The sequence below is a fragment of the Bacteroides sp. f07 genome, assembly GCF_042854785.1.
Classification (GTDB): domain Bacteria; phylum Bacteroidota; class Bacteroidia; order Bacteroidales; family Bacteroidaceae; genus Bacteroides.
In genome coordinates this window covers 114860-172530 of the sequence record NZ_BAABXI010000003.1, presented here as the reverse complement: position 1 = coordinate 172530, position 57671 = coordinate 114860, and the positions used below count along the sequence as shown (strand labels likewise).

The window sequence follows — 57671 nt, the reverse complement described above, 5'->3', positions numbered from 1 at the left end:
TGATGCCAATCCAATAACGAATAATAAAATCCTATACGTATGCCTTCGTTACGAAAAGCATTAACTAACGGCTTTAGGATATCCTTTTTATAAGGTGTATTGGTTATTTTATAGTCCGTATATTTACTGTCCCACATACAAAAACCATCATGATGCTTAGTCGTGAAAACCATATATTTAACTCCGGCTACTTTTGCCATATACGCCCATTCTTCCGGATTATACAAATCGGGATTAAATAAGTTTTTGTAGCGGTTGTAATGTTCATCGGACATTTTTTCTCTGCTTTTTACCCATTCGTGGCGAGCAGGCATAGCGTAAAGTCCCCAGTGGATAAACAGACCAAACCTGTCATGTGTCCACCAAGACATACGTTCCGATTGGTTTAATGAGGAATTATATTGATTTTGAACAATATGTGTCGCATTCGTCTGTTGACAAACGAAAGATAGGAGAAAGAGGGTATATATAATAGTTCTTTTCATACTTAGTACTTTATAGGTAAAATTTTGGTCATCAAATCTACAAAAATAGCTGCCATTCGTTGCTGCATATATGATTGTTCGCCCCGTATGGGATGATGTCCATAAGCTATGCCTTCTGTAACCTGAATATCCGTGGAATATAATTGGCTGAAAGGTTTTCCAGTGACAGGATGTAATACATTTTTTGAGAATCCGATATATTTATCAAATTCAATTAAAGGAACTCCCCATTTAGCGGCGAGCTTTCTGATACTTTCATTATAAACGGTGCGACAATCATGCCAGTGTGTACATAATACAATAATTGCAGGTTTACCATAAGGAGTATTATAGTATTTGGATGTAGTATCATTACGTAATTCATAGCATTCCGTGAGGTAACGTTTGATGACATAATCATAGGCTGCCGCGTAATTGCTGCGATCAAATGGTACTTCATAATCCGTGTATTTATCTTTCAGTTGAAGTTCTTCATAAACATCTTTATTATGTACTTGCATAATGACTAATGCATCAATTTCTTCCAGCTCTTCTTTGGAGTAGAGGGTGCCATTGACCATTCGGTTAGCTGTATTGGCTATGGCTTCTCCGCCTATGGATCGGTTAATGGCTTCGGCATTCAGTTTGCGACAACCTATTTCGAACCAACCGTTTTGCGGAGAAGCGAATGAGGCTCCTGTCAATAAGATATTGTATTCTGTTGTTTTTGACAGGTTTTGTGCTGCTACTATTCCTGTGAAAATATAGAATAACAGCACGGTTAGAAATGTCTTCTTCATATTTTCTTGTTTTTTTATGGTTTATCTATAATTCTGTATTTATCTACAGTAGGATTTAGTCCTTGTTTTAAATCGTGATACAATGGAGGTTTGTTAAAGTCAAAACTATAAGGCTCATAAAGTGTGGCACAATCTGGATGAGTCTCTCCGAATAGTTTGTATTCTTTCCATAACCGGTCATAATTATCGATGGCTTTACGAATACTTTTTGTGTCATATTGGCCGTTTATATCTCCTTCGTAGCCTTTGAGCATGATAATCCAACCCTGTTCATAGATTGAATATAAAAGTAATCCGTATTTGGCGGAAGTTTGTAAGTAACGCTTTAGTTCCGGATTGCCTGTTTGTATTTTGTCGGCTAATGCTACAATCTCTTTCCAGATAGCAACACTTTGGGCTTTTTCTAGTATGATTTTATGAGTTAGTCCTTGTTCTATAATAGTTTTGAGATTCTGTCTCAATTCTTTCTCTCCTCCGATGAATTGATCTCTCGTCCACCATACATTGATGGGGAGAATTAAAGAAGCTCTTCCTCTGACAATCGCGTCAGCAGACAAAAGAGAAAGACGATGAAAACGTTCGATGTCTTTTCCTTTGAATCCGTTGACCATGGCATATTTCTTAAATAATTCCTTTTCCGGTAACGACATCTGGTTTGCCCAATTGGCCAATATTGCAACGTTTATGTCGCACCATAATTCATTTTTGATATAGGGACCTCTCCAGCCTCCTCCTCTTGACCATGTCCAAATACCAGCAAAATTGGGATTTGATTTTAACTGGTTCAAACAGTAAGGCTGGGAGTCTGATTTTAATTCTTCAAATCCATTAAGTACACCGTCTGCAATATAGTTCGGGTATGCTCCTTTGCCTTCATATTCGCGTTGACATTCAATTTCTACAATTTGTTTGTGCTTACCTATTCCTAATGTAGGGTTGAATTTATACGTTCGGTGATAATCCCCCTGTACGTGTTTTATGCATAGATATAGATTGGGGTGAGGTTCAACGTTGTTTGTTACGGAAAGGTAATATTGGGGATTGATATGGAAGTAGCCGAAATCCCATGTACGGTAGAAGATTTTTTTATTTTGGCGTATGCACACTTCTTCTCTCAGCAGATTTATTAGGTTACTGTGTATTTTTTCTCCTCCATCGGTTTTATATGTAGAATTATGTTCCCATGATTTTTCGTTTCTGGGTATGGGACCATTGCCAGTGTGGTAAGGAGTATTTTGCAAGTAAGTTTCTCCTACGCGAATAACCAGACCGTCAAGTTTCGGGAAACGTTTAAATATTTCTTGAAGCATGATTCGGTGTATCTCTTGTGTTTTGGGGCGAGTGAAGTCAATTCGTCCTGTCGCGTCACAAATTTCATTTTTATAAATTTCCACCAGGCGTTTGGGAAGTACGATGATATCAGTAAAGTAATATGCTTCCAATCCGGCTTTATGGATAGCTTCAATCTTGTTTTCTATGCGGGTGGCAACAGAATCGATCCATAGACACTCTTTAGAACCGGCAGGACATATTCTCGGGTCTAAACTGCTATATGTTATGGCTGTATGTACAGATTGAAATTCATTAACTACTTGCGCGTTAAAACCATATTGCACTAAATTCCCAGGTTCATTGAACCATGTGTTTGTAAAAGGTTCACCCGGATTATGATGAACCATATCCATAACAATAGGAGTTTGAGCAAACAGGCAACTCCACAGTGTGTTCGTTAGCAAAAGGACTGGAAATAGGTGTTTTCTCATGATAATATTATTGATTGTTATTAGTAACTTGTTGATCTTCGATAGAATCAAAACCCTTTTGTTGTTGTTTTATAGAATTGATTAATTGTACTCTATCCGGTAAGGAAGTGCGATATTTATCTATATATAGTCCGCATTTCTCTAATTGGTATTCTGTTATAGAGCTAACTCCCGGAATATTTTTCAGACTTTTTAGAATAGATATTTCTCGGAAATTTAAGTTGGGAATAACCAAGTCTGTATTACTGCCGAAGTATGAATATTGAAAATCTTCATCTTTCCCTTCTTTTCGTAATCCGCAACGGCAGTTGATAAATGTGTTATCTGCTATGCTGTTATTAATGGGTAATTCCAGATGGTCGGTCTGTAAAAATGTGCTTATGCCTGGGTAGATGTTGTCCCAGTTGCCTTTGTTAATACGGAAAACACCGAACAAATGGGTGAATTCAGGATTTTGTGCATTATAATTTCGTTTTTTTCCACGGGCATCAATACTTATGCCTGCTGCACTACAATCAAAATATAGATTATCGTGAACGTGATTGCAGTGGCCTCCACCTATAATGGTACCGGAAACGACTTGATGGACTATGTTTTTATAAATTGAGTCCCCCGCATGTCCATCATCTGCATACAATGCATTAGCTCGTGGTGAATGATGAATAAAATTGTGGCGTAAGACGTTGCCTCGTGAAGTCCAGTCCCAACGACTATAAAAGGCTCCGACATCACCTGTGACCTGAGCTATGTCGAACACTTCATTATATTCTAGGATATTGTTGTTTCCTCCATAGATAAAGGCTGCATGGGGAGCGTTGTGTACCATATTGTGCCGGACGCTAATTCCCACTGCATTGCCTTCTTTTATGCCGATTCCTGTAGTAAAGACTCCCAGTTTTACAGCAGGAGCATAACTGCGCTGTATTTCACCAAAACGGGTAAAATAATTGTTCTCTATTAAGTGTTTGCAAGCAATCAGATTTTTTCGGTCACCTCCTGATACCTCAATACAGGTGCGACCGATATATTCAAAGTTGTTGCTTTGTATTCTATTTTGTTTTCCTCCCTGAATGATTAATGCGTCTCCTAATATATTTTTGAAGTTACATCCGGCAATCAGACATTCTGTGGCATTTTTTATGATAACGCCATCGCCTAAATGATTTTTGAAGGAGATATTTTCTATTTTTATATGATTTGAATTTATAATGTTAATCAATGGGGTAGTGTCTGATACAATACTCAATAAGTTTTCATCGAAATGTTCGGGAGGGAAAAGATATAATTTTTGAGTTGTAAAATCAATGCACCATTCTCCCGGCTGATCTATTTCTTCGAGAAGGTTCTCTACATAATATTCTTCTTTTCCCGAACCGTACGGACGATGATATTTGGAACCGATGCCGCCAAATATGCCTACATCTTTTCCTGTCTTTGTTTCTATCCCTACGCTGTGAGTGACAGTTTGTTTGTTCGGGTCTATTTCCTTTATACGTACAGTCCAGGCCTGCCAGGGGATACGCCAGTATCCTGTAAACCATAGACCGTTTTTGACGGCATTCACCCATTTGCCGTGTTCCGGATCACTATATTCAAAAGTACCTCCCTGTTCGTTTGTTCCGAAATTGTCCAATACCCTTTTCATATATAGATAACCTTTGTTGGGGTAACGCGAAAGAGGGAGTAGCTCATTGTTGTAAATGAGTTGTGGAAAGTTCTTCCGCTCTTTCATTAAATCGGGAAAAAACGGAACATTGATACCTATTTCCGATAAGTCTATCTCCATAATATTACCTTGAGCATTCGGGTGAACTCTATTTTTGGTTTGAGTATCTTTGACAGGTCTCAGTTTTCCTTTCAAGGGTTTATCACATCGCAACTGTACCTTTCCCGGATTTTTACCTTTTATTATTATCCCTTTCTTACAGTTTTTTATATCTATGCTTTTATGAAGGATATAGTCTCCGTCATGAAGTAAAATGGAGTTTCCGTTCATAGATGCTTTTTCGATGGCTGCTTGTATGCCCCTCTCTCCTTGGAGTGGGGAAAGCTGGATAATACTTTGCCCCCGGCTGGGAAAGGAAAACGTACAGGCTAATAATAAGATCAGTAAATGTTTCATTGTATTATATTGATTGTTGAAAATAGAACAAGTGCAAAAGTACCGTGATTTAGCTAATCTTTTTAATAATGGCATTTCAAAATATATGAGATTTGTTTCATGAGTTATTCGAAGTATTTTATATCATTGCAGAAAATATGAAAAACATGACGGTTGAGACTGACATAAATCATTCGAATTTGCGTATCATGTAACATGTGTTATATAAATGTAACCAGTGTTGTTATGAAGATGCTATTCTCATATATTTTGAAGCATGAGTATTAATTGCCGTGCTGTCTAATGCCTAATTTTGCATCCGTAGTTAAACAACACTAAGTAACCTTTATTAAATTTTTAATTATTATGAATTCATTTACACGCATTGGATTACGATCTCGGTTCCTGTTGGTGCTGATGATTGGACTTATTTTACCGACATTGTCTGTTTGGGGACAGAATGCAACAATTACTGGTAAGGTCGTTGATCCCAAAGGAGAGCCTCTTGTAGGCGTTTCGGTCTTAGAACAAGGTACAACGAATGGTACTGTTACTGATATGAATGGTCGGTATAGTATTGTTGTTCAGAAAGACTCTTCTCCTCTTCGATTTAGTTATATGGGGTTTGATAATCAGGAAATTGTTCCGGGAAAACGTCGGGTTATCGATGTCACATTGACAGAAAACTCTGTGGTGATTGATGATGTGGTGGTGATTGCCTATGGAACTAAGAAACGCCGTGACATGATAGGGTCTGTTTCTAAAATTAAAAGTGATGAAATTTCGCTGATGCAAGGTGGTCGTTTTGAGAATTCTTTGCAGGGGCTGGCTTCCGGTGTACAAGTTGTGAATGACGGTATGCCGGGTAGTACTCCACAGATAAAGATTCGCGGTATCGGTTCTATTGCATCGGGGAGTGATCCGCTTTGGGTGGTTGACGGTATTGTAGGTGGAGGTTCTACGATGGTGAACTCCAATGATATTGAATCAATAGAAGTATTGAAAGATGCTGCTGCAACCGCAATTTATGGTTCCCGCGGTGCGAATGGTGTGATCATTGTTACAACGAAGAAGGGAAAAAAAGGAGGACTTAAATTCGACGTTCATTATGAAGGCGGTATTACTCCTATCACTAATTCAGATTTAGGACTGGCCAGTACGAAGACATACTTTGATATAATGGATGAGGCTCGTGCTAATGTGGGATTAAATCCGCTTGACCCGCAGAAAGATATTATCGAACCGTATTATTCCAATTGGACTTCTCCGATAACTCGTGAGGAAGCTATGAATACGGATATGGATTGGGTTGATTTGGTGACTCGTATGGGACATTTCCATGATATAAACGTGGCCTTGAATCAAGGGGGGGAGAACTCAACGACTTACGCGTCTGTTAATTACCGTTCTGACGAGTCCAGTTTGAAAGGGCTAAGCATGAATGCGGCCAGCGCACGTTTGAATAGTGAATTTAAGAAAGGAATTGTGACTTTGGGAACTCAGTCTTTTCTGAAGTTCGACCGTAAAAAATCGACGAATAAATGGGCGATAGTTTCTGATAAGTTTCCGTGGCGCAAAGTGTATGATTTGGAAGACCCTACAGGGTATTGGAATCCACAAATGGCGGATGGGCATCCGACAGCTACTCTTGACAACGATTATCAGTTGAGTACAGGTGAGAATTTTAGTTTCCGCACAACATTATATATGGATGTTAACCTGAAGTGGATAAAAGGGCTCTCAGTTCGTGCAGATGCAAGTTATGGGTATGGATTGGCGCAAAGTGATTATTGGTTGTCCGGCTTGATTACGAATACTGGCAATGTAGATGGTAACCAAGGTAATAAAAGCAAGAAAACGACTAAGTCCCAACAATATCATGCTTTTGCCAAATATAACCGTGAATGGACAGAACATGGTTTGGATATTGTAACGGGTATTGAAGCAAATAGGAGTTATACGGATAATGCTGTTGTTGCCGGTAAGAACTTGAGTGGTGAGTTTCAGGAACCCAAGATCATTGGCACAATGCTGGGGAATAACAGTGCTTATATAGGTGGTGAGAGTTACACATTCAGTTTCTTTAACCGTATCGACTATAAGTTCAAACAACGTTATTTACTTGGAGCATCTTTTGTACGCGAAGGATCATCTAAGTTTGTGAAAGAAAACCGTTTTGGAGACTTCTATTCAGTTTCAGGTGGTTGGATTATTTCTGATGAGGCTTTTATGCGTAATGCCGGTTTTATTTCATTGTTGAAGTTACGTGGTAGTTATGGAGAGACAGGTAATCAGAACATTCCCTCGGAAGTGACGAAGAATTCGTATAGTATAAAGAGCAAGCAATATTACAATAATATGCAGAATATGTTCTTATGGAATATTGCTAATAAAGCTGCTAAATGGGAGAAAAACAAAAGTATTGACTTGGGACTTGATTATGCGCTGTTCGATAATAAAGTGAATGGTTCTATTGCCTATTACCGTCGTACGACAAGTGACATGTTGATGCGTGTGCAATTACCCGCATCCGCCGGTATCACCAATAGCGGCGGTAATGCTGACAATAATTCTATGTGGGCCAATGTTGGTTCGATGTATAACCAGGGATTTGAATTTGATATTAATGTTACTTTGGTCAAGAAAGACTTTGAATGGAACATGAACTATAACTTGACGACAAATATGAATAAAGTGACAGCACTTGATGCAAGTGTTGATGCAAAAGGAACCGGTATCATCAATACACGTCCGGGAGCGATCACGAAGAAAGATCTGGCTTTAGGTACTTATTTTATGGCTGAATGGGCAGGAGTTGATCCGGAGAAAGGTATCGGCATGATTTATGAAATAGATCTTGACCGTTACAATAAGACTGGTGAGACAGTGAAAACCGGAAGATTGATTCCCGCTACTCAATCAAACGTAAATAAACATCGTATAATTCAAGAAGGTAAAACGGCTCTTCCGAAAGTTTATATGGGCTGGACAAATAACTTTAAATATAAGGCATTCGATTTATCATTTATGTTCTATCTCTCATTAGGTAGTTATACCTTTAATTATCACAGATATACAAAATCATTTGTAGGAGATGGACGTAATAATGTGACTGCTGATATTTATGAGAACTCATGGAAGAAACCGGGAGATATTGCAGAGTATCCGCAACTTCGTTGGCAAGATAAATATAATTATGATGACAATGGAAATGACAAGCAAAATGTAACTTATATAAAACATGATGCCGGTCACACCAAGTATCTGGAGAAAAGTGCTTATTTACGTTTGCGTAATTTGACTTTAGGATATACACTTCCACAAAGAATCTGCTCGAAAATAAATATTGATGCTTTAAGAGTGTATGTCTCAGCTGTCAACCTTTTCACCATTACTTCATTTAATGGCTATGATCCTGAAGTAAGAGTAAAGAATCAAACAGGTGCCAATGCGCAGGGAGCTGTATTCTCCGGTAGTGAAATGCCGCAGACCCGTATATTCTCCGCAGGTATTAACTTTAAATTTTAATTAAATATTTGATAGTATGAAAGCGATAAAAAATATAATGATAGCCTTATCCGGTATTGCACTTCTTGCTTCCTGTAATATGGATAAATTTTTTGAACTGGATCGTCCGGAATCTAATCCTTGGTTATCGGTTGATGATTTAGAATATTCTGTTGCTGATCCTTATAATACTCTTTTTCAGAATCCTAACTGGCAGGCACCTATCGGTATTATCCCTTATTATCAGGAATTGGTAGCAGATTTGTCTACGGTTAATCCGCAAGGGGCTTATGAACAGGAAGCACTTTACTGGTATCCTCGTCAGATGTCTACCTTTGATGTAACAGGACAACAATTTGAGAAGACCTTTTCAATATTATATCGTTCTGTAACAGGAGCTACTTCTCCGTTGACTTATATTGAGGAGAAGGAGAAAAAAGGAGAGCCGGTTTTTGCCAATATGACTGAAAATGATAAGAAGACGTTGGCACGTCAGACCGGAGAACTATATTTTATGAGAGGGTATACCTATTGGCTGATTAGCCGGGCTTTTGTTGCTCCTTACGACCCGGCAGGCGGAGAGGGGAATAATCGTAAGTTCATTCCGTTAATCAATAGGCTTGATTATTCACAAGAGTCTGCACGCAATCCTTATATGGGGACTGTGAAAGAAGTGTATGATCAAATGTTGTCTGATTTTGCTAAAGCTAAAAGTCTGATGCCTGAAGATTATTTTGTGCGTGGTCGTGCCAATAAATTTTCAGCTGCTATGATGTTGATGCGTGTAAAATGGTTAATGGGAGATAAAGACGGAGCATTGGAAGAAGCTGATTATGTGATTACTAAAGCGGAAGCCGGAGTAGCACCTTTTGATTTGACTGAAGAACCGATTGTTGCCTTTAACCGGAATGCCGAACAACAATATACAGTAGACCCGGTATCCAAGGAAGTAATGTTTGAGTGTGCGTTCACAGAAAGCAATCAGGGAAATAACGTAGCTATTCCGTTAGCTCGTATGTGTAAAACTGGTATTTATAATTTCAAGTCAAAGACATTTGATGCTAGTAATAAATTATGGTTGGATGGAGCGCGTGGCAGTCAGAATTGGCAACATGGTGGTTGGGCTTGTGCTTACTGGAATCCTCGTTTAATTAAGTATATTGGCTGGGCGGTAACAGATGATCCTACGGATTTGACGAATTATGTTCCGAGTGCAGAAGCCTTGGCTGATAAGAGATTTACTCAACTGCATTATTTCCTGAAAAACTATACGGATGGAGGAGATAAAACCATACATGAAATGGCATATAACAAGACAAAATGGAATGCTTTTTGGAATGATAAGTATTATCGGGCTCCGTATGGGAAGTATTCCCAAGTACCGTTGATTCGTTTGGCGGAAGCATATCTGACGCGTGCGACCTTAGTCCTTTCTAAGAATGCATCTCAAGCTTTAGGCGATGTGAATAAGATTCGTCAACGTGCCGGATTGACTCCTTTGAAGAATGTAACTGAAGCAGATATAGAAAAAGAAAGAATCAAAGAGTTTGGTTTTGAGAATGGAGACCGCTTGCTTTATTTAGTAGCTATGCAGAAGACAATTGATGGGCAAAAGAGAAATCCGGGAGCTGTTTATGATAATCCGAATACTGATGGGGAGCCGATTCCTGCAATGAATCCGCCTTACAGTACTATGTATGTGCCGTTGCCTTCCATTGAATATTTGTATTCAGGATCTTATCAGCAACCTTAAAAGAAGGTGAGGTTTTAAAAAAGAAGTGCCGCTATGTCTTACGATAGCGGCACTTCTTTTTGGTAATAACTCTGTTATTTCCTGTACTTCTTTATATATTCGGAAGGAGATAAGCCGTATTCTGTTTTGAAGCATTTTCCGAAATAAGATATTTCATTAAAACCGCATCGATAAGAAACTTCGGTCACTGTATATTCTGTGTTTTGAAGCATATCTAGTGAAGTTTTCAACCGTATGTCAAGGATGAGTTTACTGGGCGACATACCTGTTACGGCTTTGATCTTGCGATATACCTGTACGCGGCTCATACCGATTTCTTCACTGAACTGATCAATGGAGTAGGCTGGGTTTTCTATGTTTTTGTTTATTATTTCCATTACTTTTTTCATAAACTTTTCTTCCATGGCACTATAAACAGAAGTTTCTTTAGCTTCCGGTGGTTCTCTGTTGATTGATACCATTTCCGTTCCATATCGTTCTGCGAGTTTTTTCCGATTAATCAAAAGGTTGGCAACACGTACAACCAACAATTCCGGATCGAATGGTTTCATGATATAATCGTCAGCTAACGATTCATAGCCTTCGCGCACTTGCGATGAAGTGACACGGGCTGTGAGCAATATGATCGGAATATGTGAAGTTACCATATTGTTTTTAGATAATCTTGTAAACTCAATACCGTTCATGTATGGAGTCATAATGTCACTGATCACCAAATCAGGTATTTGTTTTTGTTCTATTTCATAGCCTTCTTTACAATTTACGGCAGTATAGATATTATAGTATTTGCTGAGCAATGATACCAGGTAATTACGTACATCCTCATTGTCTTCTATTATGAGCAGAGTTATTTCCTTGGGTGAAGTATTAGTCTGAGATATCTCGCAGGGATTGACATCTGTTGCAATAAGTGCTTCTACATCAGAATAAGCATGGGTGGATTTTACTATCTTGTCTTTGCTAAGTAGTTGGTTTTCGGTATAACTATCTTTACCTAATGGGAGAGTGAAAGACACGGTCATTCCATGCCCTTCTTTATTATCTATCCAAATACGTCCGCCATGGAGCTCAATGATACTTTTTGTCAGATTCAGCCCAATTCCGCTTCCCAGCACTTTCTCACCTGCCTGGAAGAAAGCTTCGAATATACGGGGCATCATATTGGCAGGGATTCCGGAGCCGCTATCTTCTACTTTAATCAAAAGAATCTTTCCTGCGGGGAGAGTCAGATTTTCAGGCTTCTGAATATCTTCAGTATTGGTTTCCATACTTGAAATGATAATATATCCACCGCTGGGAGTATGCTTTAGAGAGTTAGAGAGCAGGTTAAAGAAAACCTTTTCCAATAGAATGGCATCAAACCAAGTGTCTGTTGAGGAGGTCGTATCATTAAATTCGATAGATATGTTTTTCTTTTCGGCAACAGGCATGAATAGTTTGATGATTTCAGGTATGTAAGTACCTAGATTGTAATTGCTGACGTGAAGTTGCATTTTCCCGGCTTCCAGCTTGTGAAAGTCCATTAAACGGTTTACCAGCCATAATAAACGTTGGGAATTACGGTTGATCAGCTCCAATGGTTGGCGATATGCCGGAGGCATATCTTCTTTATGCAACAGGTCTGTGAGCGGAGCTATGATTAAAGTCAGCGGAGTACGGAGCTCATGTGAGAAATTGGTGAACATTTGTACACCCATATTGTGACTGATTTCAATATTCTGTTTCTCCATCTGTTTTAACTGAAGATCCATTTTCAGTTGTGCTTCCCGGGTTTTATAACGTATGAACAGCATAATCATACTAATGGTGAATGCAAGATAGAACAAATACGCATACCATGTTTTCCATAGAGGAGGAGTGACTGTAATTGATAATGAAGCATTTCCATTGCTCCATATACCGTCATTATTGCAAGCTCTTACTTTAAAAACATACTTACCTGGTGGGATATTAGTATAGTTAACGCTCCGTTCGTGTGTCGGTTCCGACCAACCCTTATCAAATCCTTCAAGCATATAGGAAAATTTATTGTTGGAGGCAAACACGTAACTAAGTGCGGAGAATTTGATTGTGAATGAGGTTTGGTTGTATCTTAATTTGATTTTCTGATTTGAAATATTTATCCATTGGGCAGTTTTATTATCTTCCAGATAATCTGCCCAAATTCTCATTTTTGTAATATATACGGGGGGGATGAATGTATTTTGTCTAATTAATTGGGGATTAAATGAAAGAAAATGATTATTTCCACCGACATAAAAAATGTTGGATGAACTTTTCAGGCAAGCGTGTAAATTGGTTTCCAATAAAGAATATCCATTTTTATTATCCCAGTTAGTGAAAGTCTCTGATTTGGGGTCAAAACATGACATGCCTTTTAAAGTAGAAACCCATAATTTACCGTTATTATCGGCCACAATACTGTTGATAGCATTATTGGGAAGACCGTTTTCTTCATTATATATCGTGAAACTTTCTTTGATATTATTATATAACCCTATGCCACCGCCATAAGTTCCTATCCATAAATTTTCCGATGCATCAGTATACAGCGTACTGACATGATTGCTTGGCAGGAGTTGTTCCGGACTTTTTTCTTCACTACCAAAATGTTTTAATTCATGAGTCTGTGTGTGATAGCGATATAGACCGGCTGCACGAGTTCCCATCCATATATAAGGTCCTATAGCTTTTAAATCTTGTACATTGATGATAGAAAGTTCTGTGGCACGACCCTTTACTGGAAAAGACTCTTCCAATTGGTTGTTCTCCATGTGGTAACGTAATACGGGGCTGTCTACTCCTAAAGCAATCCAATAAATATTATCAGTACCTTTGGCAATACATCTTACTTGATTATAAGGAAAATCGGGTATCTCTTTTATTATGCGGCGGGTTTCCATATCATAGAGATATAGTCCGCAATAATAAATACTAATCCATAAAAGATGATCTCCTTCTTTCTGTATATATTTTACCTCATTGTTTGTTACCGAGCGTGGAACATGAAGCGGGCAGTATTCATAACTTTCGTCTTTGGGATTGTAGATGATTAAACCACCGTCCGTGCCTAACCAAAGTTTTTCTTTATATTCTACTATGGCATTAATGTTTCCGATACTTTTTTGGAGCTTATATTCTGGTTTATGAGGAATAAAGAAATTGCTGTATGGTGTGTACAAATTAACACCTCCTCCGTAAGTTCCGATCCATATATTATTTGCTTTATCCCTATATAGAGAGATGATAGTATTTTCACTCAAACCGCAGCTTTGTTCCCGTTGGTAATAATTGATAAGCCTGTTTGCTTGCCGGTCATAAATCAGCACCCCTTCCCGTGTGGCAAGCATAAGATTTCCTTCCAACGTTTCTACAATGTAGTTGACTTGGGAGTTATTGAAATTTTTGCCGTTTTCCATTGTCAGGTTGGCATCTACGAGTTTACGGTTTTTACGGTCAAACCATTTAAGTCCTGAATCCCACATACCTACCCACAGGCGTTTATCATTGTCTTCATATAAAAAGTAGATCTTATGTTCATCACCGAATTGAAAACGCTCTGTAACATAGGTGACAGGATTCATGATGCACAATGTGTTGTTGATAAGATAGCAGATTTCATTTTGACTGTTTTGCATAAGCCAGAAGACAGAACCGTTGGTTGAAATGGGGATAAAATCATCAGTTTCCTTATTATACAGATTGAGTCCTTTCATGCTGCCTACCCAGATTCTTTTTTGGTTATCGCATAACAAGTGTTTGATGCAATTGTCCGATATAGTATACTGGTTCGCCGGATCATGAAAGTATTGGGTAAATGTATTTGAGGATACGTCGTAGCGATTCAGCCCACTGTGAGTACCTATCCATAGAACTCCGGGCGATTCTTCAATAATGGTGGTAACATCACTGCTGGATAGGGAGTGCGGCTGACCGTCGGCGCGAAAAACTTCGAACTCGGTACCATCAAACCGGTTTAGCCCATCTCGCGTGCAGAACCACATAACTCCGTTACTGTCTTCCAAACTACGTATAACGGTGTTTTGTGAGAGTCCGTTACTTACGTTATAGTTCTGAAACAATATGTTGTTGTCTTGCGCTCTGCAAATGGAAATAAACAGAAGAAAAATGATGAATGCAATGTTTTTCATGTCCTGATAGATATTTTTAGTAGAAGCAAATATAATTTGTTTGCAAGTAACTCGCAAACAAAATCGAGGTTGAAAATGAAAAACGTAACCTGTGTGATAGTAATGTAACCAGAGTAGGAATAAAGATACATGTATGGAAAAGATTGAAACATGATTTCTAATGGATTAAAATAAGGAGTGCTATTTTTGTAACATGAAAAACAAAGTGAAATGAATTATGAAAAACTCTTTTTTAATAGTTACTGCTACATTGCTTGTATCCGTGTTCTTTTCTTGTACAAAAGAAAGAGTGACAGCCGGTTCGGTTAATGAGGTTTATGAATTTCAGTCGGTAGATTCCACTTGGAAACTTTTGACTTTGCGTGAAAAGATAGGGCAGACAATGTTAATGCTACCTGATCGTAAGAAAGAATTGGATTTGGGAGACGGCTCATTGGAGATGTACTTCAAACGTTACCCGGTTACAGGTTATTTTATGGGGTGGAAGTTGTTTACAGGAGTTCCGGAGGAAGAGCGGGTTGATTTTGTGCGTAGTTCTGTCGAGGAATATCAAAAAGCATCAGAGCTTCCTTTATTGTTTCAACAGGATTATGAATCGGGAGTAGGACTTCAAGGGATGACTCCTTTTCCGAAAGAGATGGCACTGGGAGCCGCAAATTCTCCGGAGTTAGCTTATAAATATGGTAAAAGTGTAGCATTGGAATGTCGTTCGTTGGGTATAAACTGGGTGTTACATCCTGTTGCAGATTTAAATATAAATCCATTGAATCCTATTGTAAATACACGTTCAGTTTCGGATGAACCGGAAAAAGCGGTTTGTTTGTTGTCCGAACAAATAAAGGGGTTGCAGGATAACTCTGTTGCCGCTACAATCAAACATTTTCCGGGAGATGGGGTTGATTATCGTGATCAGCATTTGATGACAACTGTCAATTCCTTGTCTGAAGAAATGTGGAAGCAATATCATGGAAAAGTGTTTGCCGAGTTGATTAAAAAAGGAGTTGCATGCATCATGCCTGGACATATAACTTTACCTTTCTATCAGAAAGAAAAGATAAATGGTTATCTGCCTCCGGCAACTTTATCTCATGAGCTATTGTCCGGGTTATTGAAAAAAGAAATGCATTTTAACGGGGTCGTGGTATCGGATGCAATGACAATGGCAGGCTTCCGGGGCTGGTATAAAAATGATTTGGAAGGGCAAGTTGCCAGTTTTTTAGCCGGGGTAGATATATTGTTGTGGCCTTCTTACGAATACATGGATACGGTAGAAGTACGGATTCAACGTGGTGAAATTCCAATGGAACGGTTGGATGATGCTGTTCGCCGTGTTTGGGCAATGAAAGAACGTTTTGGGTTATTAAATAAAAACAGGGAGTTGATACGTCCTGTCTCAACAGAAGAAAAGGCTGAAATACGGGAAGCTGCCAAAGAGATAACAGAGCGTTCCATAACTTTAGTACGGGATGAAGATCATAAGTTACCACTTTCTTTGGAAAAAGATAAAAAGCTGTTATTGGTGGCTGTAACTCCCGTAGCTCATAAAGGTAATGACCGTGACTTTAAGCGATTACAGAATTTGCGGGATGAGTTTGTGAAGAATGGTTTTGAGGTTGATTTCCGCCGTAATATACTTTATGAAGATCAAGGTTGGCAGGATAATGCGACTGAAGTGTATGATAAAGTAATCTTTCTGGTGGCACGGAATACTCATGCTCCATTTGGCCCGCTTCAATTATGGGACGATGAGGCTCAGTCCGTATGGGCTGCCAATTCTATGGACAAAAGTAAAGTGATTGTTATTTCATTGGGTAGTCCTTACATTGGAAATGAATATTTTGAACGTGTCAAGACTTATATAAATACCTATTCGAATGATGCTTCCACTCATTCTGCTTTATTACGGATATTGTTGGGACAGCTTCCGTTCAAGGGTAAGTCACCGGTCAATCTAGAGCATAAACTGTTTACATTTTAATCATTATACTTATGAAGAAATTTTTATTTAGTGGAATTATAGCTTGTCTTATCGGGTTTTGTTTCAGTTGTACTACAACAGAAGACTCTGCAGGGTTGCAGATGCGTGCAGGACTTCCTAATTTTAATTATAAGATACAAAAGAATGAACCTGTATCTGTTGTTTTTTTGGGTGGAAGTATAACAAATCATCAAGGATATAGAGTGCAGATTACTGATTGGCTCAAGCAACAATATAGTAATGTACAGTTTACGTCAATAAATTCCGGAATTGGTGGGACCGGGTCCGATTTGGGTGTGTTCCGTACAGAACGGGACGTATTGCAATATCATCCGGATTTGGTATTTGTCGAATTTGCTGTGAATGATGCCAAAACAGACTCCTTGGTGATTGCTCATTCCATGGAAGGAATTGTGCGTAAGATCTGGCATCATAATCCGCATACGGATATATGTTTTCTCTATACGCTAAATGAACCAATGTTGGACGACTTGAAATCAGGAAAGAATTACCGTTCTGTGCGGTATATGGAGACAGTAGCAGACTATTATGATATTCCGTCTGTTAATTTTGCCGATGATGTTTTGGAATTGTTGAATGAGGATAAGTTGGTTTTTAAAGGAGATTCAAAAAAGGAGTATGGTGGTAAGATTGTGTTTACGAATGATGGGACACATCCTACTTATGATGGCGGACATCCTATATATACAAAGACACTGAGCCGCTCCCTGTTACATATGAACAAGGCGCAGGAAAAGGCACATGCATTGAAAGCTCCGTTGTATCCGGGTAATTATGAGAAAGCTAAAATGATTCCCGTAACAGAGTTTGAACATTCCGAAGGTTGGAAAGTACTCTCGAAAGATGATAAAGCCTTTTCAAATTTTCAGGGAGACCAAAAAGCATTGCCGGTTGTTCTGGAATCCTCGGATTCGGAAGATTTTGTGAAAGTACGTTTTAAGGGGATTCGAGTTGGAGTGTTTGATTTAATCGGCCCCTCATCCGGAGGAATGACAGTAGAGATAGATCAGAATGATCCTTCCTATATCCGTAGGTTTGATAAATATTGCGGAGATCGTAATCGTACTAATTATTGTCTGTTTGAATCCTTGAATGAAGAAGAACATACAGTAATTATTCGTCCGGATAATAGACGTTTTGAGAAGGCGGAAATCTACAAGATGAATCCGAAGCGAATAAAGGAAACTGAATATTTCAATGAGTTTAATACATATCTCGGCTATATTCTTTTAGTGGGTGATATTATACAAAATTAATGGTGCAAGACTGATAGTATAAGGCTGTTATTGTAGTCAAACTATAAATTAGATTACAATAATAGCCTTGTTCTTCAAACGCTATAAATTTATGCTCGGAATATGTCTCTTATCAGCTCTTCTTAAACCATTTATAAACCCATTTGCCCACTTTCTCATAATGTTGTGTTTCCGTATCGGTGTATAATTTGGAGAAGAAGGAACTATCCAGCGGTTCTCCCGATTGATTGGGGTATAATACAATCAAGCTGTTATTAGAGAAATATTTGCCTAATTGTCTCGGCAGTTTCTCGAACGAACTGTCATAAGAAAGCGTTCCGGGACGTGCGCTGATAATGACTAACAGATGGTCGTAGCTTACTTGTCCTGTCAATACCAGTAAGTCGTTCCAGTCCTCCAGAAGAGAAAAATCGGTCAGTACTTGTTTATACCTCTTCTTTATCCATGCTTGCAGGCGTGCGGTTGTCTTTTCGTTCGCGAAGAAATGTACACGACAACCGAGCGTACTTCCCATCCGGCAGAAATGCTCCATCCATCGTGGAAAGCCGTATTCATATTCAGCTTTTGGGGGCACGGCAATAACGATTCGCTTTATCGTATTGACCGGTATCAGGAATTTGGAGATGATTATTTCACAGTTTAACCCCTTCAGCAGGTTTTCGGCAAGTATTCCGAAGTATGAATCGGTGATGTTTACCTTGCGGTGCAAACCGGTGATAATGCTCGTCACCTCATTTTCTTTCACGGAATGGATTATGCCGGAAGCGATATTCAAGTCATAACGGGTGAGCTGTTTCAGCGATACATTGGCGGCTGTTGTTGTCATGGCGGCTTTTTCCAAGTAGTGCCTGCTTCGCATCCTTAGGTTATCTGAGGTGGTATTGTTATCATTGATAACATTCAGTGCCAGCAAGTTGTCTTTCAGTTTCGTATCGCGTATCACTAAAGAAAGGTTCATCATATCCTCAATCGTGTTCGGATTGGCAAGAGAAATCAGGATCTTTTCCGTTTCTGTCGACGACTCTTTGCCTGTTTCCGAGTCGTCCATGGCTACCTTTCCGGCTGCTCGCTCGGTTATCAGAGAGCTGACTATGCAAGTGACAAGTATCAACAGGACTGTTCCGTTCAACACGTCATCATTCAGCAGACGTTCGCCACCAGGCAGGATTATGTTGTACCCCACCAGCACTGCCGCCAGTGTCGCTGCCGCCTGTGCATTACTCAAACCGTACATCAGGTTCCGTTCGAGAACTGACATCTTGTATATCTTCTGTGTGAGCCAGCAAGCAATCCATTTACCCGTCAGTGCCATTACAATCATAACGGCAGCCACTTTCAGCGCATCCCCATGTCCGAAGATGACACGCAGGTTAATCAACATTCCCACTCCGATAAGGAAGTAAGGAATGAAAAGTGCGTTGCCTACAAATTCCAGATGATTCATCAATGGAGAAACGTGTGGAATGAGCCGGTTCAGTACCAACCCAGCGAGAAAAGCGCCTAAAATACCTTCCATACCTACAAACTCCATAAGCCCCGCCCCTAGAAAGACCATGGCAAGGACGAAAATGAACTGCATCACATTGTCATTGTACCGATGAAAGAACCAGCGGCCGATACGTGGGAAGAAATAGATGATAAGTCCGCCCAGGAAGATAACCTTCACTACCAGCCATATCCAGAAGAACCCACCGGTCTCTCCTTTGAACAGACCGCCTATAACCGCCAGTACGAGCAAAGTAAGTGTATCCGTCACCGCTGTTCCGCCTACCGCTATGCTTACGCTTCGATGGCGTGATATGCCGAAACGGGTGACGATGGGATAGGCTACCAGCGTATGGGAAGCATACATACTGGCTAGCAGTACGGAAGTGACGACGCTGTATTTCAGATAAGAGATATTTGCCACAAACCCGATTCCGATGGGGATGATAAAAGCAAGCAATCCGAGGACTAGCGCCTTGTTTCGCGTCTCTTTGAAATCCCCCATATTCATTTCAAGACCGGCCAGGAACATGATATAATAAAGTCCTACTTTCCCGAACAGTTCAAAGCTGCTGTCGCGTGCCAAAATATTGAAACCATGTTCGCCGACCGCCAATCCTGCCAGAATCATGCCGATAATGTGAGGGATGCGGAGCTTGTTCAATAAGATAGGAGCAAACAGTATGATGAGAAGTACAAGGAGAAATATCCATGTAGGGTCGGTTATAGGGAATGTTAAATCAAGGCCAATCCAATCCATAATTTGATGAGTTCATGATATTTGTTGCGCAAAATAACCTAAAAAAATGCTTTTAAAAAAGCGATAACTAATAAAAGATTGTTTTATTCTTTACCATATATCTTTTATCTTTGCAAGAATTAAAAACTAAACAGGATTTCAAGAAGATGAAAACAGCATTATTAGCAGTAGGAACCTTGTGTTTCATGGCAAGTTGTACATTGGAAATGATAATATGTCAGCCCAGAATCTTCCATCCTTAGGGCGTAAAGAAGCAAAAGTGAACATTTTGTCCATAACCTTAAAAACTAAGGTGTGTTCACCAAATGGCATACATTCTATTGCTTCCTTAACCGACAAGCAATATTCTCTGTAATCTTCGATATTCATGATTTCTCCTTTTTCAAGAGACAAACATACATGAAATCTGAGGATTTCACATAACTTTTTGTGATTTATAACCTTTTGAGGAGAATTGGAAGCATTTGGGTTGCCGTCATTTAAATGATTCGGCAGTTACTGGGCAAACACTGAATTTATAGATTCCCATTTGTAAAGTTAATAACAAAGAAGGTACACTCCCCAATAGTGAAGTGTACCCTCTCTTGTCATTGTAAGACAGGTGGAAAATCAATAAAGTCCTATTTCAGCTAAACTTATATTATAAGTTGATACTGAATGTGGTGTGGAAATCATAACTTTTACATACTGAGCTTGTTTACCTCCCTTTACAAATGGGATAATATTCACCTCTCCGGTGCTATGGCCGATTTCCAATTCTTCTAGATAAGTGGCGTTTTCCCAATTTTCGGAATCTTTGGATACGAATATCTTGATTATACCGGGACACCAGGAACGTTTGTTCTCATTATCGAAGTAGGTTTGTACAAGTTTCAGACCTTGCAGACATCTTTCAGTTTTTAAGTCCAATGTCAGTGAATAAGTTGTCAGTTCTTTCGTACCCGCAGGCTCCCAACTTGTATTTGTATCATTATCAGTTAGATATTCCAAGTACGATTTATAATTTTCAGCATCCTCAGGTGAAGAAGTAAACTTCAAACCTGACAGGTCAAGGAATGAATAATCGGGAAGAGATGTCCGACCTTTTTCATCAATGTATTCAGCCTGTGCCAGAGTAGGATAATGTTTATTGTAACGCTCTACTATAAAATCAGGATTTAATTCATGTAGCGTTTTTAAAACAAAATCACTTAATTCTGCATCATATACTTTGCTCTGAGCCGTTTCGGAATCATTCACTAAATCGTCACGGATATAGCGGTGTTTGCCTAACACAAGTTTTTTCAGATTTGGTAGGTGCAATAAATCTGAGAAACTACCGATAGTCCAGTCAAAACTGATTTCTTCGACAGTGGACGCCCAAGCATCCGGAATATCTTCATCGAACCCGAACTGACGTTTCATTTCTTGTTTGAAATCAGCATTGAATAATCTTATATTTTCAAGTTCTGTTGGGGCAAATACTATTTCATCATTACAGCCTGGGATACGCCCGGAACGGTAAAGTTCCACCGGTTGGGACATATCTATTGCATCGGGCAGCAAATAATAAAGTTGATTAACCAATTGCTCGTCCAGTTCAATTCGTCCGGCGCTACCATCTGTTTTGGTATATGTCAGATGAGCTTCTATAACATTCTCCTCCCATCCCTGAAAGAGGAGAATCAGGCGATCTTTTAGAAAATAATGGTTGGATACAATCTGTGTGAACGATTGTATCATCTCATGACTAGCTGTATACGGTCGACCGTAACTCGTACTTTTTAAAGAAGTGTTTCCTTCTTTGTCAACCGAGCAAACTGTCACTTCATAATTGCCGTCTTCCAAATCCGGAATATTAAACTCGGCTGTTTCTCTGTCCAGTAATTGTTCTTTTATAACTCCGTCTTTCGACCAGGTGACTTTTATTTTATCAATAACCGGATCTGCGCTGTTTGTCCAACTGACGATCAATCTGTTCCATCCGGGTTGGACGGTCAGATCCATACATTTGCCGAGGTAACGGATGGGGCCATCTCCTGCATAGTCTTTATAAGTATCTTCCAGAGACTCGCAAGATACCATCGTTAATATAGCCATTAATAATCCTATGTATTTTTTCATGTCTGTTCTCCTCTTTTTAATCTTTATCAGAATATATTTCAAGTTCGTGGAAAGTCAGATATTTGGTCTGCTTGTTCGTCGTATCATCACGTTCGTAAATTGATGGATACATATTGTATGTTCCATTAAATTTGATCTTCAAATAGCGGAACCCTTCTTTTTGTATATCAATATTGATACTCATTGATTTATAAATCGGGCTGGCGCCTTCTAACAAACTTAATGTTCCGAAGCTGTCAGCCTTCTTGACACCTCCACAAGTTGCTGCATGATAAGTCCAGCGTTCATCATCGCTTATATCCGGATTGTCTTCAAATGAACTAACCACTTCCCATTTTAAATTATCCCAATCAGAACCGGAAACATCTTGCCTGCAACCATAAACAGTTATCGAACAAGGCAGTTTATTCATTAAATAACGTTTGAAATACTGTGGTCCCTGATAAGAAGCGGAAGTGCTGCTTCCTCCCCAATCAATAAAAGATTTCGCACTAAAAGAATATGTGCCGACATGGCGATAAGCGTAGAACCGGATTTCTGATACCGGGCGCATCTTTTTCAAGTCAATATACATCGGTTCAGAACTTTCGCCGACCCCATTTTCGCGTGAAAGGAAAGTATAATAATGGTGAGAGTTTTGGGTTTGGAACCATGCTGTTCCTTTCGTATCTCCATCCGTCAGATATTGAAGTCCTATTTTCTCTTCCGGTATTTCCAACGAGTTGTTATAGATAACATCAAAATTGGTTGGTTCAAGCTTTTCCACATTGAATGCTTGAATATTCTCCCATATTTTTTCTTTCACAATATATCCGCGATAATCTTCGGCACGTACTATAATAGTATTGTATGCACTTTTTTGCTGTGGAGTGTAATGTCTGACATCTTGTCCGGCATTTAACGGGAATGATTCGAGCAGTATCGTATCTTGTTGATTATCTAACGGATTGATTCCGAGATAGAATACATGAGCCATCCCCGTAGTTCCTTCTGGATTATTATATTCGAGTGTACATCCGTTCCAGCCTGATTTCACCTCTGCTCCGTTGATAAAACAAATCGGTGCAGAATCTAATGTGCTGAAAGTTATATCTATGGGGTGTGATTCCTCATTGTTACGTTTCAAGAACGATACTTGTGCCGGTATATCGCTTGTTTCTTCATTGAACCCTGTTATTGTTAATAAGTCGGTTGAGTTACTGCCTGTCTTTAATATATTATTGCCATACACATCCTTGTAACGTACATTTATGGCTATTATGTCCGGGTCATCAGGTAGTTTGTAACGCAACACCGCACCGCCCATTGCTGGAGTAAACTCAAAAGCTCCGGCCGGCAAATCAACTGCAAATCCCTCTGATTCATCATTGCAGGAAACCAAGGTACAAATTGTTATTATTAAATAGATTAACTTTTTCATAACTGTTTTTGTCTTTAAATCAATTCAACGATTACCAATCGGGATTCTGAACACATCCTGAAATCATCACTTCTTCGCTGCCGATAGGGAAAAAATAGTCTCTTGGAGCGGTAAATCCCCGTTTCTTCCATACGATGACCGGTTCTTTATTGTTATTGTAGAATCGTTCTTCCGTATCTCCTATGATATTCCATCCATAGAGGGGGGCATTAAGTTCCTCATGAGCAGTCATCCAGCGGCGGAGATTATAGAATCTGCGTCCTTCGAAAGCAAACTCGATGTTCCACTCCTGCCGGATAATCTCGCGCATACCTGCCTGTGTTTCTACTTTTTGAGGATTACGCGCATAAGTTTTCCATGCATCACGGACTTTTGCTATGCCTGCCCGTGTACGAACTTGATCTAGCGGGTCGTAAACGCGTTCATCTGGTTTGTCCAGATATTCGTTCCATGCCTCTGCCGATGCCAGCAACAAGTCGGGAAGCCGGAACAGGATATCTCCGGATTCAGAGGAACTATTTGCATAATAATCTTTTAAAGCTACATCTGCATTGTCGAATTTCTTCACATAATATCCTGTGAGACATTGCGGGATACTTGAGTCATAACGTTTGGAAGCAGTTCCCATTAATTGTCCTTGCAGGCATTCGCAGCGCATAGGCTCATTGGTGCTGTTTACACTTTTTTTATACCAGAAAGTGTTATGTGCTGCAATATTGGCATAAAAACGGGGTTCGCGTCGGCGGTGCAAACTCAGGATTGTTTCGCCCAACGGGACAATATTCTTATATCGTTCGTCACTTTCTGTTGTCATGGCATAACGGGAAGCTACCCATTGTTTGTCTTCAGTGAGGGGCAGACCATGTTCCGTATAATACATTTCCACCATTTTCATGGAAGCTCCGAATCCTCCTACGCAATATTGGTCATAATAATTCAGCTCTTCCTCTGGAAATCTGGGGTGATAGAACACGGGGGCTGAGAAGCGTTGGTGCCGTACACACAATAATACTTCTTTATTATTATAGTCATAATTCATACATGACTGCTGGATGTCTCGAATAGTATTCAACATAGGAGTCGGCCACTCGGTACTTCCTTTAACTAACTGTTTGCCGCCTTCCGCAGCTATTTTTAATGCTTCGTCGGCAGCTTCCGCAGCCTTTTTCCATTTCTCTTTATCGTATGCGGGGAACAGCCGTTCTCCATTTTTATTCACCATTTCCGACATCATTGTGTTTCCGTTGAATAATTTGGAAGCTGCATAAAGCAGTGTCATGGCTTTTAGGGTAGCTGCTCCTTCTTTAGAAAAATAAGCATAGTGGTTTTGTTCTTGCTCTTTATAATAAGGCAGTTTTGAGATGGCCGCATCGCAAAGTTCTACGATTGCATTCACCACTTCGTCGATTGGACGGCGCGGCTGTTGCATTTCTTCAATAGGGGCTGCTGCGTTGATATTCTCGGGAACCAAAATAATGGGACCGTAGCGGCGCATCAGTTCAAAATAATATTGTGCTTTCAATGCTTGTATCTCAGCACGCCACAGATCTTTTTCTTCCTGCAACATATTGTACACGCCGTCTATATGGCTGAGAAACAGGTTGCAATAGCGGATACCACCATAAAATTTCGTACTTTTCCACACATCGCCATAAGGAGACTGGGCCATTTGTATGCCATCGGCAATCATCAATCCCGGCATACTGTTGGGATTGGTCAAACGGATATAGTCATCGGCCACTACTTCATCCGCCCCCCAAAAGGCCGGACAAGCATTGATGTCGGAGATATCCATGGTTATCATAGAATAGCATGTCTTGAACCATGCGTAAGCATCTTCCCGTTTTTCGAAGGTCGTTTCAATCGTTTCGATATCATTGTCCGGCACTACATCCAGATAACCCTTACAGCCGGTGAGAGAGACGGAAGAGACGAATAATAAACTGTATATGATATTTTTTGTTTTCATCATTATGCTGTTGTTAAAAACTAATGTTTAAACCCATAGAGTATGTTTTCTGAATAGGATAATTGAAACCATTTTCACCTAGTTCAACGTCCCATACTTTGAAGTTCGTAAAACAGAACGGATTGTTTGCGCTGACGAATAGTTTTACATTCTGCATTTTCCATCTGTGCAGTAATTTTTTAGGCAGATTGTATGCTAACTGAAGTGAAGTGCAACGCAAAAAGCTACATTCGCGCATGAAATAAGTACTTTTACGTACTTCTGCTCCGCTATACCAGTCTTCCTGTGGATTATGCGTAATGATATTCTGCGGAGAAAGACGTGGCCAGAATGGTTTTGATGTCATATTATCCTCAGACCAATGGTCTTCATAAATAGCTGTCAGCATGGCATGATCACCATAGAATGGGGAAATGGACTTTGGATTCATAAAGAAAGTACGTTTGCCGGAACCTTGAAAAGCAAAACTGAATTCAAAGTTTTTGTAGTTCAGGAAACCGCTGAAGCCGTAAATCATTCTCGGGGTTTCCGGATAACCAATGTAAGTAGCATCCGCTACGGTGATTACTCCATCGCCATTCAAGTCGCGGTATTTGATATCTCCCGGCATAACATCACCGTCTTGACGGGGAGAGTTATTGATTTCAGCCTGGTCGCGGAATACTCCTTCAGCGATATATCCCACAGCCTGACTGATTTCTTTGCCCACCATACGTTGCCAGGCCGGTTTGTTGGTAGCTTCCTCGATTTCTTTATAAATAACCTTATTATAAGTAGCCGTAGCATTTAAAATCAGCCAAAAGTCATTATTGAACTGATGTTGTATTTTGGCTGAGAGGTCGATTCCTCGTGAGCGTGTCTTGCCTATGTTGTCCAGTGGGGCTATTTCTATACCTACGTTTGCCGGAATCACATAACGGTTGGACAGAATATTGTGGCGGACTTCCTGATAGAGGTCTGCTTGTATCTCCAGCAGTCCTTTAAAGAATTTGGCTTCAATACCTAGGTTGGCTTGTTCAGCTATTTCCCACTGGATATCATCGTCACCGTAGAAATTTACAATTTTACGGGAACTTGAACCTGAAGTCTTATAAGCTTCCACGTCTTTTGTCGTGCCGGCACTGGTTGAACCGATGTCTTGCAAATATACATAACGTGGAGTGGAGATGATGCCGTCGTTACCGACTTTCCCCCACGAGAAACGGAATTTTAAATAAGAAAGCCAGTTGGAAACCGGACGCATCCATTTCTCACTGGAAGCCACCCATGCTGCTCCCAAAGCAGGAAAAACTCCCATACGGTTACCTTCCGCAAAGCGTTCGGAACCGTTGTAACCGACACTGACTTCGCCGAAATAACGGTCTTTATATCCATATGAACCACGTCCCGAATAGGTCAGGTTACGTTGCGGCATTCCGTTCAGTACAGATGATATGGGAGTAAAGGTACGTTCGTAAGCCTGGACAACTCCTGTTAATGATGTCTGATGATCACCCCAGGCTGCTGTATGATAGACCCGTCCCTCATAAGTGACACGCGTATCTGTGCTATTGCTGTTTCCGCCTACTCGCAGTGTTTTCGAGGCCGTTGAGTTTCCTACTCCTGCCAGTGTGTGTGTACCGGTCTCAAAATCATACTTTTTCAGATAGTATTTGTAAGGACTGGTGGTAAAGGTATTGTCATAGTAGCCCGACTGCACATAGGAAGCACTTAAACGGACCTCCAGACCTTTGACCAGAGAGCTGAGGTTATGGATATATTCTGCCTTGTTGGTTGTGGAGTATCGGGTACGTTCCTTATAACCTTGCTGGTTCATCATGTAAGGGTTGGTAGCTCCGGCAGCAGTTGTACCGAAACGGATATGTGGCCAGCTATAGTTTTCATCGGCAGGATATACCGGAGCGAAATCTACCGGAGAAGCGTTAAAGGCATATGAGTAGGCGGCAGACTGATCGGTTACCGGACCATGATATTTATCTATATTAGTGGCCGAGTTGATGACTAACCGTATGCCCGATGTCAGGTTGATATTCAGATTGGTGCGAAAACTAACCTGGTTGTTAGTGATGTTGCAGTCAAAATCGTTTAGCTTGTCAGACTTCAGCATACCTTGATCCCGGTTATAATTGACAGAAGCATAATACTGTATTACTTTGGAGCCGCCACGGATAGTGACACCGGCATGATGATTGATACTCTGTCCTTTAAACAAGATATCATACCAGTCGTTGGCTGGATAAACCCAAGACGGATATCTGCCGGAAGCTGTACGGTTGATATGCTCTACGCTATATTTAGGAGTTCCGGCATTGGAACGTCCCATGATGGCCTGGTTATACATTTTCATGTAAGTGATGGGGTCTACCACATCAATTTCCTGCGTCGGTTTGCCGACAACCATCTCGTAGCGTGCAGTAGTATAGACGCTTCCTTCTTCTCCCTTTTTGGTGGTGACGAGAATCACCCCGTTAGCACCGCGTGCACCATACATTGCTGTTGCGGAAGCATCTTTCAAGACACTGAAAGATTCAATATCTTCTACTGCCAGGCGGGACAGTTCCAACTTGGAAGATTCTACTCCGTCGATTAATATCAGCGGGTCGGAATTGGCGCTGGACTGGAATGAGGTGATACCACGTACATAAAATTTCGTATTCATCTCATCTTCCGTCAGAGCTCCCGGCAGTCCGCCGGTCTGCCAGGCTATCATTCCGGGGATTTTTCCGGCAAAGCTTGAGGTTAAATCGCTATTTGAAGTTTTCAGTTCACCCGGACGTATGGTAGTAATGGCAGATACCACGCTTTCTTTTTTTTGTGAGCCGAAAGCTACAACTGTCACTTCATCTAGATTTTTGGAAGAGGGCTCCAGGCTGAGGTTTAGTGTCGTCTTTCCTTTTACGGGGATTTGCTCGGTTTTGTAGCCGATGAACGAGAAGTCCAACACGTCATCCGGTTTCACCTTTACTGTGTAACGTCCGTCAAGATCGGTCATGGTTCCCTGCTTCGTTCCGTGAATTTTGATATTAACTCCCGGCACGGGAACCCCGTTTTCGTCTACTACTTTTCCCTGTACTTTAATGGTCTCTTGTCTGGGCTCTGTCGTGCGGTTGGCCTCTTGGGATGTCACCGTAATAAATTGCTTGTCGATGGTATACTCCAATGGTTTGTTACCAATAATTTGTTTCATGGCATCGTGAATGTCTTTTGCACGAATTGTTCCATTCACGCCATATTTGTTCACATCTTCCGTGATGAACATGATTTTGTAGTCTGTCATCTTTTCCAAGCGTTTGAATACTTGGGGAAGCCGCTCGTTTTTCACTTCAAGCACGATTTCCTTATCTTTCCCTTTTTGGGCGATCATTGTGATCGGACGTAATTGGATAAGCAGGAAGGCTAAAATGAAAATAACTGAAAACTTTCTCATAAACTATTAACATTATATAATTAGACCTTTATTGTTAAATCGGAATCCTCTAACAATAAGACACCCCTAAAAACGATTTTTTTTCAAAAAAAGATTGATAGGTCGAGAAATGCTAGCATTAGTTTATGATTGGGGAAGTGGGTTGCTCATTCTGAAAGCATCAGTGAAAGATGTAAAGTGTAAATAATTGTAAAAAGAATAGAGTATTAACAGAATAGGAATGTGCTCCCGATATCCGCATAGAGAATACGGGTATCGGGAAAGTAATAATTCCATTAATGAGTATGATATGAAGCAGCGGAGAAATTATCGGATATATACGGTGTTTCCGCTTAATGTAGCATGTATCTTTTTCATGCGGTTTAATAAGCTTATTGCCCGTTCCAGTGTTTCGTTGCGTACACAGAAATATCGGATATGCATGTCCATTAGTTCTTTATTCTCAAACACAACATTGATGTTGTACCAGCGGCCAAGTTCTTGGGTCACATCCACCAGTGGCATATTGTCGAAGTAAAAGTAGCCGTCTTTCCAATAAACATAAGAGTCCGTATCAACATTTCTTATAACAAAGGATTCATTCTCACGCCATTGGGCATCTTCACCAGGATTCAGGCAGGCTGAATGCTCCCTGTTCTTGCTGTCGCTGACTTTCACCCGTCCGTTAATTAGAGTTACGTGAGAATCACGGGATACATAATTGCGTACATTCAGTTCCGTACCCAGTACCTGTATCTGCATGCGGTCTGTACAAATAATAAACGGACATTCCGTATTTTTCGCTACTTTGAAATAAGCTTCGCCTTTCAGGCGGACTAACCTGTTTTTGCCGGTAAACTGTGAAGGATATTCCAGACTGCTTTCTGCATTCATCCAGACAATAGTTCCGTCTTCAAGAGTGATTTTGAAGTCTTGTCCTCTCGGAGTGGAAAGGCGGTGTGTCTCAATATTTTTTTTCGATATATCAGGGCTGTTTTTGGCAGTATATGCTAATTCAAGCGTGTCTTTTTTGCTGAGTAATGTGCCCACTTCTTCCAAAACTTCTTCACGCGTGTCCCGTGCAAGGGCAATTCGGTTTCCTGTACTCGTTTGCAACGTCACTTGCTGTACACTGTCGATGGCTTGAAAGGCGATAATCTCATTTTTTGACAAAGGAGACCTTACTAGCCATGCATATAAGAAAATAAGGAGGAAAGATGCGGCTATTCCGGTTAGTGTCCCCCATAAGAAACGGTGTGATTTTCTGGAAGGGGAGATATGGGAAGGTATCGGATTTACGAGAGAATCGGGCTGTGTATTCGGAAATGGAATCTGGCGTTCTTTTTGTCGGAATACCTGCCATTCCTTTTCAACGTCGGGGGCATCATCATATTGACGTATCACGGCATTCTTACAATTTTGCAGTTCCCGACAGGCGCGCATGACTTCCTCATCCTGCATTAATAGTGCAAACTCCTCGTCGGACAGTTGCTTTCCGTCTTCCATCAATTTGACGATTTGTTCCAGTTTTTCTTCCTTTATATTATCTTTCTTATCCATTGATTCTGACAATCTGTTTGTTATATATCGTATTCTGTCCGTTTTTGTATACCGTTTATTTGCTTTTTTTAGCAATTACTGTTCTAAATGCTTTCAAAGCGTTAACGATGTGTTTTCGTACGGCACTGACGCTAATGCCAAGTTCACTGGCTGTCTCACTATAAGTTTTCTTTTGGAAGTAGCACATTTCGAGGATTGTACGGGTTTTGGGAGTGAACTTGTCCAGCATACAGTACATCTGTGAGATTTGTTGTTCCATTTCCTCATACGTGTCATCTTCACCACTTTCGTTATACATATACATATAGAAATCTGCGTATCGTGCTTTGGCCGCTTCATGACGGAGGTAGTCAACGCATTTGTTGCGTACCAGAGAATACATATAACTGGTAAGATTAAACTGTTCTTTCTGACGGGAAAAAGCCCATGTCTGTTCAAAGGCATCGCCTACAATATCCCGACATACTTCCTTTTCACCTATCATTTGAAAGGCAAAATAATAGAATCGGGAATAGTTTTCCTTAAAAAATAGCTCAAACTCAGTCTCTTTTTCCAATACTCCGAACGTTTTGATTCCTTATTAATTCAGTTGAGAGTTGCGTGCAAAAGTAGTATTTTTGTCTTTATTTCAAAAGATTTTGGTGGAAAACCGAAAGAAGGAACCTGCCGGAAAAAGAAAAATGTCAGTTTCCTTTCTGTATGCGTTCTTTTTTGATGTATTCATCTTCTTCACCCAGTAATGCATTTTTTAGCTTGTCGGCAAAGGCCGTAACATAGGCTCCACCTATAAATTTGTTATAAAGGGTGCCATCCGGATTAATCAGTAGATAAGTAGGGTAAACTTTTACCCCGAATTTGTTTTTAATCATCTTACCGTCACCTGCTTTTTCCATATTGACTTTGATGGTGACGAACTGGTAATTCATGAAGTTTCCGATACGGGTGTCTTTGAAGGTGGTATTCAGCATTTTCTTGCAAGGAGCACACCACGAAGCGTAACAGTCTATAAATATACGTTTGTTTTCAGCTTTGGCTTTTGCCAGAGCTTGTTCATAAGAAATCTCCAGGAATTGAACACCTTTTCCTTCGTCATAGATCGTGTCTTTTTTCTGCAAATCATTATTTTGTGCAACCAGTGAGAGTGGTAGGACAGTAAATAATAATTGGATAAATACTTTTCTCATACTTTGATTTTTCTAATTACATTGGATTCTATTATTTAAATCGGATAGGTATGCCAATCGGACACCCCACTGATTATAAAAATAATCTTATTCCCCTTAAAAGAAGTATGAACAGCCGGAGTGAGTATGCAAGTGCAAGTACAAGTACACGAAAAAAATAGCAACTCTGAAAATATTCTTTCTCCAAGAAATATTTTTGTTGAATTTGCCCTCATACCCTCATAATCTGCTACAATCCCTTTATTCATCGTGGTTTCAGCTATGAGGGCAGAGCTTTTTAACCCTCTGAGGGTAAAAGTTGCCCTCAGGGGGAAAATTCCCTAATTAAATCGTAACTTGTTTATTATTACCATAATAGCCGTCTCCCGGTACATAAATCGGTTGCATCACGCCACCCTCATTTTTCAGCTTTCCTTCGTCGCGTAGCCGTCGGATATGTCTCATTGCCGTACTTCTTGCCATTCCGCAGAGATTTTGGAAGTCATATCTTCGCATGAACTGATGTGTCTGGAAATACTTCGTCAGTTGCCGGTCTATTTCGTCGTTTGTCGGTTGTGAGAAGTCCAGTCCCCCTTTCAGACTTTTGACTTTCAGTATTCCGAACTCATTTTTCAAAGCCTGGTCGGCACGAAACTGGATTGCTTTCAGTTTTATTTTGGTTGCTTTCCGTTTGGTGTCTATCGTCACGGGTTCCGTACACGTCAGGCAGGGGTGGAAGTAGCCGATGCCGTCCAGATGCACCTGTTTCCCGTCGGCCAATTCCTGTCCCAAAATGTGTGACAGTGCATCAAGCACGGCGGTTACATCCGTTTCAGTCAGCGAACAGCGTTCCTGAATACGGCGGCGCACTAAATCAGTCCCTATCGAACCGTTGTATTTAATACGCGGGTGTAGTGTTTTCTCTCCTTTTTCCTTGTCCGAAGGTTTCGGATTCTCATACCAATCAAATAATATTGCCATAGTCTTTTGTTTTTAAATACGTATTGTTATTATGTTATTTCTTATGATAGTATACATCAACGTATTAGGAAGCATCCGTTAACGGTTAATGCTTTGCAAGGGCTCACTGTTGTAAATAAACTTGTTCACATCTGTAGACCTGTTTGTCCACAGCCGACAGCTTGTTTATCCACAATAGTGAGCCCTTGACAACTACTAAGCAAAGATACGAAAAGAATAGGGCGAATACAAATAAAATACTAATATTAATCAGATAAAATACTTGTTTTTCAGAACTTTATAACGTACCTTTACGGGCGTTAAACGGCAAGCCGTATTGAAAGAATAAACAGGTAAAAAACAGGATGAAAATTACATTAATCAGACAAGACAACGGGAGCGGAAAAGAAACTCTGAGCGTTTGTGAGGCAAGTACATTGTTCGACAAAATGAAGACGGAGACAAAATCGGGATACATCACGGCTTTGCGAAATCTTATACCTTTAATGGAGGGCACGTATGGTCAGTACGAACATATAGACAAGCTGCCCTATATCTATTCCGCCGTGGAATATACCCGCACCAAAGACGGAGAACGAAGGATGAAACAATATAACGGACTGGTGCAACTGGAAGTGAAGCACTTGGCGGGTCTGTCCGAAATCGAGTTTGTGAAGCGGCAGGCGGCGCTGTTGCCGCAAACCTTTGCCGCTTTTTGTGGTTCCAGCGGTCGTAGTGTGAAAATATGGGTGCGTTTTGCCCTGCCGGATGCCGGCGGACTGCCTGAAAAAGAAACGGACGCGGAGTTATTCCATGTACACGCCTATTGGCTGGCGGTGAAATGTTATCAGCCGCTACTTCCTTTCGACATCGACTTAAAAGAACCGGTGTTGGCACAAAGGTGCCGGATGACACTGGATGAGGCTCCTTATTACAATCCGGACGCAGTGCCGTTCTGCCTGGAGCAACCGCTTTCCATGGCGGGTGAAGAGACTTTCCGGCAACGCAAACAGGGGGAAAAGAATCTTCTGTCGCGCCTGCAGCCGGGATACGAATCCTCGCGGACTTTCAAGAAAATTTATGAGGCTGCACTGAACCGTGCGTTTCAGGAAATGGAGGACTGGAAACGTGGGGACGACCTTCAGCCCTTGCTCGTGCGTCTTGCCGAACATTGTTTCAAGGCGGGTATCCCTGAGGAAGAGGCTGTGCGGCAAACACTTATCCACTATTATCGTGAGGAAGACGAGCAGACCATCCGCCTTGAGTTGCATAATCTCTATCAGGAATGTAAGGGGTTCGGCAAGAAAAGCAGTATCAGCAGGGAGCAGGAGACAGCTTTCCTGTTGGAAGAATTTATGAACCGCCGTTACGAACTTCGTTATAATACAGTGTTGGACGACCTGGAATACCGTCAGCGTGATTCCATCCATTTTTATTTCAAGCCTGTGGACAAGCGTGTGCGCAACAGTATTGCTATCTGTGCCCTGAAAGAGGGTATCAGCGCATGGGATCGCGATGTAGACCGTTTCCTGAACTCGGAATATGTCCCTTTGTACAATCCCGTCGAGGAATATCTTTATGAGGTGGGGCGTTGGGACGGCAAAGACCGTATCCGTGCGTTGGCAGGCCTGGTTCCTTGTGACAATCCGCATTGGCAGGAATTGTTCTATCGCTGGTTTCTTAGCATGGTAGCGCATTGGAGAGGGCTGGACCGGCAGCATGGAAACAATACTTCGCCCCTGCTTGTCGGCCCGCAAGGGTTTCGTAAGTCAACGTTTTGCCGTATCATCCTGCCGCCGGAACTGCGTTTCGGCTATACGGACAGCATCGACTTCAAAAGCAAGCAGGAGGCGGAGCGTTATCTGGGACGTTTTTTCCTGATAAACATTGATGAGTTCGACCAGATAAATGTCAGCCAACAGGGATTTCTGAAACATCTGTTGCAGAAACCGGTTGCCAACCTGCGCAAACCTCACGGCAACACTATCCGCGAAATGCGTCGTTACGCTTCTTTTATCGGCACGAGCAATCAGAAAGATTTGCTGACCGACCCCAGCGGCAGCCGCCGTTTTATCTGTATCGAAGTGACGGCTCCTATCAGCACGAACGTCACTATTAATTACAAACAGCTTTACGCGCAGGCGATGGAAGCCATCTATAAAGGAGAGCGTTACTGGCTGAACGAGGATGACGAGCAGATTCTGAAAGAGACGAACCGTGAATTTGAGCAGATAAGTCCGTTGGAACAGTTGTTCCATTGTTATCTTAGTCCGGTGGCGGAAGAAGAGGAAGGCGAGTGGCTGACCACCATGCAAATCTTGAGTTATCTGCAGACGAAGACACGTGATAAACTGGCTATCAATAAGGTATCGCAATTCGGGCGTACGCTCCGGAAATTGAATATACCCTGCCGGAAGTCTTACCGGGGGACGCTTTATCATTTGGTTAAGATAGAGTGACGGAAGGCAGGCACTCTGAGGGTATAAGCGTAAAACATGCATAAAAAACAGCTTGTATGATGCTAAAGAACTGATTATTTTGTACTTTTGTCTTACATATGCAAGAATCCGCATTCAAAATAATCAATATAATCAATCCGTTTTTTCAGATACAAAGACTAAAGAAGTATGCAGAGAATATTAATTGTGGAAGACGAAAAGAGAGTGGCCGATTTGCTGAAAATCGGTTTGGAAGAGAACGGTTATCAGGTCTTGGTAGCTTATGACGGTGCCATGGGGTTGCGTCTTTTCCAGTCAAACACTTTCCAACTGGTTATCTCGGATATCATCCTGCCCAAGATGGATGGTTTCGAGCTGTGCAGGGAAATCCGCAAGATTGACGACCGGGTTCCAATCCTGATGCTGACTGCTTTGGGTACGGCCGACGACAAACTGGAAGGCTTCGATGTCGGTGCGGACGATTACATGGTGAAACCTTTCGATTTCAGGGAGTTGACGGCAAGAGTCAGGGTGCTGCTGAAACGGAATGCGGTATCAGGCGGTGCTCCTGCAAAACAGATTGCTTACGCCGATTTGTCCATCAATCTGGAACGGCAGGAAGTCACCCGAAACAACATCTGCATCCGGCTTTCCCCTAAGGAATACAATTTGCTGGTCTATATGGTTGAGAATGCGGAGAAAGTAATCAGCCGTGTGGAGATAGCGGAGAAAGTATGGAATACTCATTTTGATACGGGAACCAACTTCATTGATGTGTATATCAACTATTTGCGAAAGAAGATAGACCGGGATTTCGATGTCAAACTTATCCATACCAAGCCGGGGGTAGGCTTTATCCTCGCAGACAAGATATGAAAATAAGAACAGCGCTTACATTAAAGAATACCGGGGTGACGGCTACTGTTTTCCTGCTGTGCATGGTCTTGATTTATCTGGTCAGCGAGCGGACGCGTGACAAAACTTTTTTCAGAGACTTGAAGAGCGAGGCAGTCACTAAAGCCCATCTGTTTCTTGCCGACCAGGTGGATGCCCGGACTATGCAGTCCATCTACCTGAATAATAAGAAATTCATCAACGAAGTAGAGGTAGCCGTTTATACCACAGACTTCCGGATGCTTTACCATGATGCCATACAGAACGATATAATCAAGGAAACGCAGGAAATGATAGACAATATCCTGCAGAAAAAGGAGATGGAATTTCATGTCGGCAAGTATCAGGGGATTGGTATCGTTTACCCGTTCGGGGGAAAGGAGTATATAGTCACGGCCGCCGCTTATGACGGTTACGGCTATGACAATCTGCTCGGATTGCAGAAAACGTTGTTCATTTTGTTTGTTGTAGGATTACCCCTGTTGTTCGCTGCCGGTTACTTTCTGGCGAGGGTTTCGTTGCGACCGATACGTACTATCGTGAGCGAGGCGGAAACGATTACCGCTTCACGGATAGACCGCCGTCTTCCGGTGAAGAACGAGAGTGATGAGTTGGGTGAGCTCAGTACGGCTTTCAACGCGTTGCTTGACCGGTTGGAAGTATCGTTCAATTCGCAAAGGATGTTTGTCAGCAACGTCTCACATGAACTGCGCACGCCGTTGGCCGCCCTTATCGCCGAACTGGATCTGTCTCTGCAGAAAGAGCGTACGGCGGAGCAGTACCGCTGTGCCATGCAGAATATGCAGCAGGATGCCAGGCGGATGACAAGATTGATTGACGGGCTGTTGAATCTTGCCAAAGCCGATTACCGGAAGGAAGAAATCAGTATGCGGGATGTCCGGCTGGACGAGCTGTTGCTTGATGTTAGGGAACTGATACTGAGGGCACATCCGGAATATAGTATCGAGTTGCTTTTCGGGCAGGAAGAGGCGGATGACGACCGTCTGATTACGGTGACGGGAAATCCGTATCTGTTGAATATCGCCTTTTCCAACCTGATAGAGAACAACTGCAAATACTCCGCCAATAACTCCTCGTCTGTCCAGATTTCTTTCTGGGATAAATGGACTGTTGTCCGCCTGTCGGACAGTGGCATCGGTATGTCGGATATCGACAAGCAGAACCTTTTCACTCTGTTTTATAGAGGAGAAGAAGAAAAGGTGGTGGAGGGACACGGCATCGGCATGGCGTTGTCTCAAAAGATTATCCGTTTACACGGCGGAGACATTGCCGTACACTCGGAACGGGGAGAAGGTACTACATTTGTGGTGGAGCTTCCCCACGTCTGATACTGTCTGCTTCGTCCGGAAATTCGCCTGAATAGGTTTTGTTTCTCTCATGATAAGTTTCTCTAATAGTTTTCTAATACCACTCTAATAGTTTTCTAACAGTTCCTTATAAGAATGCTTCCTACTTTTGCGGCGCGAAAGGCAAAACAGAGTAATTAATCCATAAAACAAAAGTAACATGTGGAAGAAGAAAAAACGTAAGGAACAGTTCGCTTTTAATGCCGAGAAGGTATTTTTGGCCGCAGGACAGCCACTCGAATCGGTTTTCAATTATTTCCGGACAACTCAGCTCGGACTGACTGAAAATGAAGTAGAGAAAAGACAGTCTCTTTTTGGGAAGAATGAGGTTGTACATGAAAAAAGGAAAAGGCCGCTCATCATGTTTGCCAAGGCATTCATCAACCCTTTTGTGGGAGTACTTACGGCATTGGTCGCCATATCCTTTGTGATGGATGTGCTGATGGCAGTTCCCGGCAACCAGGACTGGACTTCCATTATCATCGTCACGACAATGATTGTATTGAGTGCCATCCTGCGTTTCACACAGGAATGGAAAGCCAGCCGTTCGAGCGAGGCTTTGCAGAAGATGGTGACAAACACCTGCTATGTAAAACGTACGGGAATCCCCGAGGGGGAAATCAGGATAGAAGAACTGGTGCCGGGGGACATTGTGATGCTCGCTGCCGGCGACATGATTCCTGCCGATATCCGCATCATCGAAGCGAAGGACTTGTTTGTCAGCCAGTCCACCCTGACGGGTGAATCCGACGCGGTAGAGAAGACCCCTAAGGGGATGGGCAAGAAATATCATAAGGGGAGTGTGGTGGAACTGGACAACATCTGCTACATGGGTTCCAACGTGGTGAGCGGATCGGCCAAAGGGATCGTTTTTGAGACCGGAAACAATACTTACCTGGGAACCATTGCCAAGAGTATAGCCGGACATCGCGCAGCTACGGCTTTCGACAAGGGTATCACTAAAGTGAGCTTGTTGCTTATACGTTTCATGTTGATTATGGTTCCGATAGTGTTCCTTGTAAACGGCATTACGAAGGGGGACTGGATGGAAGCGTTTATCTTTGCTATATCAGTGGCAGTGGGGCTGACTCCTGAGATGCTTCCCATGATTGTGACCGCCAATCTGTCAAAGGGGGCTTTGAATATGTCGCGGAAGAAAACAATTGTAAAGGATCTGAATGCCATCCAGAACTTCGGTGCCATGAACATACTCTGTACCGACAAGACCGGTACGCTGACACAAGACCATATCGTGTTGGAACGCCATGTCAATGCTGACGGTACCGAGGACAAGGAGAACCGCATCTTGAGGCACGCTTACTTTAACAGCTATTTCCAGACCGGGCTGAAAAACCTGATGGACCGTGCTGTCCTTTCACATGTCAAGGAACTGAATCTTGAGTCTTTGAGCAATGTTTACAGGAAGGTGGATGAGATTCCGTTCGACTTTACCCGACGCCGGATGTCGGTCGTGGTGGAGGACAACAATGGCAAGCGTCAGATTATCACCAAAGGAGCCGTGGAAGAAATGTTGGGTATCTGCGCTTATGCCGAATTGGGCGGCGAGGTACGTCCGCTCACCGGGGATATACGGATGAGGGCGCAAAAGTTTGTCGGGGAGATGAACAATCAGGGGATGCGTGTCCTTGCCCTTGCCCATAAGAGTTTTCTGAGCAAGGAGAACAACTTTGCCGTGGAGGATGAGCAGGAGATGGTGCTGATAGGTTATCTGGCATTTCTCGATCCGCCCAAGGAGTCGGCGGCACAGGCTATCCGCCAGTTGCACGGGCACGGTGTGGAAGTCAAGGTGCTTTCCGGTGACAATGATGCTGTGGTGAAGACTATTTCACGGCAGGTAGGCATTGATACCTCTACTGCCGTCACGGGGCCCGAACTGGAAAAGATGAATGAAGAGGAGAAGATGAAGGCTGTTGCAGTGGGGAATATCTTCTCCAAATTGACACCGATGCAGAAGGTGGAGATTATCCAACTCTTGCAGAAGCAGAAGAATACGGTCGGTTTTCTGGGAGACGGCATTAATGACGCGGCTGCACTGCGTGAATCAGACATAGGTATCTCTGTAGATTCGGCTGTGGACATCGCCAAGGAAAGCGCCGATATCATCCTGCTTGAAAAAGACCTGATGGTGCTGGAGAACGGTGTGCTCGAAGGACGCAAGACGTTCGGGAATATTATCAAGTATGTGAAGATGACTGCCAGTTCTAACTTCGGCAATATGTTCAGCGTACTGGTTGCCAGTGCCTTCCTGCCGTTCCTGCCGATGATGCCTATCCACATACTGATTCAGAACTTGCTTTATGATATATCCCAGACAACCATTCCGTTTGACCGCATGGATCCGGAATACTTGCGTAAGCCCCGGATCTGGGATTCTTCTGACTTGAGCCGCTTTATGATTTGGATCGGGCCTATCAGTTCCATCTTCGATATTGTGACTTACATTGTGATGTGGTGGTTCTTCAGTTGCCGCACTCCTGAAATGGCATCTTTGTTCCAGTCGGGATGGTTTGTCGTTGGGCTGCTGTCACAGACGTTAATCGTACACATGATTCGTACACGCAAGGTTCCGTTCTTCCAGAGCACGGCATCCTGGCCGGTACTGATAATGACATTCTCGATTATGGCTATCGGTATCTATGTGCCATTCTCACCGTTCGGCGCTTCTATCGGTCTGACACCGCTTCCATGGAGTTATTTCCCCTGGCTCGTCGGCATCCTGCTCGCTTACTGTATGCTGACGCAGGGACTGAAGATGCTCTATATCCGTGCATTCAAACGTTGGCTATAAAAACTGCGGTTATGAAATTGAAGACAATGCTTTTCTTTGTGGGCTGTACGATACCTTGTATGGCTTATACCCAGACATTCGGTGGTGCATATACCACCGAATGGCAATGGGATATGAAGAAGAATACCAACTGGGTGAACCTTCTCCGGTTGGATATGAACCTGCCCTTGTGGAAGAGCGGCTCGCTGGAAGCTGCGACCATTCATGTGGCAAAGACGAACGAAAATATCATTGATGACTGGCAGACTTTCTCCAATATCGAGGAAGACAATATTTTTGCAGCTATCGCCATGATGGGATATAGGCATATGTGGAAAAAAGCGCGCCTGTTTGTCGGAGTACGCAATGTGAATGAGGACTTTTTCACGTCCGATGTCACTTCGCTCTTTACGGGCAGCTCTTGTGGTATTTTTCCTACGGTTTCGGCTGGTTATCCGATTTCCAATTATCCTTTGGCGGGACTGACGGTGTATTTTGACGTGAGTTTTGGCGGATGGACTTTTAGAAACAGCCTGTACAACGGTGCAGGTTATAATGGATGGAACCGGCATGACAACCCGTTCCTTGTCCGGCCGAAACGGGATGGGGTTTTCGATATGGCGCAACTGGAGTATGAATGTGGAAACGGACATTACTTTGCGGGGGCGGCTGTACACAACAGGCGGTATCCCGTTGACGAAGAGGGGCGACTATCTCCTATGGGGGAAGCCTTGAAGCAGACGAGTTGTGCCTGGTGGGTGTATGGTGAACAGCCTGTATGGAAAGCTGGCAACAAGAACGTTATCCTGATGGCGCAGTATTCGGAGAACACGTGCAGGCAGAGCGGCTGTTACCGGTATGCGGAGGCAGGCTATGCGTATGCCGGCGGGAGCGGCCGGCTTGGGATGTCGGGACAGTATGCCCGATTCTTTCAGGGTAAGGAGTGGTCATTGGAGTTGACGTGGAACAAGGCTGTCAGTGAGTCTTTGTTCATCCAGCCCATTCTCCAGTATGTCAGGAACGGGAATGGAAACTTCACGGTACTTAGCGCGCGTGTCCATTACAGTTTTTGACCTGCGGTTTCCAAAGTGAGCTTTATCGGATTATAAATTAAAAAAACAGAAAAGTTATGGTTACAAATGTGGAAAGAAAGTTGCAAGACAATGTGCTTGACGATGTGAAATACAACAGAAAACAAGTCAGAATGGCCATATTCGGTCTGGTTGTCGGACTCTGGGGACCCTTTATTGCAGCATTGATCTTGCTGGTTTTATGCGTGAACGGGGTAGTGGGGTAAAGTTTTGTTACCCGACGGGCGTTAAATGAACAAACATATTGTGTGTTATTACTTCTTGCCGCCTCCGAGGGCATGATACAAGTGTATGACACTTTGTATCTTGCTTGCCTGATCTTGTGCCAGCGTCAGCCGGGCATTGAGCAGGGACTGTTGGGCGGTGAGCACCTCCAGGTAGTTGGCAGAGGTGTAACGCATCAGTAGCCGTGTTTTTTCTGTGGCAGCTTCGAGGTCTGCCGTCTGCTGGTAGTCCAAGCGGATACGCCCGTCGGCAGTCTGCCATTCGGTGAGGGCATCGTTCACTTCGTTGCCGGCATTGAGCAAGGACTGCTCAAAGCGAAGGACAGCTTCCTGTTGCCGCGCCTTGGCTATCTTCAGATTGGCGATATTCGTGCCCTTATTGAATAGCGGGGTAACAAGTTGGGCGATGGCATTGGAGAGCCACTTTCCCGGATTGAGTATTGTCCCCCCGCCATTGTTCGTCCAGCCGAGCGTGCCGGAGAGCGTCAGGCTCGGATAGAAAGAGGTGCGGGCGGCATTCGTGGCATAAAAGGCTTCTGCTAATGCAAACTCTGCCTGTTGCACGTCGGGACGGTTGGCAAGGAGTTGAAGAGGTATGCCGATGGAAAGCTCATCGGAAAAAGACTGCTCGCCGAGTGTGCCGCGGCTGATAGTATGCGAAGATTCTTTGAGCAAGGCACACAGGCTGTTTTCCGTTTCGCGGATGCTCTTGCGGATGGTCAGCAGTGAGGCGTTGAGTGCCGTTCGGTTGGCGCGTGCCTGATGAACGGCTACATCGTTTGCTTTTCCCGCTTCTGCAAGCGCTTTCAGGGTAGTGATGGTTTCATCCCAGTTTGCTAATGCTTGTTCGGATATCGTCAGTTGCTCATCGAGCATTAACAATGTGTAGTAGCTCTCGGCGATGGTCGCCACCAGCCCGGTCTGCACTGCCTGCGCGTAGGCATGGCTCTGTTCGAGTGCCGCTGCGGCACCACGTCTGGAGTTGTTCACTTTGCCGAAAATATCCACTTCCCATGCAGCGGTGGCTCCGAGGGTATAGGTCTTTTTCGTTTCCCCGTTGTAATGGCTGATGCCGGCTTGCGGAGTCAGGTTTACAGAAGGCAGATAGGACAGGCGGGCATTCATCAGCACTGCTTGTGCTTCTTCCACTTGTAAGCGGGCGATGCCGAGATCTGTGTTCCGTTCCAGTCCCGTAGCTATCAGCGTTTGCAGATGTGGGTCGGTAAAGATTTCGCGCCAGGGCGTGGCAGCTATTGTGGTTGTGTCCGCCAATAATCCTGTCTCCCGGTAAAGGCTGTCAGTGTTTACCTCCAGGTTCGGACGTGAATATCGGTTGTATATGCCGCATCCGCTCAGCAGGCAGGAGACGGCGAGAAGTATTCCTATTCTTTTCATGATTATTTTCTATTAAAGAGTTTCCGTTATTGAACGTCCGGGCAGGAAACGTTCTTGCAAATACTGGAAGATAATGAATAGCGAGGGTACCACGAACAGCAGTCCGACTGTTCCCACGAGCATACCGCCGACTGTCCCCACGCCTACTGAAATATTGCCGTTGGCACCCACTCCCTGCGAGAACATCAGCGGTAGCATGCCGAAGACCATTGTCATTGAGGTCATCAGGATGGGGCGCAGGCGGGCTTTGGCAGCCGATATGGCGGCGGTGGTGATGCTCATGCCCTGGCGTCGGCGTTCGGAGGCGTATTCCGTGAGCAAGATGGCCGTCTTGGCAAGCAGTCCGATAAGCATGATAAGTCCTGTCTGCATATAGATATTGTTTTCCAGTCCCCACATCTTGGCAAAGAGGAAACTGCCCATCAGTCCGAATGGCACAGAGAGGATGACAGCGAACGGTATCATCAGGCTCTCGTAAAGGGCGCAGAGGATGAGGTAGATGAATACGATGCAGACGATGAACACTAATGTCGTGGTATTGCCTGTCGATGCTTCTTCGCGCGACATACCGCCGAACTCGTATCCGTAGCCTTCGGGCAGCGTGGTTCGGGCAACTTCCTTGACGGCTTGTATGGCCTGTCCCGAACTGTAACCATCGCTCGGTACGCCGGAGACGCTGATGGCGGAGAAGAGGTTGAAGCGCGAAAGGCTCTCCGAACCATATACCCGCGTGAGTGTGAGGTATTGCGAGATGGGGGACATCCCGCCAGTGTTGTTGCGTACGAAGATGTTGTTCAGTGCCTCGGTGTCGAGACGGTATTCGGGTGCCGCTTGCACCATGACGCGGTAGAGCTTGGTAAAGCGGTTGAGGTTGCTGGAATAACTTCCGCCCACGTAGCCGGCAAGCGTGCTGAGTATGTCGGTGGGGGATATGCCGTTACGCTTGCACAGGGCGGCATCTACCTCTACCATGAACTGCGGATACTTGGTGGCGAATGTGGTGTAGGCACGTGATATTTCAGGACGTTTGTTCATGGCGTCAATGAAGTCGTTGGTATATTTCAGCAACTCTTCCACGTTACCGCCTTTTTTGTCCTGTACGTACAACTCGAAGCCGTTGCTCATGCCGTAGCCTGAAATCATCGGTGTGGTGGATATGCGGATTGATGCCGCCTTGATGCCATCTGTACGGCGGTAAATCTCATTCATCACGGCGTTTACGTCATCCCCTTTTTTCGTGCGCTCGCTCCAGTGCTTCAAGCGGACGGTGAATGAGCCGGCGGATGCGGACTGGTTGTGGACGGCATCCTTGCCTGTGATGCGCGAGTATATCTTGATTTGTGGAATGTCGCGTATTGCCGCTTCAATCTCGTCCATGATACGTCCCGTCTCTTCAAGATTACTGCCGGGCGCGGTCTGCACGTTTATGTTGATGGTTCCCATGTCCTCCTGCGGTACAAGTCCCGTCTTGGTCGTATTCATAAGTAATACGAGTGCGGCGCATGCCATCACGATACTGCCCACAGCAATGCTCTTGTGGCGTAACAAGAACGATACGCCTTTCATATATTTCTGCTGTACATGACGGAAAGAATGATTAAAGGCATAGTGGAAACGATCGGAAAATCCCGGCTTTCCGCCGTTTCCCCAATTAGCGCGCGGACGCATAATCAAGGCACAGAGCGCCGGACTGAGTGTCATGGCGTTGAGTAGCGAGATAGCAACGGCGACAGCCATTGTCAGACCGAACTGCGTGTAGAATGTTCCTGTTGTTCCGCCCATGAAGCTGACAGGGATAAATACAGCCATGAATACCACGGTGGTCGTCATCAGTGCCGAAGTCAGTCCGCTCATGGCGTCTACCGTGGCGCGGTAGGCAGAGGTGTAGCCCTCGTCGAAGCGTGCTTGTACTGCTTCGACCACCACGATACTGTCGTCCACCACCGTACCGATGACGAGTACCAGTGCGAAGAGCGTCAGCAGGTTCAGGCTGAATCCTACAATGCTGAGAAAGGCGAATGTGCCCACCAGTGAGACGATGATGGCGAGCGAGGGAATAAGCGTCGCCCGCAGGTCGTGCAGGAAGAGATAGACAACCAGTACAACGAGTGCAATGGCGATGAAAAGTGTTTCTACCACATTGGAGATGGAAGCGTCAAGAAAGTCTTTTGTGCTCGTAATGTCCGTCAGCACCATACCCTTCGGCAAAGAGGCGGAAATGCCGGCCGATACGGCATCAATCTCCTTGATGATTTCGTTAGCGTTCGAGCCGGAAGTTTGTGCCATCATGCAGTTGGCTCCCGGATGTCCGTTCGTCTGGCTGAGCATGGCATAGTTTTCTGCGCCGAGTTCGATACGTGCCACGTCCTTCAACCGTAGCACATCTCCGCCCGGCAACGACTTGATGACCATGTTGCCATAGTCTTCCTCGTTTTCATAGCGTCCCCGGTATTTCAGTACATACTGGAACGTGTTTGCCGACTCTGCGCCGAGCGTGCCCGTGGGCGACTCTACATTCTGCTCGGCGAGCACCGTGGAGATGTCTGACGGCATCAGGCCGTATTGCGCCATCTTCTGTGGGTCGAGCCAGATGCGCAGCGAGTAGCTGGCACCCCAGATGTTTACATCGCCCACACCGGCGATACGCGACATTTGCGGCTCTATGTTTATCTTCATGTAGTTTGTCAGGAAGTTGGAGTCGTACGAGTCATCCGGTGAATAAAGCGAAATGGCCTTCAGCGAATTGCTTTGCCGTTTTCGCACGGTGATACCCGATTTCGTGACCTCTGCCGGAAGTAGTCCCTGAGCTGAGGCTACGCGGTTCTGCACGTTCACTACCGACATATCGGGGTCGGTGCCTTGTTTGAAATAGACGCTGATAGAGGCCGAACCGGTGTTGGTGGCGGTAGAAGTCATGTACATCATGTTCTCCACACCGTTCAGTTGTTCTTCCAGCGGTGTTATCACGCTCTTCATCACCGTTTCGGCATTTGCGCCCGTGTAGGTGGCGGTGACACGTACCGTTGGAGGGGCAATGTCGGGAAACTGCTCAAGGGGTAACTGGCTCAGGCCGATCAGCCCGACGATGATGATGGTTACGGAAATTACGCCCGACAGTATGGGGCGGTCTATGAAAGTCTTGACGGTCATGGCTTACTCCTTTCCGTTTTGAGAATTGACGGCAACACCTTCTTTCATCAGTCCGGCTCCTTCGGCAATGATGACATCCCCCTCCTGTAATCCCGTTTCTACTACATATTCGGTACCGTTGTTCAGCCGGAACACGGTGACCGGAGCGGATTGTGCTTTGCCATCCACTACCTTATATACAAATGTTTTGTTCTGCAACTCATAGGTGGCGGCTTGCGGAATGACGATGCACCGCTCTCGGTTGGCAGACAGTATGACCGTTCCGTTGCCGCCGCCGCGAAGCAGGTTTCTCGTATTGGGAAAGTCGGCACGGAGTGTCACGGCTCCTGTCCCGGCAGTGACGATACCGCTTACTGCCGAAACACGTCCTTTTTCAGAGTATGCCTTGCCGTTGCTCATGCGTAATTCCACTTCGGGCATCTGTCGGATAAATTCGTCAAGTGAACCGTATTGCTCCATGAGGTCAATGATTTGGCTTTCGGTCAACGAGAAGTAGGCGTATATGCGGCTGTCGTCCGACACGGTGACAAGCGGTTCGCTGATGCTGCTCACCAAGGCTCCTACACGATAGGCAATCATGCCCGTCACACCGTCAGCGGGACTCTTCACTTCTGTATATGAAAGGTTGTTGCGGGCATTTGTTTCCTGCGCACGAGCCTGGGCTAATGCCGCTTCGGCAGCGGAAAAGTCATTGCGGGCTGTACTGAGGTCATAGTCTTGCACCACGTTTTTCTCACGCAGTATCTTTGTACTTTCCAGATTCAGCCGGGCCGTGGCAAGTTTTGCCTCTGCGCTCTTCACGTTGGCTACGGCTTCCGCCAATGCAGCCTTATAAGGCACCTGGTCGATGATGAACAGTGTTTGGCCCCGGTGTACTTTCTCTCCCTCGCCGATGCAGATGCCCGTAATAAGTCCGTTCACCTGCGGGCGTACCTCCACTACCTGCTGACCTTGCAGCCGGGCGGTGTATTCCGATTTCAGTGTACGGTTTTCCTGTTTCACGGTCAGGGTTCTGTAAGTTGCATTTTCCTGTTTTGTCGGTGACTGCTTGCAGGCACATAGTGTTAATCCCGCAAGCAGGGCCACGAATATTTTCTTTTCCATTTTTCTGTGTATCTATATTCTTATATTTCAATACGTCGGAAGCAAAAGTAGGGAAATACGACGAACTGTTATATCTGTAAATGGGGAAGTGGGGGTAAACGTTGCTTTTTCGGTGGTAAACGTCTTTCTCGAAATTCTTCTTTCACAAGAAAAAGAACTATTTTTGCAACAAGCTGTTAATAAGGTAAAATCAATAAAGATGAAAATGTTACGATTATGAAGAAAAGAGCAATCATTACATTCGTTTTGGCTGGGCTCCTCGGCTTGGCACAAGCCCAAGACAACTCCGTGCTTCCCGAACACATACAGTCTGTGACGGCAATAAGCCGTGTGTTGGGTGACGGACGCAAGGTGGCGACCGTTGTGTTGGAATATGATACACCTATCAGTAACAAGAGTCTCGACATAAACAGTTATCGGGTAGAAGGCAAGGACGTGATGCGTGTTTATGCCAACACTGCTCCCGAACGGGCTGAAAAGGGCGTGAACGGTCCGTATGTCATCATCGAAGTGAAGGCGGAAGTGGACTTGGACGCACAACCCAAACAACCCACGCCTGCCGATATGGAGAAGAAACAGGAACGTGACCGTATGCAAGGCGGCCCCGGATTGCGGGCGGGCTGGAGTACGGGTGGCGATGATGAATATCCGGGCAATGCCGTGGTGGTTCAGACAGCCGACATCAAGACCGCAAAAGGGAAAACTTACAAGGCAAGCGAGACGCCGATAGCAAGCACTATTGAGAAATGCCTTGTGGCGGATGATTTCAAACAGGACGAGTTCGTCAGTCCCTATACCGGTCAGGTGCTGCCTTATAATATATATCTGCCGGAAGATTATAATCCTGAGGAGAAGTATCCGTTGGTGCTGTTCATCCATGATGCAGGCGTGGCAAGCGGTCCTGTCACACATACGCTTTATCAGGGGAACGGCGCTACTTCATGGGCGGAACCGGAAGCACAGGCGCGTCACAAGTGCATCGTCGTGGCTCCCGAATATCCTTTCATTACGGTGGATGACAACTGGAATTACAGCCATCACCTCGACGCGACTATTGAACTTCTGAAAGACTTGCAGACACGCTATTCCATCGACCCGAACCGCATCTATACCACCGGACAGTCGATGGGCTGTATGTCTTCCATTGTGATGATGCTGAAAGAACCCGACCTCTTTGCCGGTGCGCTGCTTGTGGCAGGCAAGTGGAATCCTGCGTTGATGGGGTCGCTCGACAAGCAGAATATCTGGATTATCTCCTGCGAGGGCGACCGCTCGTCGAATACGTTGCAAGGTGAGGCAGTGGAACTGTGGCGCAGTCAGGGGAGCAGCGTTTCGGAAGCTACGTGGGACATGACGCTTTCCAATGCACAGCTCTCCGAAGAAGCAAACAAGATGCGCGCAGAAGGTAACCATTTGCTGTTTACGCATCTTACGGGCGGAAACCACCGGGCTACTTGGTTTGTGTCTTACGGCATTGAGGGGGTGCAGGACTGGTTGTTCGAGCAGCATAAATAAAATTTGCGATGAAGAACGTCTCTCTTTATATCGACCTTGCTTTCTGTTTCATCTTTCTGCCGCTGATGATATTCATCTTTCCGGTGGAACGGTGGTGGGGAACGTATCCCCTCTTCTTTAGCGTCTTTATCGGTTGGCTGTATGTCACTTATTTCGTTTACAAGTATTTTATTGTACCGAATTTGTTCCATGGTCGCAAACAGCGTTTTTATGCCCTTGCGGCTATGGCTTTCTCTCTGTTAATCACATTCTTGTTGTCATCCTACGAAATCAGTTCGCCATTCTACCATCTTCGGCAACAGCAATTAGAGTCTGTTTCCTATCCCATCTGGGGGGTACGTCAGAATCAGCAGGCTGTATGGCTTCATTATATAGTTGTAGTGACGTTCTGCTTTGCCGTAGGGATGCTGACAGAAGCTTATCGCCAGCGGCTGGCGCGTGAGGAAGTGGAGTATGAACGCAATAAGGCCGAACTGGCGCTTTATAAGGCGCAAATCAATCCGCATTTTCTGTTCAATACGCTCAATACGATTTACGGATTGCTTATTACGCATTCGGATAAAACCGAAGCAACGCTCGAACGCTTCATTAATCTGACGAAGTATATGTATAACAATGCCAATCATGAGTTTATATCCCTTGCGGAAGAGGTGGAATATATAGGACAGTATATAGAACTTCAGAAACTACGCTTGAATGAGTTTGCCGATGTTCGTTTTACGTACGAGGTGGAAAACGAAGCAATGCCGGTACCACCCATGATGCTGATTACTTTTGTAGAGAATGCTTTCAAGTATGGTATTTCTTCCAATGAATCTTGTTTCATTCATATTTGCTTGAACCAACAAGACGATACAATCTGTTTTGAGGTGAAGAACTCTGTTTTCGATCGTAATATCGGAAACTCAAAGCGGATGGGAATTGAGAATTGCTGTCGTCGCCTGTCGTTACTGTATCCGGATCGTCACCGGTTGGACTTCGGACGCAATGGGGATAACACTTTTCATGTCCGGCTTGAACTTAAATCTCCGAATGAATGCTGAAATGTATTGCTATAGATGATGAGCCCATTGCGCTGAGTATTATCAGCCAATATTGTGAGAGGCATGGAGGGGTGGTGTTGGAAACATTTAGTTCGCCACGCCTTGGTATGCAGCGTGTGCGTGAGTGCCAGCCCGATATCGTGTTCCTCGATATTGAGATGAACGGCACGTCGGGTATTGAGCTGGCACGGCAGTTACCGCCGTCCTGCTGTCTCATATTCACCACCGCCTATGCGCATTATGCATTGGACGGTTTTGAGGTGAATGCCGTCGATTTCTTGTACAAACCCTACTTTTACGAGCGTTTTGAACGCGCCATGCAGAAGGCGGAGCAATGGCTTCGGATGCATGATTTACTCAATATATCTGAGTCTGCTGCAAGGCAACTATTGTTGAAGTCGGAGTATAAGAATGTAGCGCTGTCTGTTGATACTATTCTATATATCGAGTCGATAGACAATTATGTCAAAGTACATCTTACCGACGGTTCATCGGTACTTTCTAAAATTCCCTTACGAAGCATCGAAGAACAACTGCCACAGGGAGAGTTCATCCGCATACATCGTTCGTTTGTGGTGCCGCGAAACCGTATCACGAGGTTCACACGTTCGGAAGTGATGTTGGCAAAAACCGGCAAGAGCCTGCCGGTCGGGAAAAAGTACGCGGAAGACGTAATGATGCTTCTGGGGAAGGATGAATAATGCAAAAGGAACATTCTATTTGTGAATAGATTAGGATTAATAGTACTTTTCGATTCCGCCGAATCCTTTTATTATCTTATTTTCTTTCGTCTTGTTGATAAAGTTGTTTAACCGTTTTTCAAATTCTTCCGGTCGTTTCCTTGCCGCTTCAATGTATGCGATTCGGATACGTTTATATGCGTCGGAAAAATGTTGGTAGTTCTTCCAGGTTATTTTATCTTCTTTCAGCCTGTCGACTATATCATTGGGAAAAATGAAAGGAGCAGACAAAACATCTTGTATTTTATCCTCAAACTTAGGGTGTATCATTTTATTTTCCAACAGCCATTTAAGTCTTTCTTTATTGGCTTGCGAATAAGTGCTTTTAGGGTTTCGAGGCGTGAAATGCTGAATTTTATGTTCTTTGTCAAGTGACTTGATTGTACTGTCAATCCACTCGAAACAAAGGGCTTCTTCAACAGCGTCATTGTACGTTATGCTTTTTTTTCCCGAAGCTTTGCTGGGAAACACAAACCAAATCTCATTGGCAGTCTCGAAGTTGTCGGACAGCCACTTGCGCCAGTCTTTCCTGTCTTCAAAATATTTTATTTCTATTGGCATGGTAAGTTATTCCTCCTGTTTTTTTGTATCCTTATCGGACGACTTATATATTGTTTCACGTTCAATTTCGCTTTGAACAAATAATGATTATTGCTTGCGGCAAGAAGAGCCAAAAGCCGGAAACTGGCTCAATAATGCAGCCGATTATGGTGAACAACAGAATAGCGTAACCTAAAAATGCAGGTGCCGGTTTCTGTTCTTTGCTGATGTAATATTGAAGTGTTTCTCCCCAAAGGATAAGTATGATTCCGCAGATAAAGAACCAAAAAGCAAATCCCAGGTTGTAATTTTCCCCGACAGAGTTTACCAATCCCTTTCCGAACATTTCCGAAAATGCATCTTTCCCGATAAATAGTGCATAAATCGTATGAATAATTCCCGTTACTGTTAAAAATCGTCCACTGTATTTCCAAAGTTTCATGCTGATTGTATTTATGATTTGTCGCAATATAAGGATATTTAGGGTGGGGGATGGAACTTAGCGTGAAGATTTAAGTGTTATTTAGATAATTGGTCCGAATTTTGTTTGGTAATTTTTGTGATGCCTTGCTTAGAAAGAAAACTCGTATATTGGAAAAGAAATTCAAGAAATTGTTTCCGGATATTCCTTTCAAAACTGAGATGGCATGGTGCGGCACATTCAGTACCACAAAAGATGGTTTGCCTTTTATCGGTACGTGGCCTGGTAAGGAGCGGATGTTCTTTGATTTGGGATATGGCGGAAACGGCATAACTTTCAGTATGATTGGTGCACAGATTATATGTAGGCAAATACAGGGCATGGAGGATGAGCGCAGCAAAATCTTCGGCTATGAAAGGATTGAAAAATATTGGTGAGCAAAAGAACGATTTGGAAAAGAATTGCTCTTATTTTGAAAATATCTCTTTACTTTTGCATTAGCAAAACTATTAAGAGTGCATAAAATGGGCTTTTCATTCTTTAAACAAATTTTTTCGGGGAAAAAGCAAAAGATAGAAAGGATTGAACTGTCAGAACCATCCATGCAGTTTGTGTTGAACTATTCGGAAGGTCGTGAACAGACGTCACGAGTCTCCAAAGAAGAAATTCGGCGGGCGATCGATAATCTTGATGAATACGGGGACATATGGCTTAGTAACTGTCGTACTGTAATAACTCCTTACGGCAACTGTTCGGGGATATCGTGTATGGCTGTGCCGGATGGCAATCCGCAGGTTGCCGTATATTTCGCCATGGCTGACGGGGTGACGAGGTATGTCAGTGGTGGATATAGAACGGATGATATTGTCCGGATGTTCTATAATTACTTCGAACGGCTTGAAATTCCGGAAATCAGTGATTGGGAGAAAGGGCATTACACTCCGGTGCCCCCTGACGATGAGCCGTATTATCTGTACGTGGACAACGAAGAATACAAATATATCACTTATGAAGATGTTTTAGCAGCTCTCGAGAATCTCGAAGCCGGTAAATGCGCTTCGATGTTGTTGAAGACTCCTGGCTGTCAGAACGGTTATCTGGAAGTGAGAGGGACGAAAGACGATTATATCGTTGAGACAGGAGGGAATAATGAAGAAGGGGATTGGGTGGTATTCATGACTCATGCTCCTTATATCGGGCGTGTCAGATATTGGCTTTACAATTATTATCATAAACGTGAATTTCCCCGGATGACGGATGAATGGACGGACATAACGGATGAAGTTGCCGACGATGAATAAAAGACTTTTTGAAAGAAAACGGATATATAATAACTTGTAACAATGAAACACAGTGAAACAGTAGCTGTTGCCATTGACAAAATATGGAAAAGCTACGACAAAGAACAAATGTGGGAAGGGTATGAACTTCTGCGTCAGGCAGCGGAAAAGGGAGATGCAGATGCTTGCTGTTATCTTGGACGGTGCCATTTGGGGGAAGAATTTGTCTGGTGCGGGGCGGAATTTCCCGTAGATGAGGAACTGGCATCCCAGTTGATAAAGGAGAGCGTGCGTCTGGGTAGTGCCGATGGGGTACTGTGTGCCTTACGTACCGGCAACTTGTCTCCCGCAGTTCAGAAAACGATGCCTTTCGCTTCGCTTGAGGAAGCTTTTACGGCGGTGATACAGCGAGCGCAGGAAGGAGATGCCTTTAGTCAGTATATGGTGGGAAACGTCCTGTTCTATGGCGATTATCTCGTTATTCGTGGTGACGAAGAAAGACGTAAGTACAATTCTGAAGATGAGTATTACGCTTTTGCTTATCCCATAGCGACACAATACTATGAAAACTCGTTCGATAATGGTCTGCCTGCTGCATTCGGCAATTATCGTACGATTTATGAGTCCGGACTGGCGGATATTGATGAAGAGGTATACGAAAACTATCTGAAACAGCTTGCTGATACAGGTGATCCGCTTACTTGCAATGACTATGGCAAGTTGTTGGAAGATGAGTATGATGATGCGGAAGGAGCCTTCCATTATTATTCGATGGCAGTGGAGCGCGGGGATGTCCAGTCCGCCTATAATGTGGCTGTGTGTTACGGAACCGGTTATGGCGTTGATGAAGATTTGGATAAGGCCTTTGAGAATTATATGATAGCAGCGGAGGCAGGCAACGCAAAAGCACAGTTCCAGATAGGAAACTTTTATTTTGAAGGGCGTGGCAATATTGCGCAGGATTATGCTAAGGCGGTGGTATGGTTGAATAAAGCGTATCAAAATATGGATGCTGAGGATTCCTGGCAACCGGCAGCTGAGCTTGCCGTCTGTTATCAAAATGGTCTTGGTACTTTTCAGGATGATGATGCCGCTTTCGAATTCCTTTCCGAGATAGAAGAGAATGATATGCTTGGTGAGGTGTGGGAGCCTCTTGATGCCATGGTATTGAACGCTCTCGGTGTTGCTTATGGATTCGGACGAGGGACAAAGCAGGATATACCTCAAGCGATAGAGTACTTCGATCGTGCTATAGAATATGATTCGGACGAGGCGAAAAGGAATAAGGCTTGCTTTAAGAAAACACTTTTCGGTGGTTGGAAGATGAGGTAGAGGGGCTCTTTCTCTGTTTGGCGCTCAATCAAGGGCGAGGGCGAAACCTGAAATATGATAATGTACAGGTGCTGGGATTACTCTCATGGCACTTGTACATCTTGAAATGTTTACTTAATATCCCAGATTCTGGTACTCACTGCCATTGGTGATTGTAGCAGTAAAAGTCGTGAAAAGGGGGAGGTAACGCATAATTCGGATGAAAGAACTGCCCAAGTCCGGATGCATATTTTCTGGATAAATTATTGTGATCAAAAAGAGTTGTTATTGTTCTGTTGCGATATGTGGCAATTCTTTCTGTATTTTCGCTTAATTTCTTGAGAATATAACTGTAAGATTCAATCGTTTCTTGATAGGTCATGTTATGTCGTACTGCTACACGTGAGATAGGTTCGCCAGTAGAAATGGCTAGGAATATTTCTTGTTGGCTGTCGTTGGTAATCAGTTGACTGAGTTCTTGAACAATGATATCTTTTTCCCTGACTAATATTCTAAAGATTCTTTCCCTAACTATTTAGTTTGGTGGGTGCCAGATAGGAAGTCAGACTATCATCGTCCAGCATGATTATACCGTCGATTTGACTCGTTTAACACAATAGCAGCTACATTATATAAAAGTGAGGAGATATTAAACTTCTATATTAATAGAGCTTCAAATGCTGCTGCAGAATCGTTGAATGCGAAAATTAAAAAGTTCAGAGCGAAGATTCTTTATTCACAATAAAACAAGAAGTACCACCAAATTTGAAGAAGAACCATAAAAACAGGTCTTGCCCTTTGTAATGATCCCCACCTCCTGATAATTTAGCTTTCTCTCTTTGCACTAAAGAGAAATTTAATAATATTGGAACTAAATTCGTTGCCAAAAATCTTCCCCAGTCATTGTTTCCAAGTGAGCTAGAACTTACTCCTTTGGTTAAATTAGATTGACTTAGTATGAATTGTTTAAGCAATGATATTTCAACGTCTGTGTCATTTGAGGTTAATTTTGAAGGGATATTGTTTTTTGGTTTTCTAAAAGTGTATATATTTCACTATATTCATAATTACCAATTAATGTATCTTTACTTGCTGTCTTTTTGTTTTTTTCCAAAGAGAGATTCTTCTTTTTAAGTTCATCTCGTTCTTTTCTTAAGTTTTCTATTTCTTTCAGCAAAGAAGAGTTATCAGGCAATTCCGTTCCTTTAATCCAACCTGATAGTTCAGATTGACTTTGAATGTCCATGATAGATTCCATTATGGATAGCTTTATTTCGTTTGAGTCTTTACATATTCTGCATATTTTAGATAGGACTAACCCTCGAAATTTCTTATACTTATCTTGATGCTCCATTTCTAGCATCGTTTTGCCATAGCTCTTAATTTTCTGAACGATTAAACTTTCATCCAATACAATAGCAAATAATGGCTTATTGATATTCATAGCATATTGGTACTCTAATTCTGTATATGATAAATTGGATTCAGGTTCAATCGAACCATATCGACCTCCTAAAATGAGCATATATATATCAGATTCATCAATCCACCTTTTTATAACATCTAATTGGCTCTTATTACCTGCTGAAAATAATTCCATTCCTGCTGGGATATTGCCAGGACGTAATACTGCTTCTACAGAAGATTGTCTTTCTTCTAATAAATCGGTATATGTTGAGGATATAAATACTTGCAATTTCTTTTTTGTCATAATAGTTTGTCTATTTTATTCTTCTACTAATTTATTTAGTTCCTCCTCAACTTCCTCAACTGTTGGTAGTTTGCTTTTTAAGTTTTCAGGAAGTAGTTCCTTAACATTAAACTCACTCACTCCAATCGGTGATGAAATATTCTGCAATGCATATTCTACTTCAATCCTATCTTTATCTCGACAGAGTAACATTCCTATAGTTGGATTGTCATACTCTCCCCTTAAAGTATTGTTGATTAGGTTTTGATAGAAATTCAACTGCCCTAAGTGTTCAGGTTTGAAATTACCGTTCTTCAACTCATATGTTGCATAGCCATTTATGTTGGCTTCCAACTCTAATCCTTTGTATATAAACAATCTCTTCATTTTCTACACAACATAAATTTCTACGCAAAGTTGGCATAATATCACAGACTATCCAAAAAATCCATTAGTTTTTTATCGTCCTTCCAATGGCTTTTCACTTTATACTTCTTCTCTATTTCACAATTTGACAACGCTTTCGCCTTCATTTCCATATTAACTTCAGCATAAATATTGGTCGTATTAATGGATACATGCCCAAGCCAAGCTCTGATAGTATTGATATCAACACCTGATTGGAGTAGATGGGTTGCGGTTGTATGTCTGATTGTATGCGGACTGACGCGTTTCTTTTTAATTGTAGGCATCTTATCTTCTATCTTTTCTGCATAACGGGTTACCATCTCATAGATGCCAAAGCGGGTTATTGGTTGTCCAACTCGGTTTAAAAAGACATGGTCATCCTCTGTTCTGTTTTTGATAATGGAAGATAGTGCCTCACGGGTATGTTGCCATAATGGACATCTTCTTGTTTTATTTCCCTTGCCCGTTATAGTCACTACAGCCAAGCCCTTTTTCTTGGGTAGGGATAAATCCCTTATCAATAAAGTAGCAGCTTCTTCTGCCCGCGCTCCCGTATTATACAAAAAAAGTAAGAGGGCATAATCTCTCCACCCTTGGCTTGTACTTTTATCTGGTGCGTCCAGTAGTGCATTCATTTCCTCTTTTTCAAGGTACGTTATCAAAGTCCTCCTGGTCTTTTTGACAGGTATGTTTCTTATATTTCGACTCCATTCTATATGCTCCGGACTGTTGGCGGATACATACTTTGCAAGAGAACAAAAAGCAGCCAGTCTGATATTTCTGGTCTTGATTGAACATGACCTGTCTTTTTCAAGACTTTCCAGGAAGTTGGCAACCCTGGTATCTGTAATATCAGTAAGGAGTATCTTGTCCACTTCTTTTTTCACACACTTGGCAATAAAAGGCATCAGCAATCTGATCGCATCCCGGTACGATTTAAGCGTATTGGCAGACAGGTTACGTATATTTGTCAGATATTCACAAAGAAACCTTCGTATCCAGTATCCGGCATAAAACTTATTTTCTTCATTCATCTTTTCCTTGTTTTATGTATGATTCAAAACGGTTGTTTGCTTCTCCCAGCAGTCCATCGGTCATGGTCAGGTAGACTGACGTATGGGATAAATGTGTATGTCCAAGATATGTGCTCAACACAGGGAGCAACTGTTGGACGTCCTGATTCTCCCTATACCATGAAGTAAGCCGATGGACGGCGAAGGTGTGCCTCAGGTCATGTAATCTTGGCTGAAAGGGGGATTTATCCGAACGGGAGATACCGGCATGTTCCCTGATTCTTTCAAAAGCACCTCTCACGGTGTCTATATGCATGTCCAAGCCTTTCTTATCTAAAAAGAGTTTGCTTTCGGGTACGCAGCACATGCCTTGTTTCTCTCTCCATTTCAAAAAAGTATCAATCAACTCTCCAACCTTATGGTTGTATGTGACAATCCGTGACTTGTAAAATTTCGATTCTCGTATATGCACATACAAATCCGGTTGGTTCAGGTCTCTTATTCTCAAAGACATCGTTTCGTGGAGCCTCAATCCAAGAAAATAGGTCAGTTGCAGTATCATCTTCATGCATTCAGGATGGATTTTACTCCGGTTTTTCTGATATTCCATGGCTGAGCGGAACAACCGTTGCAGTTCCG

38 protein-coding genes and 3 pseudogenes (2 of these 41 running past the window's edge) are annotated in these 57671 nt (G+C 43.1%); 17 read left to right on the top strand and 24 right to left on the bottom strand.

The genetic code is table 11. The features are described from left to right. The 4 genes from ACGHVY_RS20565 to ACGHVY_RS20550 form a co-directional block, all read right to left on the bottom strand. Positions 1 to 485: the beginning of an alpha-L-fucosidase gene (locus tag ACGHVY_RS20565; protein WP_390601222.1), read on the bottom strand. It extends 901 nt beyond the left edge of the window; only the first 485 of its 1386 coding nucleotides appear in the window; it begins with the start codon at positions 483 to 485; its stop codon lies off the left edge, out of view. 2 nt (positions 486 to 487) lie between these two features. Beyond that, the gene (locus ACGHVY_RS20560; RefSeq protein WP_308743979.1) at positions 488 to 1264 is read right to left on the bottom strand and encodes a DUF5040 domain-containing protein; all 777 of its coding nucleotides are present in this window, start codon (positions 1262 to 1264) and stop codon (positions 488 to 490) included. Positions 1265 to 1278: 14 nt separating this feature from the next. Next, complete coding sequence (locus ACGHVY_RS20555) at positions 1279 to 2949, bottom strand: hypothetical protein (RefSeq protein WP_308743980.1); 1671 nt, start codon at positions 2947 to 2949, stop codon at positions 1279 to 1281. A gap of 85 nt (positions 2950 to 3034) precedes the next feature. Further along, entirely contained in the window at positions 3035 to 5149 is a 2115-nt protein-coding gene (locus ACGHVY_RS20550; protein WP_390601219.1) for a right-handed parallel beta-helix repeat-containing protein, read from the bottom strand. A 345-nt stretch (positions 5150 to 5494) separates the two neighbouring features. On the opposite strand from ACGHVY_RS20550, the gene ACGHVY_RS20545 reads away from it, so the two are divergent. Continuing rightward, positions 5495 to 8656, top strand: coding sequence for a SusC/RagA family TonB-linked outer membrane protein (locus ACGHVY_RS20545; RefSeq protein ID WP_390601217.1), 3162 nt, complete (start codon positions 5495 to 5497; stop codon positions 8654 to 8656). Positions 8657 to 8672: 16 nt separating this feature from the next. Then, the gene (locus tag ACGHVY_RS20540; RefSeq protein WP_390601215.1) at positions 8673 to 10388 is read left to right on the top strand and encodes a RagB/SusD family nutrient uptake outer membrane protein; all 1716 of its coding nucleotides are present in this window, start codon (positions 8673 to 8675) and stop codon (positions 10386 to 10388) included. Positions 10389 to 10462: 74 nt separating this feature from the next. On the opposite strand, the gene ACGHVY_RS20535 is transcribed toward ACGHVY_RS20540, so the two are convergent. Then, complete coding sequence (locus tag ACGHVY_RS20535) at positions 10463 to 14539, bottom strand: two-component regulator propeller domain-containing protein (protein ID WP_390601212.1); 4077 nt, start codon at positions 14537 to 14539, stop codon at positions 10463 to 10465. Positions 14540 to 14756: 217 nt separating this feature from the next. Here ACGHVY_RS20535 and ACGHVY_RS20530 point away from each other — a divergent pair, with 217 nt between their 5' ends. Together ACGHVY_RS20530 and ACGHVY_RS20525 are read left to right on the top strand one after the other, a co-directional pair. Continuing rightward, positions 14757 to 16517, top strand: a complete 1761-nt coding sequence (locus ACGHVY_RS20530; protein WP_390601210.1) for a glycoside hydrolase family 3 protein — start codon at positions 14757 to 14759, stop codon at positions 16515 to 16517. An 11-nt stretch (positions 16518 to 16528) separates the two neighbouring features. Beyond that, positions 16529 to 17794 carry a GDSL-type esterase/lipase family protein gene (locus ACGHVY_RS20525; protein WP_308743985.1) on the top strand — a complete coding sequence of 422 codons (1266 nt, stop codon included), beginning with the start codon at positions 16529 to 16531 and terminating at the stop codon, positions 17792 to 17794. A gap of 112 nt (positions 17795 to 17906) precedes the next feature. On the opposite strand, the gene ACGHVY_RS20520 is transcribed toward ACGHVY_RS20525, so the two are convergent. The 10 genes and pseudogenes from ACGHVY_RS20520 to ACGHVY_RS20475 all read right to left on the bottom strand — a co-directional run bounded on the left by ACGHVY_RS20520 (position 17907) and on the right by ACGHVY_RS20475 (position 32641). Beyond that, positions 17907 to 20039 carry a cation:proton antiporter gene (locus ACGHVY_RS20520; protein ID WP_390601207.1) on the bottom strand — a complete coding sequence of 711 codons (2133 nt, stop codon included), beginning with the start codon at positions 20037 to 20039 and terminating at the stop codon, positions 17907 to 17909. A 201-nt stretch (positions 20040 to 20240) separates the two neighbouring features. Continuing rightward, a pseudogene (locus ACGHVY_RS20515) lies at positions 20241 to 20408 on the bottom strand (MmcQ/YjbR family DNA-binding protein); the annotation flags it as partial. A gap of 240 nt (positions 20409 to 20648) precedes the next feature. Then, positions 20649 to 22142 carry a DUF4998 domain-containing protein gene (locus ACGHVY_RS20510; protein WP_390601205.1) on the bottom strand — a complete coding sequence of 498 codons (1494 nt, stop codon included), beginning with the start codon at positions 22140 to 22142 and terminating at the stop codon, positions 20649 to 20651. A 16-nt stretch (positions 22143 to 22158) separates the two neighbouring features. Further along, a complete protein-coding gene (locus tag ACGHVY_RS20505) occupies positions 22159 to 23562 on the bottom strand; it encodes a DUF4959 domain-containing protein (protein ID WP_390601203.1) in 1404 nt (467 codons plus the stop codon). Positions 23563 to 23593: 31 nt separating this feature from the next. Continuing rightward, on the bottom strand, positions 23594 to 25534 hold the full coding sequence (locus ACGHVY_RS20500) for a RagB/SusD family nutrient uptake outer membrane protein (RefSeq protein ID WP_390601201.1): 1941 nt from the start codon (positions 25532 to 25534) through the stop codon (positions 23594 to 23596). 10 nt (positions 25535 to 25544) lie between these two features. Continuing rightward, positions 25545 to 28958, bottom strand: coding sequence for a SusC/RagA family TonB-linked outer membrane protein (locus ACGHVY_RS20495; RefSeq protein WP_390601199.1), 3414 nt, complete (start codon positions 28956 to 28958; stop codon positions 25545 to 25547). A 306-nt stretch (positions 28959 to 29264) separates the two neighbouring features. Beyond that, on the bottom strand, positions 29265 to 30497 hold the full coding sequence (locus ACGHVY_RS20490) for a FecR family protein (protein ID WP_390601198.1): 1233 nt from the start codon (positions 30495 to 30497) through the stop codon (positions 29265 to 29267). Between the two features lie 55 nt (positions 30498 to 30552). Next, positions 30553 to 31053 carry a sigma-70 family RNA polymerase sigma factor gene (locus tag ACGHVY_RS20485; protein ID WP_390601196.1) on the bottom strand — a complete coding sequence of 167 codons (501 nt, stop codon included), beginning with the start codon at positions 31051 to 31053 and terminating at the stop codon, positions 30553 to 30555. Between the two features lie 127 nt (positions 31054 to 31180). Continuing rightward, positions 31181 to 31681 carry a thioredoxin family protein gene (locus ACGHVY_RS20480; protein WP_390601195.1) on the bottom strand — a complete coding sequence of 167 codons (501 nt, stop codon included), beginning with the start codon at positions 31679 to 31681 and terminating at the stop codon, positions 31181 to 31183. A gap of 324 nt (positions 31682 to 32005) precedes the next feature. Next, positions 32006 to 32641: an HU family DNA-binding protein gene (locus ACGHVY_RS20475; protein ID WP_308743989.1), complete on the bottom strand. Its 636-nt coding sequence runs from the start codon at positions 32639 to 32641 to the stop codon at positions 32006 to 32008. Positions 32642 to 32985: 344 nt separating this feature from the next. Between ACGHVY_RS20475 and ACGHVY_RS20470 the strand changes: the two genes are divergently transcribed. From ACGHVY_RS20470 to ACGHVY_RS20445, 6 genes are all read left to right on the top strand, one after another. Continuing rightward, complete coding sequence (locus ACGHVY_RS20470) at positions 32986 to 35079, top strand: BT4734/BF3469 family protein (RefSeq protein WP_308743990.1); 2094 nt, start codon at positions 32986 to 32988, stop codon at positions 35077 to 35079. 168 nt (positions 35080 to 35247) lie between these two features. Continuing rightward, positions 35248 to 35934 carry a response regulator transcription factor gene (locus ACGHVY_RS20465; protein WP_308743991.1) on the top strand — a complete coding sequence of 229 codons (687 nt, stop codon included), beginning with the start codon at positions 35248 to 35250 and terminating at the stop codon, positions 35932 to 35934. Beyond that, a complete protein-coding gene (locus ACGHVY_RS20460; protein ID WP_390601192.1) occupies positions 35931 to 37301 on the top strand; it encodes a sensor histidine kinase in 1371 nt (456 codons plus the stop codon). The genes ACGHVY_RS20465 and ACGHVY_RS20460 overlap by 4 nt, the downstream gene beginning before the upstream one ends. A 178-nt stretch (positions 37302 to 37479) precedes the next feature. Beyond that, complete coding sequence (gene mgtA / locus ACGHVY_RS20455) at positions 37480 to 40128, top strand: magnesium-translocating P-type ATPase (protein WP_390601190.1); 2649 nt, start codon at positions 37480 to 37482, stop codon at positions 40126 to 40128. Positions 40129 to 40139: 11 nt separating this feature from the next. Continuing rightward, positions 40140 to 41180, top strand: a complete 1041-nt coding sequence (locus tag ACGHVY_RS20450; protein WP_390601188.1) for a carbohydrate porin — start codon at positions 40140 to 40142, stop codon at positions 41178 to 41180. A gap of 56 nt (positions 41181 to 41236) precedes the next feature. Continuing rightward, the gene (locus ACGHVY_RS20445; protein ID WP_390601187.1) at positions 41237 to 41404 is read left to right on the top strand and encodes a hypothetical protein; all 168 of its coding nucleotides are present in this window, start codon (positions 41237 to 41239) and stop codon (positions 41402 to 41404) included. A 48-nt stretch (positions 41405 to 41452) separates the two neighbouring features. On the opposite strand, the gene ACGHVY_RS20440 is transcribed toward ACGHVY_RS20445, so the two are convergent. Genes ACGHVY_RS20440 through ACGHVY_RS20430 form a run of 3 tightly spaced genes read right to left on the bottom strand, consistent with a single transcriptional unit; the run spans position 41453 to position 47071 of the window. Continuing rightward, positions 41453 to 42817, bottom strand: coding sequence for an efflux transporter outer membrane subunit (locus ACGHVY_RS20440; RefSeq protein ID WP_390601185.1), 1365 nt, complete (start codon positions 42815 to 42817; stop codon positions 41453 to 41455). Positions 42818 to 42829: 12 nt separating this feature from the next. Then, positions 42830 to 45967 carry an efflux RND transporter permease subunit gene (locus ACGHVY_RS20435; protein WP_390601183.1) on the bottom strand — a complete coding sequence of 1046 codons (3138 nt, stop codon included), beginning with the start codon at positions 45965 to 45967 and terminating at the stop codon, positions 42830 to 42832. A gap of 3 nt (positions 45968 to 45970) precedes the next feature. Continuing rightward, entirely contained in the window at positions 45971 to 47071 is a 1101-nt protein-coding gene (locus ACGHVY_RS20430; protein ID WP_390601181.1) for an efflux RND transporter periplasmic adaptor subunit, read from the bottom strand. 216 nt (positions 47072 to 47287) lie between these two features. Between ACGHVY_RS20430 and ACGHVY_RS20425 the strand changes: the two genes are divergently transcribed. Genes ACGHVY_RS20425 through ACGHVY_RS20415 form a run of 3 tightly spaced genes read left to right on the top strand, consistent with a single transcriptional unit; the run spans position 47288 to position 50330 of the window. Further along, entirely contained in the window at positions 47288 to 48586 is a 1299-nt protein-coding gene (locus ACGHVY_RS20425; protein ID WP_390601178.1) for an alpha/beta hydrolase-fold protein, read from the top strand. Between the two features lie 8 nt (positions 48587 to 48594). Then, positions 48595 to 49629 carry a sensor histidine kinase gene (locus ACGHVY_RS20420; protein WP_390601177.1) on the top strand — a complete coding sequence of 345 codons (1035 nt, stop codon included), beginning with the start codon at positions 48595 to 48597 and terminating at the stop codon, positions 49627 to 49629. Next, the gene (locus tag ACGHVY_RS20415) at positions 49623 to 50330 is read left to right on the top strand and encodes a LytR/AlgR family response regulator transcription factor (protein ID WP_390601175.1); all 708 of its coding nucleotides are present in this window, start codon (positions 49623 to 49625) and stop codon (positions 50328 to 50330) included. Before ACGHVY_RS20420 ends, ACGHVY_RS20415 begins: the two co-directional genes overlap by 7 nt. Positions 50331 to 50366: 36 nt before the next feature. On the opposite strand, the gene ACGHVY_RS20410 is transcribed toward ACGHVY_RS20415, so the two are convergent. Next, positions 50367 to 50930 carry a YdeI family protein gene (locus tag ACGHVY_RS20410; RefSeq protein ID WP_390601173.1) on the bottom strand — a complete coding sequence of 188 codons (564 nt, stop codon included), beginning with the start codon at positions 50928 to 50930 and terminating at the stop codon, positions 50367 to 50369. A gap of 61 nt (positions 50931 to 50991) precedes the next feature. Beyond that, positions 50992 to 51351 carry a DUF6463 family protein gene (locus ACGHVY_RS20405; RefSeq protein WP_390601170.1) on the bottom strand — a complete coding sequence of 120 codons (360 nt, stop codon included), beginning with the start codon at positions 51349 to 51351 and terminating at the stop codon, positions 50992 to 50994. A 119-nt stretch (positions 51352 to 51470) separates the two neighbouring features. Between ACGHVY_RS20405 and ACGHVY_RS20400 the strand changes: the two are divergent. The 4 genes and pseudogenes from ACGHVY_RS20400 to ACGHVY_RS20385 form a co-directional block, all read left to right on the top strand. Then, positions 51471 to 51767, top strand: a pseudogene (locus ACGHVY_RS20400) (FAD-dependent oxidoreductase); the annotation flags it as partial. Between the two features lie 87 nt (positions 51768 to 51854). Then, positions 51855 to 52631 carry a hypothetical protein gene (locus tag ACGHVY_RS20395; protein ID WP_390601167.1) on the top strand — a complete coding sequence of 259 codons (777 nt, stop codon included), beginning with the start codon at positions 51855 to 51857 and terminating at the stop codon, positions 52629 to 52631. Positions 52632 to 52673: 42 nt separating this feature from the next. Continuing rightward, positions 52674 to 53942 (top strand): tetratricopeptide repeat protein, encoded by a 1269-nt coding sequence (locus ACGHVY_RS20390; protein ID WP_390601166.1) that lies wholly within the window; start codon positions 52674 to 52676, stop codon positions 53940 to 53942. A gap of 577 nt (positions 53943 to 54519) precedes the next feature. Then, positions 54520 to 54666, top strand: a pseudogene (locus ACGHVY_RS20385) (transposase); the annotation flags it as partial. Positions 54667 to 54924: 258 nt separating this feature from the next. On the opposite strand, the gene ACGHVY_RS20380 reads toward ACGHVY_RS20385, so the two are convergent. From ACGHVY_RS20380 to ACGHVY_RS20365, 4 genes are all read right to left on the bottom strand, one after another. After that, positions 54925 to 55632 (bottom strand): DUF4062 domain-containing protein, encoded by a 708-nt coding sequence (locus ACGHVY_RS20380; protein WP_390601165.1) that lies wholly within the window; start codon positions 55630 to 55632, stop codon positions 54925 to 54927. A gap of 15 nt (positions 55633 to 55647) precedes the next feature. Next, positions 55648 to 55965, bottom strand: a complete 318-nt coding sequence (locus tag ACGHVY_RS20375) for a PDDEXK nuclease domain-containing protein (protein ID WP_390602058.1) — start codon at positions 55963 to 55965, stop codon at positions 55648 to 55650. 74 nt (positions 55966 to 56039) lie between these two features. Beyond that, positions 56040 to 57053 (bottom strand): tyrosine-type recombinase/integrase, encoded by a 1014-nt coding sequence (locus ACGHVY_RS20370; RefSeq protein ID WP_390599542.1) that lies wholly within the window; start codon positions 57051 to 57053, stop codon positions 56040 to 56042. Continuing rightward, positions 57046 to 57671, bottom strand: the 3' portion of a protein-coding gene (locus ACGHVY_RS20365) for a tyrosine-type recombinase/integrase (protein WP_390599543.1). The gene runs 322 nt beyond the window's last position; 626 of the gene's 948 nt are visible here — the last part of the coding sequence; the start codon falls outside the window, past its right edge; the stop codon is at positions 57046 to 57048. Before ACGHVY_RS20365 ends, ACGHVY_RS20370 begins: the two co-directional genes overlap by 8 nt.

Excerpts from the sequence above, each read along its gene's own strand:
- ACGHVY_RS20525 (WP_308743985.1), top strand. The coding sequence starts at position 16,529 with ATGAAGAAATTTTTATTTAGTGGAATTATAGCTTGTCTTATCGGGTTT.
- ACGHVY_RS20555 (WP_308743980.1), bottom strand. The coding sequence starts at position 2,949 with ATGGATATGGTTCATCATAATCCGGGTGAACCTTTTACAAACACATGG.
- ACGHVY_RS20460 (WP_390601192.1), top strand. The coding sequence starts at position 35,931 with ATGAAAATAAGAACAGCGCTTACATTAAAGAATACCGGGGTGACGGCT.
- ACGHVY_RS20495 (WP_390601199.1), bottom strand. The coding sequence starts at position 28,958 with ATGAGAAAGTTTTCAGTTATTTTCATTTTAGCCTTCCTGCTTATCCAA.
- ACGHVY_RS20410 (WP_390601173.1), bottom strand. The coding sequence starts at position 50,930 with ATGCCAATAGAAATAAAATATTTTGAAGACAGGAAAGACTGGCGCAAG.
- ACGHVY_RS20430 (WP_390601181.1), bottom strand. The coding sequence starts at position 47,071 with ATGGAAAAGAAAATATTCGTGGCCCTGCTTGCGGGATTAACACTATGT.
- ACGHVY_RS20500 (WP_390601201.1), bottom strand. The coding sequence starts at position 25,534 with ATGATGAAAACAAAAAATATCATATACAGTTTATTATTCGTCTCTTCC.
- ACGHVY_RS20370 (WP_390599542.1), bottom strand. The coding sequence starts at position 57,053 with ATGAATGAAGAAAATAAGTTTTATGCCGGATACTGGATACGAAGGTTT.
- ACGHVY_RS20540 (WP_390601215.1), top strand. The coding sequence starts at position 8,673 with ATGAAAGCGATAAAAAATATAATGATAGCCTTATCCGGTATTGCACTT.
- ACGHVY_RS20520 (WP_390601207.1), bottom strand. The coding sequence starts at position 20,039 with ATGGATTGGATTGGCCTTGATTTAACATTCCCTATAACCGACCCTACA.
- ACGHVY_RS20475 (WP_308743989.1), bottom strand. The coding sequence starts at position 32,641 with ATGGCAATATTATTTGATTGGTATGAGAATCCGAAACCTTCGGACAAG.
- ACGHVY_RS20390 (WP_390601166.1), top strand. The coding sequence starts at position 52,674 with ATGAAACACAGTGAAACAGTAGCTGTTGCCATTGACAAAATATGGAAA.
- ACGHVY_RS20560 (WP_308743979.1), bottom strand. The coding sequence starts at position 1,264 with ATGAAGAAGACATTTCTAACCGTGCTGTTATTCTATATTTTCACAGGA.
- ACGHVY_RS20480 (WP_390601195.1), bottom strand. The coding sequence starts at position 31,681 with ATGAGAAAAGTATTTATCCAATTATTATTTACTGTCCTACCACTCTCA.
- ACGHVY_RS20380 (WP_390601165.1), bottom strand. The coding sequence starts at position 55,632 with ATGACAAAAAAGAAATTGCAAGTATTTATATCCTCAACATATACCGAT.
- ACGHVY_RS20535 (WP_390601212.1), bottom strand. The coding sequence starts at position 14,539 with ATGAAAAACATTGCATTCATCATTTTTCTTCTGTTTATTTCCATTTGC.
- ACGHVY_RS20545 (WP_390601217.1), top strand. The coding sequence starts at position 5,495 with ATGAATTCATTTACACGCATTGGATTACGATCTCGGTTCCTGTTGGTG.
- ACGHVY_RS20450 (WP_390601188.1), top strand. The coding sequence starts at position 40,140 with ATGAAATTGAAGACAATGCTTTTCTTTGTGGGCTGTACGATACCTTGT.
- ACGHVY_RS20425 (WP_390601178.1), top strand. The coding sequence starts at position 47,288 with ATGAAGAAAAGAGCAATCATTACATTCGTTTTGGCTGGGCTCCTCGGC.
- ACGHVY_RS20415 (WP_390601175.1), top strand. The coding sequence starts at position 49,623 with ATGCTGAAATGTATTGCTATAGATGATGAGCCCATTGCGCTGAGTATT.
- ACGHVY_RS20490 (WP_390601198.1), bottom strand. The coding sequence starts at position 30,497 with ATGGATAAGAAAGATAATATAAAGGAAGAAAAACTGGAACAAATCGTC.
- ACGHVY_RS20505 (WP_390601203.1), bottom strand. The coding sequence starts at position 23,562 with ATGAAAAAGTTAATCTATTTAATAATAACAATTTGTACCTTGGTTTCC.
- ACGHVY_RS20470 (WP_308743990.1), top strand. The coding sequence starts at position 32,986 with ATGAAAATTACATTAATCAGACAAGACAACGGGAGCGGAAAAGAAACT.
- ACGHVY_RS20395 (WP_390601167.1), top strand. The coding sequence starts at position 51,855 with ATGGGCTTTTCATTCTTTAAACAAATTTTTTCGGGGAAAAAGCAAAAG.
- ACGHVY_RS20445 (WP_390601187.1), top strand. The coding sequence starts at position 41,237 with ATGGTTACAAATGTGGAAAGAAAGTTGCAAGACAATGTGCTTGACGAT.
- ACGHVY_RS20440 (WP_390601185.1), bottom strand. The coding sequence starts at position 42,817 with ATGAAAAGAATAGGAATACTTCTCGCCGTCTCCTGCCTGCTGAGCGGA.
- mgtA (WP_390601190.1), top strand. The coding sequence starts at position 37,480 with ATGTGGAAGAAGAAAAAACGTAAGGAACAGTTCGCTTTTAATGCCGAG.
- ACGHVY_RS20550 (WP_390601219.1), bottom strand. The coding sequence starts at position 5,149 with ATGAAACATTTACTGATCTTATTATTAGCCTGTACGTTTTCCTTTCCC.
- ACGHVY_RS20465 (WP_308743991.1), top strand. The coding sequence starts at position 35,248 with ATGCAGAGAATATTAATTGTGGAAGACGAAAAGAGAGTGGCCGATTTG.
- ACGHVY_RS20420 (WP_390601177.1), top strand. The coding sequence starts at position 48,595 with ATGAAGAACGTCTCTCTTTATATCGACCTTGCTTTCTGTTTCATCTTT.
- ACGHVY_RS20435 (WP_390601183.1), bottom strand. The coding sequence starts at position 45,967 with ATGACCGTCAAGACTTTCATAGACCGCCCCATACTGTCGGGCGTAATT.
- ACGHVY_RS20405 (WP_390601170.1), bottom strand. The coding sequence starts at position 51,351 with ATGAAACTTTGGAAATACAGTGGACGATTTTTAACAGTAACGGGAATT.
- ACGHVY_RS20510 (WP_390601205.1), bottom strand. The coding sequence starts at position 22,142 with ATGAAAAAATACATAGGATTATTAATGGCTATATTAACGATGGTATCT.
- ACGHVY_RS20530 (WP_390601210.1), top strand. The coding sequence starts at position 14,757 with ATGAAAAACTCTTTTTTAATAGTTACTGCTACATTGCTTGTATCCGTG.